Annotated in this window: 52 protein-coding genes (1 of these 52 only partly in view); 7 read left to right on the top strand and 45 right to left on the bottom strand. The window is 59.7% G+C overall.

Going from position 1 to position 57,266, the window contains the following annotated elements; all coding sequences use genetic code 11:
* From HEP89_RS25960 to HEP89_RS25970, 3 genes are all read right to left on the bottom strand, one after another.
* A protein-coding gene (locus tag HEP89_RS25960; RefSeq protein WP_023000238.1) for a sugar ABC transporter permease crosses the window boundary here: on the bottom strand, positions 1–760 show its 5' portion. The gene continues 155 nt to the left of window position 1, outside the view; 760 of the gene's 915 nt are visible here — the first part of the coding sequence; it begins with the start codon at positions 758–760; its stop codon lies off the left edge, out of view.
* Between the two features lie 217 nt (positions 761–977).
* Positions 978–2,231 (bottom strand): ABC transporter substrate-binding protein, encoded by a 1,254-nt coding sequence (locus HEP89_RS25965; RefSeq protein WP_022997635.1) that lies wholly within the window; start codon positions 2,229–2,231, stop codon positions 978–980.
* A gap of 797 nt (positions 2,232–3,028) precedes the next feature.
* Positions 3,029–3,799, bottom strand: coding sequence for a GntR family transcriptional regulator (locus tag HEP89_RS25970; RefSeq protein WP_022997637.1), 771 nt, complete (start codon positions 3,797–3,799; stop codon positions 3,029–3,031).
* A 236-nt stretch (positions 3,800–4,035) separates the two neighbouring features.
* Here HEP89_RS25970 and HEP89_RS25975 point away from each other — a divergent pair, with 236 nt between their 5' ends.
* The 4 genes from HEP89_RS25975 (at position 4,036) to HEP89_RS25990 (ending at position 8,431) form a co-directional block, all read left to right on the top strand.
* On the top strand, positions 4,036–5,013 hold the full coding sequence (locus tag HEP89_RS25975; RefSeq protein ID WP_031268038.1) for a sialic acid TRAP transporter substrate-binding protein SiaP: 978 nt from the start codon (positions 4,036–4,038) through the stop codon (positions 5,011–5,013).
* Between the two features lie 17 nt (positions 5,014–5,030).
* Positions 5,031–5,618, top strand: coding sequence for a TRAP transporter small permease (locus HEP89_RS25980; protein WP_168693363.1), 588 nt, complete (start codon positions 5,031–5,033; stop codon positions 5,616–5,618).
* A gap of 13 nt (positions 5,619–5,631) precedes the next feature.
* Positions 5,632–6,909: a TRAP transporter large permease gene (locus tag HEP89_RS25985; protein WP_022997640.1), complete on the top strand. Its 1,278-nt coding sequence runs from the start codon at positions 5,632–5,634 to the stop codon at positions 6,907–6,909.
* 109 nt (positions 6,910–7,018) lie between these two features.
* Positions 7,019–8,431, top strand: coding sequence for a metallophosphoesterase (locus HEP89_RS25990; RefSeq protein WP_168693364.1), 1,413 nt, complete (start codon positions 7,019–7,021; stop codon positions 8,429–8,431).
* A 57-nt stretch (positions 8,432–8,488) separates the two neighbouring features.
* On the opposite strand, the gene ugpC is transcribed toward HEP89_RS25990, so the two are convergent.
* From ugpC to HEP89_RS26155, 33 genes are all read right to left on the bottom strand, one after another.
* Positions 8,489–9,550, bottom strand: coding sequence for a sn-glycerol-3-phosphate ABC transporter ATP-binding protein UgpC (ugpC, locus tag HEP89_RS25995; protein WP_168693366.1), 1,062 nt, complete (start codon positions 9,548–9,550; stop codon positions 8,489–8,491).
* A 12-nt stretch (positions 9,551–9,562) separates the two neighbouring features.
* A complete protein-coding gene (locus HEP89_RS26000) occupies positions 9,563–10,405 on the bottom strand; it encodes a carbohydrate ABC transporter permease (RefSeq protein WP_022997643.1) in 843 nt (280 codons plus the stop codon).
* Between the two features lie 9 nt (positions 10,406–10,414).
* Positions 10,415–11,278: a sugar ABC transporter permease gene (locus HEP89_RS26005; RefSeq protein WP_228148102.1), complete on the bottom strand. Its 864-nt coding sequence runs from the start codon at positions 11,276–11,278 to the stop codon at positions 10,415–10,417.
* Between the two features lie 65 nt (positions 11,279–11,343).
* A complete protein-coding gene (locus tag HEP89_RS26010; protein WP_168693368.1) occupies positions 11,344–12,600 on the bottom strand; it encodes a sugar ABC transporter substrate-binding protein in 1,257 nt (418 codons plus the stop codon).
* 44 nt (positions 12,601–12,644) lie between these two features.
* Positions 12,645–13,808: an aminotransferase class I/II-fold pyridoxal phosphate-dependent enzyme gene (locus tag HEP89_RS26015; RefSeq protein WP_022997646.1), complete on the bottom strand. Its 1,164-nt coding sequence runs from the start codon at positions 13,806–13,808 to the stop codon at positions 12,645–12,647.
* Positions 13,801–14,559, bottom strand: coding sequence for an FCD domain-containing protein (locus HEP89_RS26020; RefSeq protein WP_022997647.1), 759 nt, complete (start codon positions 14,557–14,559; stop codon positions 13,801–13,803). The genes HEP89_RS26015 and HEP89_RS26020 overlap by 8 nt, the downstream gene beginning before the upstream one ends.
* A gap of 611 nt (positions 14,560–15,170) precedes the next feature.
* Entirely contained in the window at positions 15,171–15,566 is a 396-nt protein-coding gene (locus HEP89_RS26025) for a RidA family protein (protein ID WP_168693369.1), read from the bottom strand.
* A gap of 100 nt (positions 15,567–15,666) precedes the next feature.
* Positions 15,667–16,068 carry a thioesterase family protein gene (locus HEP89_RS26030; protein ID WP_077290313.1) on the bottom strand — a complete coding sequence of 134 codons (402 nt, stop codon included), beginning with the start codon at positions 16,066–16,068 and terminating at the stop codon, positions 15,667–15,669.
* A gap of 3 nt (positions 16,069–16,071) precedes the next feature.
* On the bottom strand, positions 16,072–16,761 hold the full coding sequence (locus tag HEP89_RS26035; RefSeq protein WP_168693371.1) for an ABC transporter ATP-binding protein: 690 nt from the start codon (positions 16,759–16,761) through the stop codon (positions 16,072–16,074).
* On the bottom strand, positions 16,758–17,507 hold the full coding sequence (locus tag HEP89_RS26040; RefSeq protein ID WP_168693373.1) for an ABC transporter ATP-binding protein: 750 nt from the start codon (positions 17,505–17,507) through the stop codon (positions 16,758–16,760). The genes HEP89_RS26035 and HEP89_RS26040 overlap by 4 nt, the downstream gene beginning before the upstream one ends.
* Positions 17,500–18,483, bottom strand: a complete 984-nt coding sequence (locus HEP89_RS26045) for a branched-chain amino acid ABC transporter permease (protein ID WP_168693374.1) — start codon at positions 18,481–18,483, stop codon at positions 17,500–17,502. Before HEP89_RS26045 ends, HEP89_RS26040 begins: the two co-directional genes overlap by 8 nt.
* Positions 18,480–19,400: a branched-chain amino acid ABC transporter permease gene (locus tag HEP89_RS26050; protein WP_022997654.1), complete on the bottom strand. Its 921-nt coding sequence runs from the start codon at positions 19,398–19,400 to the stop codon at positions 18,480–18,482. Before HEP89_RS26050 ends, HEP89_RS26045 begins: the two co-directional genes overlap by 4 nt.
* A 57-nt stretch (positions 19,401–19,457) precedes the next feature.
* Positions 19,458–20,594 carry an ABC transporter substrate-binding protein gene (locus HEP89_RS26055; RefSeq protein ID WP_055659142.1) on the bottom strand — a complete coding sequence of 379 codons (1,137 nt, stop codon included), beginning with the start codon at positions 20,592–20,594 and terminating at the stop codon, positions 19,458–19,460.
* A 136-nt stretch (positions 20,595–20,730) separates the two neighbouring features.
* Positions 20,731–22,350, bottom strand: coding sequence for an AMP-binding protein (locus HEP89_RS26060; protein WP_022997656.1), 1,620 nt, complete (start codon positions 22,348–22,350; stop codon positions 20,731–20,733).
* 3 nt (positions 22,351–22,353) lie between these two features.
* Entirely contained in the window at positions 22,354–23,508 is a 1,155-nt protein-coding gene (locus HEP89_RS26065; RefSeq protein WP_168693375.1) for an acyl-CoA dehydrogenase family protein, read from the bottom strand.
* Positions 23,508–24,308, bottom strand: coding sequence for an enoyl-CoA hydratase family protein (locus tag HEP89_RS26070; protein ID WP_168693377.1), 801 nt, complete (start codon positions 24,306–24,308; stop codon positions 23,508–23,510). The genes HEP89_RS26065 and HEP89_RS26070 overlap by 1 nt, the downstream gene beginning before the upstream one ends.
* Entirely contained in the window at positions 24,298–24,780 is a 483-nt protein-coding gene (locus HEP89_RS26075) for a MarR family transcriptional regulator (RefSeq protein ID WP_168693378.1), read from the bottom strand. The genes HEP89_RS26070 and HEP89_RS26075 overlap by 11 nt, the downstream gene beginning before the upstream one ends.
* A complete protein-coding gene (locus tag HEP89_RS26080; protein ID WP_168693380.1) occupies positions 24,780–25,523 on the bottom strand; it encodes an SDR family oxidoreductase in 744 nt (247 codons plus the stop codon). Before HEP89_RS26080 ends, HEP89_RS26075 begins: the two co-directional genes overlap by 1 nt.
* The gene (locus tag HEP89_RS26085) at positions 25,520–27,814 is read right to left on the bottom strand and encodes a bifunctional salicylyl-CoA 5-hydroxylase/oxidoreductase (RefSeq protein ID WP_168693381.1); all 2,295 of its coding nucleotides are present in this window, start codon (positions 27,812–27,814) and stop codon (positions 25,520–25,522) included. The genes HEP89_RS26080 and HEP89_RS26085 overlap by 4 nt, the downstream gene beginning before the upstream one ends.
* Before the next feature lie 151 nt (positions 27,815–27,965).
* A complete protein-coding gene (locus tag HEP89_RS26090) occupies positions 27,966–28,955 on the bottom strand; it encodes a LacI family DNA-binding transcriptional regulator (RefSeq protein WP_168693383.1) in 990 nt (329 codons plus the stop codon).
* A gap of 79 nt (positions 28,956–29,034) precedes the next feature.
* Positions 29,035–29,961, bottom strand: a complete 927-nt coding sequence (gene rbsK, locus HEP89_RS26095; RefSeq protein ID WP_168693385.1) for a ribokinase — start codon at positions 29,959–29,961, stop codon at positions 29,035–29,037.
* Complete coding sequence (rbsD, locus tag HEP89_RS26100; protein ID WP_168693390.1) at positions 29,958–30,368, bottom strand: D-ribose pyranase; 411 nt, start codon at positions 30,366–30,368, stop codon at positions 29,958–29,960. The genes rbsK and rbsD overlap by 4 nt, the downstream gene beginning before the upstream one ends.
* Positions 30,365–31,363: an ABC transporter permease gene (locus tag HEP89_RS26105; protein ID WP_062489262.1), complete on the bottom strand. Its 999-nt coding sequence runs from the start codon at positions 31,361–31,363 to the stop codon at positions 30,365–30,367. The genes rbsD and HEP89_RS26105 overlap by 4 nt, the downstream gene beginning before the upstream one ends.
* Positions 31,360–32,928 (bottom strand): sugar ABC transporter ATP-binding protein, encoded by a 1,569-nt coding sequence (locus tag HEP89_RS26110; RefSeq protein ID WP_168693391.1) that lies wholly within the window; start codon positions 32,926–32,928, stop codon positions 31,360–31,362. The genes HEP89_RS26105 and HEP89_RS26110 overlap by 4 nt, the downstream gene beginning before the upstream one ends.
* A 77-nt stretch (positions 32,929–33,005) precedes the next feature.
* Complete coding sequence (locus HEP89_RS26115) at positions 33,006–33,926, bottom strand: sugar ABC transporter substrate-binding protein (protein WP_022997667.1); 921 nt, start codon at positions 33,924–33,926, stop codon at positions 33,006–33,008.
* A 407-nt stretch (positions 33,927–34,333) separates the two neighbouring features.
* Positions 34,334–34,723 (bottom strand): GFA family protein, encoded by a 390-nt coding sequence (locus HEP89_RS26120; protein ID WP_168693392.1) that lies wholly within the window; start codon positions 34,721–34,723, stop codon positions 34,334–34,336.
* Between the two features lie 85 nt (positions 34,724–34,808).
* Positions 34,809–35,549 carry an SDR family oxidoreductase gene (locus HEP89_RS26125; RefSeq protein WP_022997670.1) on the bottom strand — a complete coding sequence of 247 codons (741 nt, stop codon included), beginning with the start codon at positions 35,547–35,549 and terminating at the stop codon, positions 34,809–34,811.
* Between the two features lie 124 nt (positions 35,550–35,673).
* Positions 35,674–37,128, bottom strand: coding sequence for an aldehyde dehydrogenase family protein (locus HEP89_RS26130; protein WP_168693393.1), 1,455 nt, complete (start codon positions 37,126–37,128; stop codon positions 35,674–35,676).
* An 11-nt stretch (positions 37,129–37,139) separates the two neighbouring features.
* Entirely contained in the window at positions 37,140–38,729 is a 1,590-nt protein-coding gene (locus tag HEP89_RS26135) for a dipeptide ABC transporter ATP-binding protein (protein ID WP_168693394.1), read from the bottom strand.
* Positions 38,726–39,556 (bottom strand): ABC transporter permease, encoded by an 831-nt coding sequence (locus tag HEP89_RS26140; protein WP_168693395.1) that lies wholly within the window; start codon positions 39,554–39,556, stop codon positions 38,726–38,728. Before HEP89_RS26140 ends, HEP89_RS26135 begins: the two co-directional genes overlap by 4 nt.
* Positions 39,556–40,503, bottom strand: coding sequence for an ABC transporter permease (locus HEP89_RS26145; protein ID WP_168693396.1), 948 nt, complete (start codon positions 40,501–40,503; stop codon positions 39,556–39,558). Before HEP89_RS26145 ends, HEP89_RS26140 begins: the two co-directional genes overlap by 1 nt.
* A gap of 101 nt (positions 40,504–40,604) precedes the next feature.
* A complete protein-coding gene (locus HEP89_RS26150; RefSeq protein WP_077290326.1) occupies positions 40,605–42,089 on the bottom strand; it encodes an ABC transporter substrate-binding protein in 1,485 nt (494 codons plus the stop codon).
* Positions 42,076–43,401 (bottom strand): acetylornithine deacetylase/succinyl-diaminopimelate desuccinylase family protein, encoded by a 1,326-nt coding sequence (locus tag HEP89_RS26155; protein ID WP_168693397.1) that lies wholly within the window; start codon positions 43,399–43,401, stop codon positions 42,076–42,078. Before HEP89_RS26155 ends, HEP89_RS26150 begins: the two co-directional genes overlap by 14 nt.
* Before the next feature lie 86 nt (positions 43,402–43,487).
* On the opposite strand from HEP89_RS26155, the gene HEP89_RS29940 reads away from it, so the two are divergent.
* Positions 43,488–44,027, top strand: coding sequence for a PAS and helix-turn-helix domain-containing protein (locus tag HEP89_RS29940; protein ID WP_062489274.1), 540 nt, complete (start codon positions 43,488–43,490; stop codon positions 44,025–44,027).
* A gap of 22 nt (positions 44,028–44,049) precedes the next feature.
* Here HEP89_RS29940 and HEP89_RS26165 read toward each other — a convergent pair whose 3' ends face one another.
* From HEP89_RS26165 to HEP89_RS26180, 4 genes are all read right to left on the bottom strand, one after another.
* Entirely contained in the window at positions 44,050–45,201 is a 1,152-nt protein-coding gene (locus tag HEP89_RS26165; protein WP_168693398.1) for an ABC transporter permease, read from the bottom strand.
* Complete coding sequence (locus HEP89_RS26170) at positions 45,198–46,121, bottom strand: ABC transporter permease (protein ID WP_077290328.1); 924 nt, start codon at positions 46,119–46,121, stop codon at positions 45,198–45,200. The genes HEP89_RS26165 and HEP89_RS26170 overlap by 4 nt, the downstream gene beginning before the upstream one ends.
* A gap of 2 nt (positions 46,122–46,123) precedes the next feature.
* Positions 46,124–47,212 (bottom strand): ABC transporter ATP-binding protein, encoded by a 1,089-nt coding sequence (locus tag HEP89_RS26175; protein WP_168687867.1) that lies wholly within the window; start codon positions 47,210–47,212, stop codon positions 46,124–46,126.
* A 101-nt stretch (positions 47,213–47,313) separates the two neighbouring features.
* Positions 47,314–48,453 (bottom strand): substrate-binding domain-containing protein, encoded by a 1,140-nt coding sequence (locus tag HEP89_RS26180; RefSeq protein WP_075282063.1) that lies wholly within the window; start codon positions 48,451–48,453, stop codon positions 47,314–47,316.
* 261 nt (positions 48,454–48,714) lie between these two features.
* Here HEP89_RS26180 and HEP89_RS26185 point away from each other — a divergent pair, with 261 nt between their 5' ends.
* The gene (locus tag HEP89_RS26185; protein WP_168693399.1) at positions 48,715–50,196 is read left to right on the top strand and encodes a PLP-dependent aminotransferase family protein; all 1,482 of its coding nucleotides are present in this window, start codon (positions 48,715–48,717) and stop codon (positions 50,194–50,196) included.
* A 40-nt stretch (positions 50,197–50,236) separates the two neighbouring features.
* Here HEP89_RS26185 and HEP89_RS26190 read toward each other — a convergent pair whose 3' ends face one another.
* Positions 50,237–51,580: an aminotransferase class III-fold pyridoxal phosphate-dependent enzyme gene (locus HEP89_RS26190; protein WP_197923292.1), complete on the bottom strand. Its 1,344-nt coding sequence runs from the start codon at positions 51,578–51,580 to the stop codon at positions 50,237–50,239.
* Between the two features lie 159 nt (positions 51,581–51,739).
* Here HEP89_RS26190 and HEP89_RS26195 point away from each other — a divergent pair, with 159 nt between their 5' ends.
* Positions 51,740–52,489 (top strand): SDR family NAD(P)-dependent oxidoreductase, encoded by a 750-nt coding sequence (locus HEP89_RS26195; protein ID WP_168693400.1) that lies wholly within the window; start codon positions 51,740–51,742, stop codon positions 52,487–52,489.
* A 279-nt stretch (positions 52,490–52,768) separates the two neighbouring features.
* Here the strand turns inward: HEP89_RS26195 and HEP89_RS26200 are convergent, their stop codons facing one another.
* The 4 genes from HEP89_RS26200 to HEP89_RS26215 all read right to left on the bottom strand — a co-directional run bounded on the left by HEP89_RS26200 (position 52,769) and on the right by HEP89_RS26215 (position 57,248).
* The gene (locus tag HEP89_RS26200; RefSeq protein ID WP_168693401.1) at positions 52,769–53,623 is read right to left on the bottom strand and encodes a fumarylacetoacetate hydrolase family protein; all 855 of its coding nucleotides are present in this window, start codon (positions 53,621–53,623) and stop codon (positions 52,769–52,771) included.
* A 77-nt stretch (positions 53,624–53,700) separates the two neighbouring features.
* Entirely contained in the window at positions 53,701–54,645 is a 945-nt protein-coding gene (locus tag HEP89_RS26205; RefSeq protein ID WP_022997686.1) for an ABC transporter substrate-binding protein, read from the bottom strand.
* Positions 54,646–54,720: 75 nt separating this feature from the next.
* Positions 54,721–55,725, bottom strand: coding sequence for an ABC transporter permease (locus HEP89_RS26210; RefSeq protein ID WP_006931376.1), 1,005 nt, complete (start codon positions 55,723–55,725; stop codon positions 54,721–54,723).
* Positions 55,722–57,248: a sugar ABC transporter ATP-binding protein gene (locus tag HEP89_RS26215; protein WP_168693402.1), complete on the bottom strand. Its 1,527-nt coding sequence runs from the start codon at positions 57,246–57,248 to the stop codon at positions 55,722–55,724. The genes HEP89_RS26210 and HEP89_RS26215 overlap by 4 nt, the downstream gene beginning before the upstream one ends.
* Between the last annotated feature and the right edge of the window lie 18 nt (positions 57,249–57,266).

Below are 57,266 nucleotides of genomic sequence, written 5' to 3' on the forward strand. Positions count from 1 at the left end.
TGCCGAGAATATCGGTCGAGAAGTCCGGCCCGGCCAGCGCCCCCTGTGCCGTGTAGATCAGGTCGAAGGCGTTGAAATTGCCGACGAAGGTCAGGATCGAGATGATGCCGATGGACGGCAGGATCAGCGGCAGCTTGATCTTCCAGAAGGCCGACATGCCGGTGATGCCGTCAATTTCGCCAGCTTCCAGTATCTCTTCGGGAATGGACAGCAGCGCGGCATAGATGAGCATCATCGGGATGCCCACGAACTGCCAGACCGAAATGAGCGACAACGTGGTCAGTGCGTACTCTTCCTTGCCGAGCCAGGGCGCGAACAGGAACTTCAGACCGACGGCATCCAGCATGGACGGAGCGATGCCCCAGATCGGCGACAGGATCAGCTTCCAGGCGAAACCGACAATCACGAAGGACAGAATTGTGGGAATGAAGATCGCCGAGCGGTAGAAGGCCGCAAACCGTAGTCGCGGATGGCTGAGGATGGCCGCCAGGGCGATGCCGATCGGGTTCTGAACCAGCATATGAATGATGAAGAACCAGAAATTGTTCCCCAACGCGTTCCAGAACTGATCCGACCAGAGTGGATCGCCAAGAAGCGTGGTGAAATTCTGCAGCCCCACGAAGACGCGCTCCTGGTCAATCTTGCTGTAGAGGGCAAGACGAAGCGTGTTGAAGAGGGGAAAGATCATCACGGCCGTGTAAACAAGGACCGCTGGGGCCAGGAACACGACGATATGCCAGCGGAAGCGAGGCCTGCTCATAAAAAGCTCCGGTCAAATGCCCCGGGCAGGCAGTAGCCTGCCCGGGATATAGACGTCCCTGGGGCAGGCAGTAGCCTGCCCGGGATATAGACTTTCCTTGGGCAGGCAGAGGCTTGCCCGGGACACAAACTTCCCTTGGGCAGACAGAGGCCTGTCCAGGTCTAGAGTTCCCGGACGATGCGAACACCGCCAGGGAACCGTTTGTCATTCGTGCAGATTACTTCTGCGGCTCGTACCAGCTCGCCAGACCGTCTTGCAGCTTCTTGCCGAGTGCTTCAGGCGTTTCCGTACCCTTGATAGCGGCAGCAGATGCGCCCCAGGTTTCGTTTTCCAGGTTCGGCGTGCCACGGGAAAGGATCTGGTAGGTGGACCTGATGGTGCTTTCGCACTCGCCGCGCCAGCTGGCGAATTCCTTCGCAAGCGGATCTTCCAGTTCAACCGGCGTCTTGGACAGCGGGAAGAAGCCCGGCAGAGCGTTGCCGAAGATGGTAGCGAATTCAGGAGACGCCACCCAAGCCAGGAATTCCTTGGCCTGTTCGGGATGCTCGGTCTTGGCGTTCATGCCGATGCCAATGTCGGTATGATCGGAGATGTAGCACTTGTCGCCAGCGTTGCGGAGCGGCGGCTTGAAAGCGCCCATTTCAAAATCGGCCTGTGTGTTGAAGCCCGAAATTTCCCAGCTGCCGGCCGGATAGACCGCTGCACGGCCAAGCGTGAAAATGTTCTGGCTGTCCGGATAGGTCTGGGCCTCATAGCCATCGCCCAGGTAAGGTGCCCACTTTGCCAGCGTGGCGTAAGGGGCAACCCACTGCTCGTCGGTGAGCTTCTGCTCGCCGGCGATCAGAGCCTTGCGGCCTTCCTCACCCTTCCAGTAGTTCGGACCGATGTTGTTGTAGCCCATGGTGGCCGCTTCCCACTGGTCATTGGTGCCCATGGCCATCGGGATATAGGTGCCGTCTTCCTTGATCTTGTCGAGAGCGGCGAAGAACTCTTCCTCGGTCGTCGGGACTTCGATGCCCAGTTCGTTGAAAGCATCCTTGTTGTAGATGAAGCCGTGGATCACGGCAGCCATCGGCACACAGAAACTTGCCGAACCGTCGTCCGTCTGCCAGGCGGCCTTGGCAACGTCTGAGAAGTTGTTCATGGCGTCCATGTCGGACAAGTCCGCCAGGTGTCCGGCATCATAAAGCGCCAGCGAGGCGTCGAACGGACGGCAGGTGATCAGGTCACCCGCGGAACCGGCATCAAGCTTGGAGTTCAGTACGGCATTGTATTCTGTCGGTGCGGACGGGGTGAATTTCACCTTGATGCCCGGATGCGAGGCTTCAAAAGCCGGAATGATCTTTTCCTGCCACAGCGCCAGATCGTCGTTGCGCCAGCTTTCGATCGTCAGCGTGACATCTTCAGCAAAAGCCGTCGACGTAAAGAGCGCAGTGCTGGCCATCGCCAGAGCTAGAATATTGCGTTTCATAAGACACCTCCGAAAAGTTCCATCCATTGCTGGACGTTCAAAATTGTCCGCTCACGGCGTTGGAGCCCGTCCCGCTTCCCGGCGCGGCCGGCCCTAATGGGACCTTCCGTTGCCATTCGCGTTTTTGTTTTACCGCCAGATACAGAACAATATGCGCCGGAGAGCATCAGCCCTCCTGCTCATTTCATATAATACCTATTTGATACCACTTGTCGACCTATTAGTTTGAAATCGTGAAAATCATTTTTCACCGGCCGAATCGCCCATTCACGCAGCTTATTGGTATTATATTGGATTTGCTTTTTCAGCCTTTCAGGCTCAGAGGTATTGTTTCGCCACGTTCAGCAAATGCCGAAATCCGGCGGATTTCCGCCTGTCCGGTGTTGTCTTGTAAAGAACTGGCATTACTCCAGCCGGAACAAATGCTTTGGCCCTCTTGCGAGCTGGTTTCTGCACAGTCCTGTCCTGCACGGTCGCGGGAGCTGTTCAGTCGAGGTCCCGCTTCAGAGATCAGGCATAACAATCTGTTTTCTAAAAGAAATCAGAACCAGCCGCTTGAAACAGGCCTCCACACCCAGACCCGTTTTCCGAAACCGACCCGGGCAACAGCGCACTTGAATGGTTGCGATTGAAAAAGAAATGGCGGATGCCGCCTGTGCCGCTGCGTCTTCCACAGTGCAGCCCCAAAAACTCGCTCTTCCTGAAGCGCAACAGTCGCGCCGGCTCACGCCACCTCGTTACCACCTGCCCCAACTGCCCGCCTTTTCCGATCAGGGCAGAGCCACAAACGGTCAGGCCTAATCCTTGTCGAACAGGAAATAGTCGGGCCACAGATCCTGAAAGGTGCCGATATCGATCTGAAGCTTGTTGAGGTGGTTGTTCATATTGGCAACCGCAGCATCTGCATCGCCCTTTTCGATCGCTTCCAGAACAGCGGCATGTTCGCCGACGATCAGTTGCATCCGGCCTTCCTGCGGCAGCGTCAGCCTGCGGTAGCGCTCCACCTGCAGCCTGATCTTCTCGATCATGTTCCAGATGCCCGGGTAACCGCTGGCTGCGGCGATACCGGAATGAAAGGCATTGTCCGCCTCGTGGAAGGCCTGTTCGTCGCCTTTGTCGGCCAGCTCCTGCTCGCGCTGGACTATCGCCCGCAGCCCCATCAACTGGCTCTTGCTCGCCTTCATCGTGGCTTCGCGAACGCAGACTTCCTCCAACGCTTTCCTCGCGACGATGGCCTCGCGCAATTCGGAAACGGGAATCCTGGCAACGAAGGTGCCGGACTTCGGGAAAACGTCGACAAGGTTCTCTTCCGCCAGCCGCAAGATCGCCTCGCGAACCGGCGTTCGGCTGATGCCGTATTTTTCGGTCAGGTCTTTTTCCGCCAGCGGCGAACCGGGTGGCAGCGTGACATTTATGATCGCGTTGCGCAGGTCCTGGTAGACGATTTCCGAATTGCGGGCCGCCCGTCTGGCGGTCCCGGAAGCTGCACCGCGTGGGGGTGCATTTTTCGCTCTCGGCTTGCGCGTCTTGCCTCCGGCAGAAGGCGTTTCATCCAGTGATACGGCCATCGTCTTTCCTGAAACCAAGAGGTTCGAAGATGCAGCTGATCTGAGCCTATCTGCTTCGAATCCCTACAGTTTCTCCCCCTCTTTTCCGGTTTACTAGCAATCCAGCAAAGGGATGACCAGCCGAATTCGTTTGCATTCTTACAATATGTCATATACGTAAAATAACTTGTATACCAGTTATACAAGATAGGCCGATTGAGTGGAGGAGCTCGACCCCGGCCGACGGGAGGACAGACATGATTGGAAGAACAATGAAGCGCGGCCTTCTGGCCGCCGCGATGACACTTGCCCTGGCTGGGCAGTCCTGGGCCGCGGACCTGAAATGGGCGCATGTCTATGAGGAAGGATCCAGCTACCACAAATGGGCGCTGTGGGCCGCAGACCAGATCAAGGAAAAAACGGATGGCCGCGTGACCATCTCGGTCTACCCGGCCTCGTCACTTGGCAAGGAAGCAGAGATCAACGAAGGCCTGACCATCGGGTCCGTCGACATGATCTATACCGGACCCAACTTCGCCGAACGCGATTACGGTCCGATCGCCATTTCCGACTATCCCTTCATGCTGAAGAACTATGATCACTGGAAGGCCTACCGGGACAGTGACCTCTTCAGCGACCTTTCCAATGGCTACAAGGAAGCGACCGGTCACACGGTGATGGCCATCACCTGGTACGGCTACCGCCATGTGACATCCAAGTTCCCGATCACCAAACCGGACGACATGAAGGGTCTGAAGATCCGTGTGCCGGATTCGCCGCTGATGGTGCTGTTCCCGAATGCGGTTGGCGCCAACCCGACACCAATCGCCTTTTCCGAAGTGTATCTGGCGTTGCAGCAGGGCGTTGTCGACGCCCAGGAAAACCCTCTGCCGACGATCAAGTTCAAGAAGTTCTACGAGGTCCAGTCCAACATCAATCTGACCGGCCATATCGGCAATTCGCTGATCATCGTCGTTTCCGAAAACGCGATGGGGCAGCTGGGGGACGATGCGGCCACCGTGGACGCAGTTCTGAAGGAAGCCGCCGCGCAGAATGCGGACGAGATCTATCAGTCGGAACAGGACCTTGTGCAGTGGTTCGTTGATCAGGGCATCCAGATAAACGAAGTCGACAAGGCTGCTTTCCAGGCTGCTGTCGAGCCGATCCTGACCGATGAATCCAAGGTTCCCTATACCCAGGAACACTACGAGCGGATGCAGGCTCTCGCTCAATGACGCAAAGCAACGATGCCGTGGCTGACCAAACGAAACAAGCCACCGCACAAACGGAGCAAGGGCGCGCGGATGGCGCGCCCGAACTGCTTCACTTTGACGAGACCGAAACCGACCTCAGCGCACTGAAATGGATCGATGCCCCCGGCATTCTGGTCTTCTGGGTCCTTGCCGTGGTCGTTTTCCTCCAGTTTTTCACTCGCTATGTGCTGAACGATTCCCTCGCGTGGACCGAGGAAGTGGCCCGTTATCTGCTGATCCTGGTCTGCTTTCTTGGCGCAATCACCGCGACGCGGCGTGGTGCGCATATCACGCTCGAGTTTCTGATGCGCATGGTGCCACCGCGTCTTGCGAAAAGTCTGACCGTTCTGTCGCAGACGATCACGCTCGGTTTTTTCGCCTCCATGACCTGGATCGGTATCGAACTGACCCAGAAAACCCGGCAGAAGATGATTTCCCTGCCGATTCCGAAGGCATGGATCTACACGATCTGCGTCGTCGCTCTCGGACTGATGGCGTTCTACTCGGCCATCTGGCTGTGGCGCCGCCTTCGCCAAAGCCCCGAAGACCTCGTCCGCTCGCTGGACGACCACCTGCCAACCGATTGAAGAGTTTTCGCCGATGGCCGTCCTGTTCATGATGATGCTGCTGTTCGCCCTGATGATCATCGGGGTGCCGGTCGCAGCCGCCCTCGCCCTCGCCTCGCTCGCCTTCGTGCTGATGGAAGGCCTGCCGCCGATGATCGTGCTGGCAAACATGGTCAACGGCATTAATTCGTTTCCGCTGATCGCGGTTCCCTTCTTCATCCTTGCCGGCAACCTGATGAACTCCGCAGGCATCACGACCCGCATCTTCGCCTTCGCCCGCGCGGCAGTCGGCTGGATGCATGGCGGACTGGGTCACGTGAATGTCGGCGCGAGTGTCATCTTTGCCGGCATGTCAGGGGCCGCCGTAGCGGATGCGGGAGGGCTCGGCAACATCGAGATCAAGGCCATGCGGGACAGTGGCTACGATACGGATTTCGCGGTCGGCATCACAGCTGCCTCTTCCACTATCGGGCCGATCATACCTCCGTCTTTGCCCCTGGTTATCTACGGCGTCATCGCGGACGCTTCCATCGGCCAGCTTTTCATGGCCGGCATCGTTCCCGGGCTCATGATGGCACTGGCCCTGATGGTGATGGTTGCCTGGTACTCCCGGCAGAGGAATTATCCGCGTGATCTCAATTTCCGCTTTTCGCGGCTTGGTCAGACCTTTCTCGACGCCCTGCTTCCCCTCATGACACCGACGATCATCATCGGCGGCATCATGTTCGGTATTTTCACTCCGACGGAAGCGGCGATCGCTGCCGTCGCCTGGTGCATTTTTCTGGGTGTCGGCGTCTATCGGACGCTGAATTTCAGAAAGATCCTCAAGGTATCCTTCGAGACGGTGGAGACGACCGCAGCCATCATGCTGATCGTGGCCGCTTCCACGATTTTCGCCTGGATCCTGACGGCCAACCAGACCGCACGCCACTTTTCCGAGCTGATGGTGGCATTGACGGACAACAAGGTCGTTCTGCTACTGATCATCACGCTGATCGTGCTGGTGATCGGCCTGTTCATGGAAACAATTGCCGCCATCACCATTCTGACGCCGGTGCTGCTTCCGGTGGCCGTCGGCCTGGGTATCGATCCGGTCCATTTCGGGATCATCATGATCCTGAACCTGATGATCGGCCTTCTGACGCCCCCGGTCGGCATGGTGCTTTACGTGCTTTCAAAAGTGGCGCAAGTGCCTTTCGAGCGATGCGTGACGGCAACGGCTCCCTTCCTCGTCCCGCTGATCACGGTGCTGCTGCTGCTGACCTTCGTTCCGGCCTTTTCGATGTGGCTGCCGACACTGGTCTATCGGTAGGCGCAAATCGGCTCAATTTTCGGAAGTGCGGTTCACATCCATTTACCGGTGCCGTGTTTGACTGTGCCAATATTCCGCAGGGAATTTTTGGCACAGCTAGGGGGCCGGAATGTTCGACAGGTTAGCCATTGCTTTTGCGACGCTTGCAGCTGCGTCCTTGCCGCTCACAGGCGCCCAGGCACAGTCCACGGAACCGGTGTTTTACCCGGGTACGAACGAGGGTCTGTTTCTGATCGTCACCGACATCCACTTCGACCCGTTCAGTGATCCGACCCTCGTGCCAGAACTGGACAAGAGCCCGGTCTCCGGGTGGACAGAAATATTCAAGGGGGCCGCCGAAAACATCAAGAGTTACGGCAATGATGCCACCTACTCGCTGATGGTCTCCGCCCTGGATGCGGCGGCAGCCCAAGGCATGACCTACGACTACGTGCTCTATACCGGCGACTACCTGAGCCACCACTTCAATGACACCTACCAGAAGACAGCGGGCGACAATCCGCAAGGCGTGACCTCGTTTGCCATCAAGACCACGCAATATGTTTCCCAGCTTCTGGGCGATACCTTCGGCGACATCCCGGTCTACGGCGTTCTGGGCAACGAAGATTCAGCCTGCGGTGACTATCAGCTCGCTCCCGACAGTGCATTTCTTGCAGGTGTCGGCGAGCAGTGGGCGAAGCTGAGCCGTCAACCGGGCGGGTTCCAGGCGTTCAAGCACGACGGTTTCTACAAGGTTACGCATCCAACGGTGCCGGATCAGGACATCATCGCCCTCAGCAACGTCTACTGGGCAAAACACTATTCGGATGCCTGCAATACCAATGGCGGCGATCCCGGAAAGGACGTCATGACCTGGCTGGATGAGCAGCTTGCCGAAACGCAGCAGGCCGGCCGCAAGGCGCAGCTACTGATGCATGTTCCACCAGGCGCCGATGCTCGCGATACGGCGCGCCATGCAGACAAGGAGACGTGTGAGGCCAGTATCCACCTCTTCTGGCAGGAGCATTACCTCACGGACTTTCTGGAGCTGATGTACAAATATGCCGGCACCGTCGACTACACGTTTTCCGGCCACACGCATATGGACGGCTTCACTGTCATCAATGATGCTTCGGGTGAACCGCTGATTGCGAACCAGATAACGGCATCGGTCAGCCCTGTCTTCGGTAACAACCCGGCCTTTGCGGTCTTTCTGTACGACAAGACCAGCGGCACGGTGAAGGACTCGGCGACCTTCTATCTGACGAACCTCGAAGCTGCCGCCGCCGGTGCAAAACCGGACTGGCAGCTCGAATATGACTATCGCTCCACCTATGCGGTTCCGGATCTTTCCGCCGCCAGCCGGGCTTCACTCGCCAAGACGCTTCAGAACGACGAGCCATTGCGCCAGCGGTTCAGCGATCTCTATGCCGTCCAATCAGCGACCCCGGAAATCGATCCTGTCAATTGGCAGGCATATGGCTGCGCGCTCGATGCCACCAGCCCGGAAGCCTACAAAGCCTGCCTCTGCAGCAGCAACTGACCGTGGACGCACTATTTAATCAGCCTGTGCAAGCGTGGGGTTGAGTTCCCCACGCACTCAGGCTGCCAGGCGTCGGCCTTCAGCATCGAACAGATGTGTCTTGTCCAGATCCAGCGCGATGCCGACCGGATCACCGGATTTCAGCGCGAAATGCCCGTGCTCGCGCACCAGGACCTGACCGATGCCCGGCACACTTGCGTGAATGTTGGTGTCCGAGCCCAGGTGCTCGACCAGTTCGGCCGTTCCGGAAATATGAGCGACGTCTTGGGCGACGATGTTGAGATGTTCCGGCCGGACCCCCAACTCCCTTGCAGCTGCTTGCCCGTTGCTCAACCCAAGGCCTAGGCTGGCGCCGTTCTTCAGTGAAACGCCACCTTCCTTCGGTTCGATATCGAGGATGTTCATGGTCGGAGACCCGATGAACTGGGCAACGAACTTGTTGGCAGGGGTGTCGTAGAGCTCCAGAGGCGTGCCCACCTGCTGGATGTCGCCCGCATTCAGGACCACGATCCTGTCGGCCAGCGTCAGGGCTTCCACCTGGTCGTGGGTCACATAAATCATCGTCGACTTCAGACGCTGGTGCAGCCGAGCGATTTCCAATCGCATTTCGACACGCAGTGCCGCATCGAGATTGGATAGCGGCTCATCGAACAGGAAGGCGCTTGGATCACGGACGATTGCTCGGCCCATGGCGACACGCTGGCGCTGCCCGCCTGAAAGCTGCTTGGGCAGGCGTGCTGTCAGATTGCTCAGGCCAAGTGTCCTGGCAGCTTCCTGCACCTTGCTTACACGCTCCTCGTTGGCCGCTTTGCGGATTTCCAGCGAGAAGCCCATGTTCCGCGCCACATCCATATGCGGATAAAGCGCATAGGACTGGAAAACCATGGCCATGTCACGATCACGGGGCGGCACTTCGTTCATGCGTTTGCCGTCTACCGTGAAGTCGCCTCCGGAAATCGGTTCCAGGCCGGCGATCATGCGCAGCAGCGTAGACTTGCCGCAGCCGGACGGGCCGACCAGTACGATGAATTCGCCATCATCGATGGCGAGGTTGATATCGCGCATCACCTCGACGGAGCCATAGGCCTTGGCGATGTTCTTGAGTTCGATACGAGCCATGGTCTGGGTCTCCTACCCCTTGACGGCGCCAGAGGTAAGCCCCTGGACCAGATAGCGCTGGATGAAGATGAAGAACAGACAGGACGGCACCAGTGCGAGCACGCCGGCGGCCATCATCTGCCCCCAGTCGACAGAGAACTTCGAAACGAAAGTCAGAAGCCCGACGGGGAAGGTCATTGTGTCGTTGGAGTTGATCAGCATGAGTGCGAAGAGCAGCTCGCTCCAGGCGGCGGTAAAGACGAAGCCTAGTGTCGCCCCAAGCCCCGGAAGCGTCAGCGGCAGAATGATTTTCCTGAGCGCTTCGAAGCGGCTGCAACCGTCAATCATGCCGGCCTCCTCCAGATCCTTCGGAATGCCGTCAAAGAAGGACTGCATCAGGAAGGTGGCGAAGGGAATGTTGAAGGCCGTGTAGACGATGATCAGGCTGGTAAGCGAGTTCAGCAGGCCGATCGCTGCAACGATCTTGTAGATCGGGGCAATGATCATCAGAAGCGGAAACATCTGGGTGATCAGCATCAGGGCGATGATCAGCCGTTTGCCGCGAAAATCGAACCGCGAGAAAGCATATCCGGCAGCCGCCGCAATCGCCGTGGTGATGGCCGCGGTGCCAATGGACACGATCACACTGTTCTTGAAATAGGACAGGAAATCCGTTGCGATCAGGACAGTCTGGAAATTCTCGAAGGTAAACTCGCTCGGAAAGAGCGCCGTCCCTTCCGTGAAGATCAGCTTGTCCGGCGTGATCGCGATCTTGACGAGCCAGTAGAGCGGGAAAAGCGCAAAGGCGACGTAAAACGCCAGAGCCAGATATTTTCCCGTGACCGCCAGAGGCGAGCTATTACGAAGCGCACTCATCGAAGCACCTCAGATCTTGACCAGTTTCCGGCGCAGCACCAGCAGGATTGCCGCATAGATCAGCAGCAGACCCAGGAGCGCGACCGCGATTGCGGAGGCATAGCCGAAATCGAGTTTCCGGAAGGCTGTTGTGAAAATGTAGGTCGACAGGATCTGCGTCGAGTTTGCAGGTCCGCCGCCGGTCATGACGAAGATGAGATCGGCGAAATTCGCGATCCAGATCGTCCTCAGCATGACGGTGATCGCGATCATCGGTGCCAGGAACGGCAGCGTGATCTTGGTGAAGGTCTGCCAGGCGGTCGCGCCATCAATTTCCGCAGCCTCGTAAAGTTCGCCCGGGATGGACTGCAGCGCAGCCAGCAGCGTGATGGCGAAGAAGGGAATGCCAAACCAGACGTTTGCGGTCACAGGTCCCCACATAGCCAGGTCCTTGTCACCCAGGATGTTGAACGGCTCCGAAAGGATCCCGAGAGCGGCCAGCCAGTGCGGCAGTGGTCCGATGGTCGGGTTGAAGAGCCAGGCCCAGGTGAGAGCCGACAGGAACGTCGGTACGGCCCAGGGCAGAAAGACCAGTGCCTGAACAATGCGCTTGCCGTGGAACTGTGTGTTCAGCAGCATCGCGAGGCCAAGTCCCAGGAAGAACTGGAAGAAAATCGACCCGAGCGTCCACCAGAACGTGTTGGTGAGCGCCAGCCAGAACTTCCGGTCAGACCACAGGGCCTCGAAGTTGGCGAAGCCAACCCAGCCCGACTGGAACGGGCGCAGCAGGTTGACGGCCTGGAAGGCATAGGAAACGCCGATCACCAGCGGCACCAGCATCACCAGGGCAATCAGCACGATTGCCGGGGTCAGGTAGAGATAAGGCTCCACCATGTAACGGAAGTAGAAGGTGGGCCGAGCCCGGGATTTTTTCCCGGGCACGGCAGTGTCGATCGTGGTCATTGCGCGGCTTTCCAGCGGCCATATTCTTCCGTCAGGAACTCGGCCCATTTGTCGGCCACTTCCTGAGCAGAGATTTCACCCAGAAGGGCTTCCTGGCTGGATTCCAGGGCGATGGAGTCCGCGAAGTACCCGAACTGCTCCAGATAGGTCGGCATGACCGTCGGGATGTACTGGTCGCCGTTCAGGGTGTCGAACCAGCCCTTGAACTGCTCGGTCTTGAAGTACGGATCCTGCTCTGCACCTTCATGGATCGGAATGACGCCAACGCGCTTTGCCCATTCCTTGTTGGTTTCCGGGCTGGACAGATGCGCAATCAGCTTCCAGGAAAGGTCTTCGTTGCTGGTCGTCTCGAACATCGCCCAACCGGCGAACCCGATGGTCGGGAAGGCCTTGCCGGCCGGACCGACAGGCATCGGAACCACAGCGAAGTCTTCCGGCGCCATACGCTCGGCAACCGCGATCAGCGCATCCGGGTCCTGATCGAGGAACGCACAGGTTCCCGAATAGAAGCCGGCCACGATCTCGTTGAAGCCCCAGCTGACGGAATCCTTCGGGGCATAGCCGTTCTGGTACATGTCGATCAGGAACTGGATGCCTTCGACGGAACCCGGCTGGTTGAGCGTGCTCTTGCCATCCGCGTCAAAGAAGGTGTTGTCCCCGTTCATGGTGGCGGCCATCATGATCCAGCCGTTGAGCCCTCCAGGTCCGCCCCGGAGACAATATCCGTATTTTCCGTCCAGTTCGGAAACGGCCTTGGCCGCATCCATGAATTCCGCCATCGTGCTCGGCGGATTTTCAACACCGGCTTCCGCCAGCAGCTTCTTGTTGTAGAACATGGCGCGCAGATAGAAGCCGTAGGGGATCATCCGTGCCGTCTTGCCGTCGGTCTGGCGGCCCATGTCCAGGGTTTTCTGGGTCAGCGTGCCACCATATTCCCAACCGGCGATCTTGTCGTTCAGATCGACCAGCCTGTCCTTGTAGATGCCCGCCCAACGGTCCGGCATTTCAACGACATCTGGAATGTCGCCACCGGCCACCATGGTTGCCAGCTTTTCAAAGGCCTGGCCCCAGGGCAGCGAGACGATTTCAACTTCCGTGCCCGGGTTGGCAGCCTCGAAGGCGTCCACTTGCTTCTGCAGTACTTCCGTGCGCTCCGGGCTGGTGATCACTTCCACCAGCTTCAGGGTTTCCGCGCTCGCTGCCGAGCCTGCCAGAAACGCCAATGCGCTAATTGCTCCTATCAGTCCCCTCATGGTTCAACTCCGCTTCTTTCAGGTTTGGTTTGAATTGCGCCGTCTTATGTCCGGGCGCTTTTGCTCAGGGCCGCCTCGAAGTCGGCCCAAAGATCGTTGGGGTCTTCCAACCCCAGGCTGAGGCGTACGATCCGGTCGGACACGCCAAAGCGTTGCATTGAATTCTGCTCGCCCGCCTGGTTGAGGCCGATGCGTGTCGGCAGGATCAGGCTTTCGAAACCACCCCAGCTGACACCAAGGCGGAACAGCTTCAGACTGTCGGCAAGGTTCGGGATGTCGACGTTGTCGTTCAGCGCGACGGACAACAGGCCCGAGCGGCCGGTCAGACCGGGCACGATGTTCGGACCGGGCGAATGCACAGCGCTGACATGCGGGTGGCTCGCCAGCCGGTCAACAAACAGGTTCGCGGTCGCCTGATGCTGGCGCATGCGCGGGCCGAGGGTGCGCAGTCCCCGGGTCAGCAGAAAAGCCTCGAATGGCGCAAGCTTGCCGCCGAGCAGCGGCAGGGTCAGGTCCCGGATCCGGTCGATCAGGTCCTGGCGAGCCACCACCACGCCGGCAACCGTATCGGAATGGCCGGACAGGTACTTGGAGGCAGAATGCAGAACGATGTCGATGCCGAGGGTCAGTGGACGCTGGAAAAGCGGTGTTGCCCAGGAGTTGTCGATTACGGTGATCGTGCCGTGCTTTTTCGCATGTGAGGCGACAAGTCCGAGATCCAGCGTCTTGAAGACGACTGAGGTCGGGCTTTCCAGATAGGCGAGCTTCACGCCCTTGAGCAGATCCGGATCCGACTGGAACTCCTCAATTGAATGATAGGTAACCCCGACGCCAAACGGGCGCAGCATACGCTCGAACAGGCGATAGGCATCCGGATAGACATGTTCGATGCAGGCAATGCGGTCACCCGGCTTGACGAAGGCAAGAACGGTGGAGGAGACCGCTGCCATGCCGGACGCAAAACCGACAGCAGCTTCGCCCTCTTCCGCCTGGGCCATCAGCTTTTCAAAGGCAGCCACAGTGGGGTTCTGAACCCGTGTATAGAGCGGCTCGTTGGAGCGGCCCGCCATCCGGTCTTCGAAGGCCTTGTAGTTGTCGAAGGTGAAGAGAGACGTCTGCACGATCGGCGGCGCCACAGCGCCTCCTGTCTCGGCAGCAGCCGCCAGCAGCGTCTCGATCGAATATCCACCCGGCACAGCGTCAGCCATCGTGTTCCTCTGAAATTTTCTGGGTTTCGGCACAGACCATATCGATGATCATCTCGGTCAGTTCCGCTGCCTTGTCCTCGTCACCGGCGATGATCGCGTCGGCAAGCGGGCGGTGCAGCGGGATGGTGTCCTGGCCGAGATGCGGCTTGCCGAACGGTGTTTCGTAAATGTCGTGAAAGGCTTTCTGGATCTGTTCGATGAACTGCCTGAACAGGGGATTGCCGGTCGCATCGTGAACGGCGTTGTGAAACCGATGGTCGGCCGGGCGCCAGTCTTCACCGGCTTCGAACACAGCCATCAGTTCCGCCGCCCGGGCATTGATGATGCGGCGCTGTTCCGGCGTTGCGGATCTCGTTGCGATGCGCACCGACTCGATTTCCAGAGGCCGTCGAACCTGCTGCATTCGCAACAGGCTCTCGGCTTCATGTTTGATGGTGAGGGCCACGCGCAGTGTATTGGTTGATATTTCCGCGATGAGCCTTGTGCCGGCTCCTTTGTTGCGGCTGACGACGCCCATGCTTTCCCAGGTCTTGAGCGTCTCGCGAATGGTCGACCTGCCAAAGCCGAGACGGCGCACAAGCTCCAGTTCCGGCGGCAGACGATCCCCGATCTTGAGGCCTTCCTGCTCGATGAGGCTGATCAGGGCTCGCGGCACATCCCGCGGCTCACTCGCTGCTGCAGACCCCGTTTCCGGTTTCGGCTGTTGTGCATTTTCCGGCATGGACAGATGTCGACCTTCTTTGTTTGCCATCTCACGTTACCACTTTGTCTGACATTGTAAACACTTTGTCTGACATAATTTTCAGGCAAAGCGCTATCCCGTTTAAACAATTGTTTTATTGAGTGAATTTCACACTCTCGCGAAGAACACCAGCCACCGCAGCTCCACGCCTCTCACCACAATCACCCTCACCATCGTCATCCCGGCCAAGCAACGCGCGAGCCGGGATCGGAGAGCCGCTGGCAGCGGCGGCAAGTCCTCCTGCCCTATCGACTGGCCCCGGTTCCCCGGTCCCGGATCTGCGCTGCGCTCCGTCCGGGAAGACGAAATCTAGGTGGGAGATTATCCAAAGGGCAGCCAGCTGAGCTGCCCCACCGCTTCTCACAACTATCAAACTCACCGCCGTCATCCCGGCCAAGCAACGCGCGAGCCGGGATCGGGGAGCCGCTGGCGACGGCGGTGGCCCGCCTCCTATCGACAGGCCTCAGCTTCCCCGTTCCAGGATCTGCGCTGCGCTCCGTCCGGGAGGACGAAATCGAGGTGGGAGATTGTCCCGAAGACGGCCTGTCGCGGAGGCTGTAAACAAAAGCCCGGCACGAGGTGCCGGGCTGCTGATGGTTCCAACAGGACTGTTTTGAGGGTCAGCCGACCTGGGCGGTTGCCTCGATTTCGATCAATGCATCGTCCTCGATGAGGCCAGCCACCACGACGACCGACATGGCCGGGAAATGCCGCCCCATCACCCGGCGGTAGGCTTCACCGACTTCTCTCTGCCGGGCAAGATATTCGCGTTTGTCCGTAATGAACCATGTCAGGCGGGCGATATCGGTCATGGCTCCACCGGCGGCCTCGACGATAGCCACAATGTTGGCGAGCGTCTGTTCCATCTGGCCGACGAAGTCACTGGTTTCAAAGACCTGGTCCTTGTTCCAGCCGATCTGGCCGCCGATATGGAGCGTCTTGCCCTCCGTCAACATGCCGTTTGCATAGCCTTTTGCCGGGGCCCAGCCGTCGGGTTGAATGCTTTTGACCGTCATTGATCCTGACTTTCCTTGTCTTCCGGATCAGCTGAAAATCAATCCGACTGGATTGAACTCTCAAGGCTGATCGCTCCCTACCTGTTGAACCGGTCGGCGCTCAAGCGAGTGCCAACTGGTCCAGAAATCGTTGTTTTACCTGTTCCGGCCATGGCTCCGGTTTGCCGCTGCTGTCCACGTTGACGATGGTCAGCTCGGTCTGGAAACGCGCCTCGCCTTCGCATTGCGCGCTGATTGCGATGCCACAACTGGTCCGGCCAACCTTGGTCACGTTCAAGCCGAGCACCAGAAGATCGCCCAGTTTGCTCGGAGCCATGAAACGCGTACGGATTTCCGCAGTCGGTACGGCTCCCACCTTGTGAATGTCCTTGAACGGCCATTCGACGACCTTGTCGAAAAAGGCTTCGACACAATCGTTCATCATCTCGAAATAGCGGGGATAGAAGACAATCCCCGCCGGATCGCAATGCTTGAACAAGATGGGTTGCTCGAACCGGAACATCACTCAAACTCCGATATACTTGGCAGTGACGTCGTCGGTCAGAGCATCAATACCGCCAGTCCAGACGGATGTGCCGCGCTCCAGGATAGTCGCCCGGTCGCAAACCTGGCGCAGTTCCTTGATCGACTTGTCGATGACGAGGATCGAGAGCCCCGATTCCGCCTTCAACTGACGGATCACGGCCCAGATTTCCTGGCGGATGACAGGGGCCAGACCTTCGGTCGCTTCGTCCAGGATCAGCAGCTTCGGGTTGGTCATCAGGGCTCGGCCAATGGCGAGCATCTGCTGTTCGCCACCCGACAGCGAGCCCGCCCGCTGGCCGCGCCGTTCACCAAGCCGCGGAAACATGCCGATGACGCGTTCGAAGGTCCAGTCGCCGCGCCGAGCCGCCGCGATCAGGTTTTCCTGAACGCTCAAGGTGCTGAAACAGCGACGCCCTTCCGGAACAAGGCCCAGTCCCAACCGGGCAGCCTTGTGGCTCGGCAGGCGGGCAAGGTCATGACCGGCAAATGTCAGCGAGCCTTGCGCGGAGAGCATCCGGCAAATGCATTTGACTGTGGTCGACTTGCCCATGCCGTTGCGGCCGAGCAGTGCCAGCACTTCGCCCTCGCCGATTTCCAGATCCACGCCGAAAAGTGCCTGGCTGGCGCCATAGGAGGCCGTCACGTTGGACAGTGTCAGAAGACTGCTCATGCTTCGTCTCCCAGGTAAGCTTCCTTGACGGCGGCGTTGGACCGAATTTCATCGACCGTGCCGGTGGCAATCACCTCGCCGTACACCAGCACACTGATACGGTCTGCCAACGAGAAGACCGCGTCCATGTCGTGTTCGACGAGAAGGATCGGCGCTTCGTGCCGGAGCTGATCGAGAAAACCGGTAAGCAGCTTCGAGCCTTCAGAGCCCATGCCTGCCATGGGTTCATCCATGACAAGCGCCTTTGGTTTCTGCGTCAGAGCAACGGCCACTTCCAGCTGACGGCGCTGACCGTGACTGAGCTCCGCCGTGCGCATGCGAGCCTGGTCCAACAGGCCGACACGGGCGAGCGCTTCTTCGGCGGTTTCACGCAAGGAGGTTTCCCTGGTCACGTCGGAGAAGAACCTCCAGGGCCGACCGCTGGCGCCCAGTGCCCCGAGCAGAACGTTCTGGAGAACCGTATCTTCCATGGCCAGCGAGGAGATCTGGAAGGTACGCCCGAGGCCGGCACGCGCGCGGGCGCGTGTCGGCTGATGCGTCACGTCCTTGCCCAGCAGGCGAACCGACCCGGCATCAGGCCGCAGTGTTCCGCAAATCTGCCCGATCAGGGTGGACTTGCCGGCACCATTGGGACCGATGATCGCGTGGATCTCGCCAGGCTTCAGGTCGATGGAGATGTCACGGCTGGCTCGCAAGGCACCAAAGCTCTTGGAAATGCCGTTTGTTTGCAGGACAGCATCAGTCATGAACAGCCTCCCGTCCGCAAATCATGCCGATCACACCGCCCTTGCCGAAGAGCACGATGACCAGAAGCAACAGCCCCAGGTAGATGTGCCAGAAGTCGCTCAAGGCTCCGAGCCAGTGCTCCAGCGCAACAAAGACCAGCGCGCCGACCACAGGCCCGAAAAGCCGTCCGACCCCACCGATTATGATGAAGATCATGATCTCGCCACTGGTCTGCCAGCTGAACATCGTCGGACTGACGAAACGGTTGAGGTCCGCAAACAGCGCCCCCGCAAGACCCGTGATGGCGCCGGACACAACGAAGGCAACGAGCTTCAGTCGCACAGGGTCCAGTCCCGCGGTCTCCACACGAACGGGAACCTGCCGGGCAGCATTGAGAGCAAGGCCAAAGGGAGACCCCGACAGCCGCCATGCAAACAGCAGCACAAGGCACAAAAGCCCCAGGCAAAGCCCGTAGAACTGGATTGGGTCCAGCGTATTGAGCCCCGGAAACCCGTTGCGGACATAGATCGACAGTCCGTCCTCTCCGCCATATTCCGCCCAGGAAATGGCAAAGAAGAAGAACATCTGGCCAAAGGCCAGCGTGATCATGATGAAGTAGACCCCTGCCGTTCTCAAGGACAGGATCCCGATCACCAGCGCAGCCAGGGAAGACACCACGACGGCCACAAGCCAGATCACCGGCATGGACTTCGTGCCTTCGATCAGGAATGGCCACTCGGTGAGCGCGGTATAGTTCTGGGCATGGTAGGCGAGGATACCCATGGCATAACCGCCGAGGCCGAAGAAGACCGCGTGACCGAGACTGACCAGCCCGCCAAGGCCGAGCGCAATGTTGAGGCCAACGGCGGCGATGGCAAAGACGACAGCACGCGTCATCAGGGTGATGGTGAAGGGTTCATCCGCCGAGATCGCCCAAAAAGGGATCGCGACGAAGAGCGCCAGCGTCAGCGCATTGAGATAGCGTTCCCGGATCATGCGCGCGCTCCGAACAGACCGGCAGGACGCAGGATCAGCACCGCAGCCATGAGGATATAGATCGCCATGGAGGCGAGCGAGGATCCGACGGACGTGGCTGTCGACGGATCGAGGAACAGTTTCAGGATCTCCGGCAGGAAGATGCCGCCGAGCGTATCGGTCAATCCGACCAGGATAGCGCCCACAAGCGCCCCCTTGATGGAGCCGATGCCGCCGATGACGATGACGACGAAAGCCAGGATCAACACCGGTTCCCCCATGCCGACCTGCACCGACTGGATGGCACCGACCAGGGCGCCCGCAAGTCCTGCCAGAGCAGCGCCAAGCGCGAACACGATGGTGTAGAGCCGTGCAATGTCGATGCCGAGGGCCGCGATCATCTCGCGGTCATTTTCCCCTGCCCTGATCTGCACACCGAGACGCGTTCTGGAAATCAGCATCCAGAGACCGAGCGCAACGGCAAGGCCGACGGCTATCAGCGTCAGCCGGTAGAGAGGATATTCGATACCGCCCGGCAACGTGACCGGGCCGGACAGGAATTCCGGCACGTCGAGAAACAGCGGAAAGGAACCGAAGATCCAGCGCGTTCCTTCGGAGAAGATCAGGATTAGCGCAAATGTCGCCAGCACCTGATCCAGATGATCCTTGGCGTAAAGCCGGCGGATGACCACCAACTCGACCAAGGCGCCCGCGATGGCAGCACCGGCAAGTGCCGCCACGAGGCCCAGCAGAAACGATCCGGTTGCAGCCGCAACAGCCGCCGCGCAGAACGCCCCGATCATGTAAAGCGAACCATGGGCAAGGTTGATCAAACCCATGACGCCGAAGATCAAGGTCAGCCCGGCGGCCATCAGAAACAGCATGATGCCGAATTGCAGGCCGTTCAGAACCTGCTCTATGAGCAATATCAGTGACATGAGTACCCCGCCCCTTTGGCCGGCGCGGTTTCCCGCACCGGCTTTTGGGTCAATACCTTACATGTTGCACTCGGACCAGTAGGCATCCGCATGGCTGGTCAAGGCCTTGCCGATGATCTTGTTGGTGTAGACGTCACCTTCCTTGATGACTTCGCGGACGTAGATGTCCTGGATCGGGTGATGGTTCGGACCGAACTTGAAGCCACCACGAGTGGAAGCGAAATCAGCTTCTTCTAGCGCCGCGCGGAACGCATCAGCATCCTTCACGTCCGCCTTGGCCATGGCCGACAGCAGCAGATTGGCGGTATCGAAGCCCTGCGAAGCGTAAAGCGACGGCAGGCGGCCGTACTCGGCCTGGAAGCTCTCAACAAAGGCCTTGTTGGCCGGGGAGTCGATGTCCTTGCTCCACTGGCTGGTGTTCTTGACACCGAGCGCCGCATCGCCAACGGCCTGCAGAATGCCCTGATCGAAGGAGAAAGCAGGTCCGATGACCGGCAGGTCGACACCGGAGTCCTTGTACTGCTTCAGGAAGGAGATCCCCATGCCGCCCGGCAGGAAGAAATAGACACTGTCTGCACCGGAAGCACGGATCTGCGCGATTTCAGCCGCGTAGTCGGTCTGACCCAGCTTGGTGTAGATTTCGCCCGCGAACTCGCCCTTGTACATGCGCTTGTAGCCGGTCAGCGCGTCCTTGCCAGCCGGGTAGTTCGGCGCAAGCAGGAAGCTGTTCTTCAAGCCTTCGAAATTGGCATAGGCGCCGGCAGCTTCATGCAGGTTGTCGTTCTGCCAGGCGACGTTGAAATAGTTCGGGTGGCAGCCCTTGCCGGCCAGTGCGGACGGGCCTGCGTTCGGCGACAGGTAGAACTTGCCCTGCGCGGTTGCTGACGGCACCACGGCCATGGCGAGGTTCGACCAGATGATACCGGTCAGGACGTCCACCTTTTCCGACTGGATCATCTTGTCGGCCAGCTGCACGGCGATGTCCGGCTTCTGCTGATCGTCCTCGATCACCACTTCCAGATCCGTGTTGCCGGCCTGTTTAACAGCCAGCATGAAGCCATCGCGCACATCGATGCCAAGGCCTGCACCACCACCAGACAGAGTGGTAATCATGCCGACCTTCACCGGTTCCGCGTTGGCGCTGGAAAGGCCGAGTGCGAGAGCGGCTGCGGCCGCCATTGTTACAAATTTCATATGCTGCTCCTCTTGGTCTTGTGACCTGCTATTCCCATTCGGTTTTTTAGTTTGGACCGCCGTACTTCGTTATTGCGGCACGGTCAGCAAGGGGCTTGTCGTTTTAGTGTCCCGCGTGCCCCACGCGAGGGTCTGGTCAGGCGTCCGGACGCAGCCGGAAGCGCTGGATCTTGCCGGTTTCTGTTTTCGGCAAGGCGTCCGCAAAGATGATCGAGCGTGGATACTTGTAAGGCGCGATCGTCGCTTTAACGTGATCTTTCAATGCCTTGGAAAGGTCGTCTGAGGCTTCGTGCCCAGCAGCAAGAACCACATGGGCCTGCACGATGGAGCCGCGCTCCTCATCCGGCGCACCGATGACGGCACATTCCTGGACAGCAGGGTGCGCAAGCAGTGCCGCTTCCACTTCCGGGCCTGCAATGTTGTAGCCGGCGGAGATGATCATGTCGTCATTGCGGGCGGCAAAGTGCAGATGGCCGTCCTCGCTCATGGAAAAGCTGTCACCGGTGATGTTCCAGCCATCGATCACGTATTGCCCCTGGCGATCGTCCGCCAGATAGCGACATCCGGTGGGACCGCGCACTGCAAGACGCCCCACTTCACCTGGAGCGACGTCCTTGCCGTCCTGATCGAGGATCCTGACTTCGTATCCGGAAACGGGTTTTCCGGTGCAGGCAGGCTTGTGGTCGTCGAAGCGGTTCGAAATGAAGATATGCAACATCTCCGTAGCGCCGATCCCGTCCAGCATGGGCTTGCCGGTCTTGGCCATCCAGGCGTCATAAACGGGACCCGGTAGAGTTTCACCGGCGGAGACCGCGGCGCGCAGCGAGGAAAGGTCAGCCCCCTCCTCCATGGCCTGCAGCATCACGCGATAGGCGGTCGGTGCAGTGAAGCAGACGGTCGCCTTATATTTCTCGATGATCTCGATCATGTTCGGCGGCGTCGCGCTTTCCAGTAGCGTGGCTGCTGCGCCGAACCGCAGTGGGAAGATTGCAAGCCCCCCAAGACCGAAAGTGAAGGCCAAGGGTGGTGAGCCGACGAAGACATCGTCCGGTGTGACACCCAGAACTTCCTTGGCATAGCCGTCGGCAATGATCAGCAAATCCCGGTGGAAGTGCATCGTGGCCTTGGGCGTGCCAGTGGAGCCGGACGTGAAGCCCAGCAGGGCGACGTCATCGCGTCCGGTCGGGACAGCGTCATAGAGCACGGATTTTTCCAGCGCGAGCCGGTCCAGCTCCGCGTCATGGTTTGACGTGCCGTCGAAGCCAATCACCTTCTTCAGGAAGGATGATGTCTTGGCACAGGCGACCATCTCGTCCATGAGACGCGTGTCGCACAGTGCGAACTCGATTTCCGCCTTGTCGACGATCTTGGAAAGTTCGCCCGCGCGCAGCATGGGCATCGTGTTGACGACAACGGCACCGGCCTTGGTTGCGGCGAGCCAGCAGGCGACCATTGCCGGGTTGTTGGCGGAACGGATAAGCACCCGGTTACCCGGCTTCACACCAAGATCTTCGGTGAGTGCATGCGCCAGCCGGTTGGTCCAGTCCGCAAGTTCCTTGTAGGTTCGGCGGCGGCCATTCCCGATCAGGGCGGTGTGATCCCCCAGTCCCTGTTCCACCATCCTGTCGGTAAGCTCAACGCCTGCATTGAGACGTTCGGGATACTGAAACCCATCGAGCAGGAAATCGGGCCAGCTGTCTTCCGGCGGCAGGTTGTCCCGGGTAAAGGTATCGACGTGTGCGGAGGGACCAAGCATGGATCAGTCTCCCTGAAAGGCGCCAAGGGTCTGGCGCGCGATGATGATCTTCTGAACGTCCGACGCACCCTCGTAGATGCGCAAGGCACGGATTTCACGATAGAGCTTTTCGACCTGCATGCCCGAGCGAACACCATCGCCACCGTGAAGCTGCACGGCCTTGTCGATGACCTTCTGTGCGTGGTCGGTGGCAAAGAGTTTTGCCATGGCGGCTTCCCGCGTCACGCGGGGGGCGCCGCTGTCCTTGGTCCAGGCGGCACGGTAAATCAGCAGGGCTGCGGCATCGACATCCAGCGCCATGTCCGCGATATGCCCCTGCACCAGCTGCAGGTCGAACAGCGGCGAGCCCTGGATTTCGCGTGTCGTCACCCGTGAAAGCGCTTCATCCAGCGCCCGGCGGGCAAAGCCCAGGGCGGCGGCGGCGACGGTCGAGCGGAAAATGTCCAGGACAGACATCGCAATCCTGAACCCTCCGCCCGGCGTGCCGATCATGTTCTTTTTCGGAATGCGGCAGCCGGTGAAACGCAGTGTGGCAAGCGGATGGGGCGCAATTGTTTCCAGGCGTTCGACAACCTCGAAACCTTCAAGGTCAGGCGTCACGATGAAGGCCGACAAACCCTTTGCGCCGGGTGCTTCGCCGGTTCTTGCAAAAAGCGTGTAGACGTCGGCGATACCACCGTTGGAAATCCAGGTCTTTTCGCCGTCGAGCACATAGGCATCACCATCGTCGGTGGCGGTCATGGTCGAATTGGCAACGTCGGAACCGGACTGAGGTTCGGTCAACGCGAAGGCGGAGATCGCCTTGCCGGTGCGCGTCTGCGGAAGCCACTCGGCTTTCTGCTCGTCCGTTCCGAACAGGGAAATTGCACCGGTTCCGAGGCCTTGCATGGCAAAGGCAAAATCCGCCAGGCCGTCATGACGGGCCAGCGTTTCGCGAATGAGGCAGAGGCTGCGCACATCCAGCTTGCCGTCCGGGGCACCGCTGTGCTGCAGGAAGCCTGCATCGCCGAGCGCTGTCACCAGATGACGGCAGGCTGCGTCCGTGTCCGAATGGTCAACATTAGCCAGATGCGATCCTGCCCAGATCTCCAGTTCTTCAGCGATACGCCAGTGCTTTTCTTCGAAGAACGGCCAGTGGAGGAAAGATTTATCCGACATCAGTCGCCCTCGAACACCGGCTTTTCTTTTTTCACGAAGGCTTCGTAAGCCCGGCGGAAGTCGTTGCCCTGCATACAGATCGCCTGCGCCTGGGCTTCCGCCTCGATGGCCTGATCCAGGCCCATGGACCACTCCTGCGCCAGCATGGTCTTGGTCATGGAGTTGGAGAAGGTCGGTCCGGCAACAATACGGCCGGCCATGTTCATGGCTGCTTCCTCCAGTTCAGCAGCTGGAACCACCGCATTGAAGAACCCCCACGCATGACCTTCCTCGGCCTTCATCGAACGGCCGAGATAAAGCAGCTCCGCCGCACGGCCCTGACCGATGATACGAGGCAGGATCGCGCAAGCCCCCATGTCGCAGCCGGCAAGGCCGACCTTGTTGAACAGGAAGGCAACCTTGGCCTCCGGTGTCGCAACGCGCAGATCGGACGCCATGGCCATGATGGCACCAGCACCGGCGCAAATGCCGTCGACCGCGGATATGATCGGCTTGCCGCAGTTGAGCATGGCTTTCACCAGATCACCGGTCATGCGGGTGAAGGCCAGAAGCTCCTTCATGTTCATCTTCGTCAGCGGACCGATGATATCATGCACGTCGCCACCGGAGCTGAAGTTGCCGCCGTTCGGCAGGATCACCACTGCATGGACATCGTCCGAATAAACGAGATCCCTGAACCAGTCGCGCAGCTCGGCGTAGCTTTCGAACGTCAGCGGGTTCTTGCGTTCAGGGCGGTCGAGCGCGATCCGCGCAATGCCGTTCGCGATCTCACACTTGAAATGCGTCACGTCACTTCGCATTGCCGCTCTCCTCTTGGCTTTGACGTTTCAGGACCAGATCGAGGCGGCTCGAAAGCGCCGCGATATCTTCCGCCGACCAGCCGTCCAGCAGTTCGTCGATCCAGGTTTCGTGATGGGTTGCAAGTTCCTCGAAGGCGGCTTTGCCCTTCGGCGTCAACCGGGCCACCTGGGCTCGCCGGTCACCAGGAACGGCGACACGCAGGGCCAGACCTTCCTCGGTCAGCTTGTCGATAATGCCGGTGACATTGCCGTTCGACACCTTCAGGAACGTGGACAATTCCGACATTTTCAATCCGTCGGGAAATCGGGCGAGCGCCGACATGACGTCGAACCGCGGCAGGGTCGTGCCATGCTGGTCACGCAGGTTCCGGCGGATCTCGGCTTCGATGCCATTGACGGATTTCAACAGCTTCAGCCACAGGCGCAAACGCGTCTTGGACAGGGCTTCCTGTTTTGCTGCGGTTTCCGCCATCACAGCTCTCCTCCCGAAAGTGTCAGCGCGTGACCGTTGATGGACACCGCGCCATCAGAACACAAATAGAGCGCAGCTTCGGCCACTTCCGACACCTGGATGAAGCGTCCCTGTGGATTGTCCGCTTTCAGGCTGTCAGCCGCGGCTTCGCGGCTCATGCCGGTCTTTTCGACAATCGTGTCGATAGAGCGATGCAGCATCGGTGTCTCGATGAAGCCGGGGCAAATCGCATTGACGGTGATGCCGGTTCTGGCCAGTTCCCGCGCCAGCGAGCGCGTCAGCCCGACGACGGCATGTTTGGCGGCGCTATAAGCGCTTACATAGGGATAGCCACGCAGCCCGGCGGTGGAGGCTATCGCGATCATCCTGCCCCAGCCGCTCGCCTTCATGTCCGGCAGGACAGCCTGCCAGACATTCGACACGCCGAAGAGATTGACCGCCAGCATGGCCTGAAAGTCTTCCGCCGTGGTGCGGGTAAAGGGTTTGCTGCTGGCAGCCCCTGCGTTGGCGACCACGACATCAACCGGACCATTGACCGTCCGGGCGGCAGCAACGGCTGCCTGGACGGCCTGCGCATCGGTTACATCACATACCTGGTACGGCAGCTTCTGTTCGGCAAGGCTTGCTTCCGTCCTGCCGAGAATGGTGACCTTTGCGCCTTTTTCAGCGAAGAGGTGGGCACAGGCGGCACCGACGCCACTGCCGCCACCGGTAACAAGGATATGGCGGCAAGCGACACTCATACCTTCAACATCTCCGCTTCCCGATCGGCCAGACGCCACATCTGGTCGCGGCCCGCGAGATATGGCAACGGCCAGTCGGTGGCGTTCCGGTCACCGATCTTGGCAGCTTCATGCAGCGTCCAATACGGATCCGCCAGATGCGGACGGCCGACAGCAACAAGATCCGCCCGGCCTGCCATAAGGATCGAGTTGGCGTGGTCTGCCTCGTAGATGTTGCCGACAGCCATGGTCGGCAGCCCGCCCTCGTTGCGGATACGGTCTGAGAACGGCGTCTGGAACATGCGGCCATAGACCGGACGCGCCTTCGGGGTTGTCTGACCTGCGGAGACGTCGACCAGATCTACGCCGGCATCACGGAAGCGGCGAGCTATCTCGACCGCGTCGTTCGGCGTGATGCCTTCCTCGCCCACCCAGTCGCAGGCAGAAATTCGAACAGACATCGGCTTGTGATCAGGCCAGACAACGCGCATGGCGTTGAAGACCTCCAGCGGCCAGCGCATGCGGTTATCCAATGACCCGCCGTATTCGTCCGTCCGTGCGTTGGACACCGGCGAAATGAAAGACGACAGCAGGTAGCCGTGAGCCGCATGAAGCTCGATCATGTCGAAGCCGGCGCGCTCAGCCATTTCGGCTGCGGCAACGAACTCCGCCTTGATCGCGTCCATCTCGGCAAGTGTGATCTCGCGCGGCACGGCATTGCCGTCGGACCAGGGGATTGCGGACGCGGAAACAAGTTCCCAGTTGCCGTCGTGAAGCGGCTTGTCCATGCCTTCCCAGCCGATCCGCGTGGACCCCTTACGGCCGGAATGGCCGATCTGGCAGCAGATCTTGGCATCGGTTTCGGCATGCACGAAATCGGTCAACCGTTTCCAGGCCGCCTCGTGTTCAGGCGCATAGAGCCCCGGACAGCCTGGCGTGATCCGACCCTCGGCACTGACGCAAGTCATCTCGACAAAGACGAGACCTGCCCCGCCCTTGGCACGCTCGGCGTAATGGACCATGTGCCAGTCGGTCGGCGAACCATCAACGGCCTTGTACTGCGCCATCGGCGAGACAACGATGCGGTTCTTCAACTCCATCTCGCGCAGTTTGAACGGCGTGAACATGGGTGCGCGCACGGGAGAATTCGGGGAAACGCCGGCCTGGTTCATGAACCAGCGCTCGGCAGATTCCAGCCATTTCGGATCCCGCAGACGCAGGTTCTCGTGACTTATGCGCTGGGAACGGGTCAGCATGGAATAGTTGAACTGGACCGGATCGAGATGGAGATAACGCTCGACGTGTTCGAACCATTCCAGCGAGTTGCGTGCTGCCGACTGCAGACGCAGCACCTCCAGGCGCCGGTCTTCCTCGTAGCGCTTGAAAGCAGCGGCCATATCCGCTTCGGTGTGCAGGTATTCCGCGAGCGCAATTGCCGATTCAAAGGCAAGCTTGGTGCCGGAACCGATGGAAAAATGCGCCGTTGCGGCAGCATCGCCGAGCAGAACCACATTCTCGTGGCTCCACTTCTCGCACAAGACACGCGGGAAGCGGATCCAGGCAGAGCCCCGGATATGCTTGGCGTTGGTCATCAGCGGATAGCCGCCAAGGTGATCCTTGAAGATTTCCTCGCAGGTCCGGATGCTGTCTTCCTGGCTCATTTCGCCAAAGCCGAAAGCGTCAAAGGTTTCCTGCGTGCACTCCACGATGAAGGTCGCCGTTTCATCGTCGAACTGGTAGGCGTGCGCCCAGACCCAGCCGTGTTCGGTTTCCTCGAAGATGAAGGTGAAGGCATCGGCAAATTTCTGATGCGTGCCGAGCCAGACGAACTGGCACAGGCGCTGATCGATGTCGGGTTTGAACGTGTCCTGATAGAGCGTGCGGGTCTTGGAATTCAGACCGTCGCTGGCCACTACGAGATCGTAGTCCTTGCGATAATCCTCGGCGCTGTCGACTTCGGTTTCGAACTTCAGGTTGATGCCGAGTTCGCGGGCGCGCTCCTGAAGGAGCAGCAGCAATTTCATGCGACCGATGCCGCAGAAACCATGCCCGGTGGAGACGAGACGCTCTCCACGCATATGAAGGGCAATGTCGTCCCAATAAGCGAAATTCTCGCCGATGGCCTTGGCGCTGACGGCGTCGTTCACCGCAAGGTTCTGAAGGGTCTCATCGGAGAGCACCACGCCCCAGCCGAACGTATCGTCGGCGCGGTTGCGCTCGATCACGTCGATCTCGTGGGATGGGTCTCGCAGTTTCATCGAGATGGCGAAATAGAGACCGGCAGGTCCCCCGCCCAGACAAGCAATCCGCATACGAACCTCCCCTGCTGTGGTATGCTCAGCGAACCACAGGGAGATATTTATTTCAAGCCTAAAATTTCAAGCTTGAAATAAATGACGGTATCGATCTGCAAATCGTCTTTTATGTCAGGCTGGATACAGGTACGGAACCGTTCAATGCGTCTCAGGGATTCGGGATATTGCCAGTCGATTCCCGCACCACGATCTCCCCGGCAATCGCTTCGTCGGCCGCAGCCTCCCCGGCAAAGATCCTTTCAACCGCGGACCCGGCCAGCTGTTCAATGGGCTGACGCAAGGTGGTGAGACGCGGGACCACGAGAGCTGCCAGTGCAATATCATCGAAGCCGGTGACGGAAAGATCCGCCGGAATGGCGATCTTCAGATCGCGGGCGCAGCGCAGGACGCCGATGGCCTGCTGGTCACTTGCGGCGGCGATGGCTGTCGGGCGGGTCTCCTCGGAAGCGTCTTTCAGGATTGACCGGCCGATGTCTTCGCCGCTGTCGTAATCGAAATGACCTTCGTGGACAGTAAGCATGATCGGATCTTCCGGCGTTGACAGGGCCTTGATCCGGGCAACAAAGCCCTCCCGCCGCTGGCGGGCCACTTCCATGGATTGCGGGCCGGCGATATAGGCGATGCGGCGATGGCCGAGGCCGACGAGGTGATCGGCGATTTTCGCCGAGCCGTCGAAATGGTCAGTGGCGACCAGCGGATAGGGACCGAAACGGCGGTCGAGCGAAACGATCGGCACGTCGGCCTTGTGTGTCTGGCCACCGTCGGAGGTTGCCACCACGATGACCCCGCACACGGCCCTGTCCAGCAATGCCGCGATCTGGGTCTGTTCGGCTTCCGCGTCGTCATGGGAATTTGCGAGCATCACGGAGTGACCCCGCTTGGCGGCTTCCATTTCGATATTCTTGGCGAGCTGGGAAAAGAAAGGGTTGGTGATATCCGGCACCACGAGGCCGATCACGTCGATGCTGTTGGTACGCAAAGCCCTGGCAGCCAGGTTGGGCTTGTAGTCCAGCTCCTTCATAGCCGCGAGCACACGCTCCTTCAGGGGCTGCTTGACCGACTCGTTTTTGGACAGAACGCGGGAGACAGTACCAACGGACACACCGGCTTTGCGTGCGACGTCTTTGATTGTTGGCATGTTTTGCGTTTCTCCCCGCGCCCCAGGCGATGCCCCCTTGAACCATTCCTCGGTGATCTGATCAAGCAAATGAATGCATTCAGGCAATGCGTTGGGCGGGGAAAGCCTCCATCTCGTCCAGACGTGGCAACGATGTTGCCGCTCCCTTACGGGTTGTTGCCAGGGCCGCCGCCTGCATGGCGAACGAAATTGCATCCTCAATCGAATTGCCCGAGGCAATTCTTGCTGCAAAAGCACCGTTGAAACAGTCACCGGCGGCAACCGTGTCGATGCTGCGAACCCTTGGCGCCGACAAGGCGCCGGTGCTGCCGTCGATTGACCAGGCAACTCCGTCTGCCCCCATGGTGACGACGGCCCCACGCAAGCCCATGCTGCGCAACGCACCAGCCGCCTCGCGTGCATCGGCCAATGTTTGCGGTTCTGTTCCCAACAGGCCTCCTGTCTCACCCGCATTTGGTGTCAGTATGTCGAAGCTGGACAGAACTTCAGCGGGCCAGGCAGGGTTCGGCGCGGGTGCCGGATCCATGATGACCAGCGCACCCGCCTCACGGGCAATCCGCGCAGCGGCCAGCGATGTTTCCAGACTAATCTCGTTCTGCAAAAGCAGCACGCGGCTCTTGCGGAGGATATCTGCATATTTCGAGACATTTTCCGGTGACAGCCTGCCATTTGCACCGGCGGAGAGGCGGATAATGTTCTGCCCGTCAGGGCCGACATCTATGAAGGCAAGACCGGTTGCGGTGTTGGTCATTTCCTCCAGAAGAATCGCAACCCCTTCTGGCCTGAGGGCTGCGGCGGCTTCCGCGCCAAAGCCATCTCTGCCGACGGCACCGATGAAGTTGACACTGGCGCCCATACGGGCGGCAGCGACAGCCTGGTTGGCCCCCTTGCCGCCCAGCGAGGTGACGGTTTCGCGAACGGAAATCGTCTCGCCAATTTTCGGCCAGCGGTCGAGATAGCTGGTGAGGTCGATATTGATGCTGCCGACAACGGTAACGGACGTCAAAACGCAACTCCGCTGATGAGGATGATGTTGGCGTAGGGGGTCACCTCGCCGGTGCGGATCACGGCCCTGGCCGTTTGCGTCCGGTGCTTGAAAGCCTCGTGCGAAAGCCTTGAAACGGTAATCGCCTTACCTGTCTCCTCCGCCCAGGAAGCCACTTCATGCTGCATCAGCGAGGTCAGCTCCGCAGATGCCTCCTCCGCCCAGACCGCACCTTCAATGACAAGTTCGGACTTCAGTGCGGTCAGCAGTTCGCGAAAGCTCGGCACCCCTGCAGTGACGGCAAGGTCGATCACCTTCACGCCTGCCGGGACAGGTAGACCGGCATCGGCAACAACGATTTCGTCCAGGTGCCCGAGAGAAGCAACAAGCGAACTCAGGTGGCGGTTCAAAAGGGCTGTGCGTTTCATTTGGATGCGTACTTTGCACGGTAGTAGTCGAGGATGACGGCAACGATGATGACGACACCGGTGATCATCTGACGCATGAAATCGCTGAGGCCGATCAGGATGAGCCCGTTGGCGAGGACACCAATGATGAAGGCACCCAGCAGCGTCCCGATGACCGATCCACGCCCACCGCTGAGACTGGTGCCGCCGATGATGACGGCAGCAATGGCGTTGAGTTCAAAGCCGATGCCGGCAATCGGGCTGGAGATGTTGAGGCGTGCCATATAGACGACCGCGGCAATCCCAGCGGTCAGACCGCAGATGGTGAAGGCGGCGATCTTGTAGCGAGCCACCGAATGACCGGCCAGCCGGACAGCTTCCTCGTTGTTGCCGATACCGTAGATCAGACGGCCGAAGACCGTGAAGTTCAGCACGAACCAGGCAATGAACACCAGCACAAGCGCCACCAGGAACACGACCGGCACACCGTAGACCATGGCGGACCCGAATTCCTCGAACGCGAAAGGGAAGGAATAGATGGTCTGTGCCTCGGAAACCTGCAGCGCCGCACCGCGGGCAATGTTCAGCATGCCGAGCGTGATGATGAAGGACGGCAGCGACCAGTAGGCACTGATGGCACCGTTGAGAAAGCCGCAGAAGACACCGGTCAAGGTGGCTGCGACCACGGCTAGCGCAATCGCCTCAGCCGGGCCAAAGCCGGGCAAGGTAATCGCCTTGCCGGCAACAACGGCTGCAAAGGCCATCACCGAGCCGACAGACAGATCGATGCCGCCGATCAGGATCACGAAAGTCATGCCGACGGCCAGCACAAGGTTGATGGTGATCTGGGTCAGGATGTTGGTGATGTTGTTGGGTGTCAGAAAGTGCTCGGTGAAGAGCGAGAAAAAGACGATCAGCGCCAGCAGGGCCAGGCCGATGCCTGCGTTGTGCAACACCGTCCGGATGGAGAACTTCGGTGCGGCGGCGGCCGTTTCACTCAAGGTTTCGGTTGTCATTTGTCGTTTTCCCCGGCGCTCGGCGATTGCCCGTAGGCCAGTTTCAGAATGTTTTCTTCAGAGAAATCCGGGCGTTTCACTTCGCCCTGGATCTCATGTTCGGCAAGCACCAGAATGCGATCGGCCAGTGTCATCAGCTCCGGCATTTCCGAAGAGACGACAAGCAAGGCAACCCCTTCTCGGGCCAGGTCTTTCAGAATGGCGTAGATTTCCGCCTTGGCGCCGACGTCCACACCGCGTGTCGGCTCGTCGAGCAGCAACACCTTCGGATTGCGCGCCAGCCATTTGGCCAGAACAACCTTCTGCTGGTTGCCGCCGGAAAGGCTCGAGGCAGGATCCGAGGCCCGTCCGTATTTGAGGGTCAGCCGAGCCGCGCTTGCGATGGCCTGGCGCGTTTCCTCGGCCAGCTTCAAAAGCCCCTTGCGCGAGACCGAGCCCATGTTGGCCAGCGATATGTTGGCAGCAATGGGCATGTCCAGAATGAGGCCTTCGTCCTTGCGATCTTCGGTGACGAAACCGATGCCCGCAGCAATGGCGTCACGCGGCCCCTTGAAGCGCACTTCCACACCATCACGGTAGATCTTGCCGGACTTGAGCGGATCGATCCCGAAGATGCCGCGCAGGATTTCGGTACGCCCTGCCCCGACAAGTCCGGATATCCCGACAATCTCGCCGTAACGCAAATCAAGCGAAACCCCGTTTGTCCCGGGATTTGCAACGGTCAGAAGGTCTTCCAGCCTCAATGCGCTTGCGCCAAGCGCATGGCCATCGGGCTGTTCGTCCTGTTCGGCGGCAAGCTTGCGCCCCACCATCCGCTGCACAACACCTTCCGGAGTGGTCTCGCTGATCAGATCGGTCGCAATGGTCTTGCCGTTTCGAAACACGGTGACACGGTCACAGATGGCAAACACCTCATCGAGGTGGTGCGAGACGAATACCACGGTGACCCCGTCCGCCTTGATACCGGCAACGATGTCAAACAGGCGTCTGGTCTCGCGTTCCGTCAGGGTTGCGGTCGGTTCGTCCAGGATCAGGATCCGGCTTTTCGACTGCAGCGCCCGGGCAATTTCGACCAGCTGGCGATGGGCAATCCCGAGAGAGCGGACTGGAGCGGTGACGTCCACATCCGTCAGTCCGATTGCATCCAGCGCCTTGCGCGCGCGCCGGTTCATTTCCTTGCGGTCCAACAGACCGAGGCTGTTCTTCGGCAGATGTTCTATGGAGATATTTTCGGCGATGGTGAGGTGTTCAAGCAGGTTGAATTCCTGATGAACCACCTGAACGCCATGATCCTTGGCGTCATGCGGGCTCATGGGGCGGTAAGGTTCGCCAGCCAGGGCGATCTGTCCCTCGTCGTAGGGAAACACGCCTGAAAGGATCTTGATGAGGGTGGATTTGCCGGCGCCGTTTTCTCCGACGAGCGCATGAACCTCGCCTTCATCCAGGGAGAAACTGACCCCGTCCAGTGCCTTGACGCCACCGAAATGCTTTTTCAGACCCTCGACCGTCAGGAAAGCACGGTCCGGTGCAGCGGCGGGCGCTGCGGCAAGCGATGCTGCTGCCATGGTGCGTCCAGTCGTTTTTTGATGGATAAACAGCTCCCGCCCTGAAGCTGACCGGGCGGGAGCGTTCTTGAGACTGCTTACTTCGCAGTCACCAATTCGATCGGCGTCTTGACCCAGCCCTGAAGCTGCTCACCGGTCGAAACGACGTCGAGCGCCATGTCGATGGCATTGGCCGCCATGTCGGTGCCGAACTGGTCGACGGTAGCCAGCATCCGACCGTCTTCGATCATCGGGCCGACTGCAGGAATGTTGTCAAAACCGATGACTTCAATGTCGGTGCGGCCGGCGCTTTCCAGTGCCTTTACAACGCCAATCGCCATGGAGTCGTTGGCCGCCATCACGCCCTGAACGTCGGGATGCGCTGTCAGCATTGTGGCGAAGACCTGGTTGGCTTCTTCGGTTTCCCAATGCGCTGTCCGGCTGTCCAGCAGGTCCAGCTTGTACTCGGCAACAGAGTCTTCAAAGCCCAGGCGGCGCTGCGTGGCATTGTCTGCACCCGGGTTGCCCTCGATGATGACAACCTTTGCGCCCTCACCCAGCTTCTTGCCCAGTGCATCACCGGCAAGCTTGGCACCGCCCCGGTTGTCCGGGCCGACGAACGCGAGTTCTACGCCCTGTTGCTTCTTGGCTTCCTCGTCAAGCGCCACATCGAAGTTGACCACGACGATACCGGCTTCCATCGCCTTTTTCAGCGGACGGACCATGGCGCGGCTGTCGGCCGGAGCGACAACGATGGCGTCAACGCCCTGCGTGATGAAGTTTTCGACCGCATTGATCTGGGATTCAAAGTCGGTCTCGTTCTGCATGCCGACGGCCTTGAGCTCATAGTCGCCACGGCGCTTCTGGTGCTCCTCGGCACCAACCATCATGTTCTGAAAGAACTCGTTGGCCAGTGATTTCATGATCAGGCCCACCACCGGCTTGTCGTCGGCAAGAGCGGTTCCACCAAGCAAAGCGAGGCCGGTCGCTGCCGCGGCAGCGATTTTCAATAACTTCATGATTTTCCTCCCAAAAAGGCTGCACCTCTCACGCCATTCCAAGGGCGCTATCAGGCTGCACAATTGAAAGCACGGCCGAATTACAACGTCAATATGAAACGTTTCATTTTTTTGAATGCATTCATTTCATGCGTAGAAATAGCGAGTGATTTCAGGATCTTTCACCTGAATTTAAACGTGAAAAAATTTGCTCGGGAACGTTATGGCGCAGCAAAAAGGGGCCGAATCCAGCCCCCTGACTTCCTGCCTGACTGCATGGGCACAACCGGTTGCAGATGCACAAACCGGATAACAGAGCGCGCAGTCTTACAGGTTTCGAAGCTTCAGCGACCGGAACGCGATGGCGTGATACGCAATGCAGGGCCTACTCGCCATCCACTTGGCACCCGGCCCTGGTTTGAAAGCCTCTACTCCTCGCGGCCCTCGTTTTCCCGATCGCGCTCGTAGTGTCTGGAAATCGGAAATTCCGGCAGCCAGGCTTCGCGGCGGATGGTCCAGAGTTCGTAGGTCGGGGTCATTTGGTCGGGTGCGTCCAGTGCTCCCAGATGCACCTCGGTTTCATCACCCGTTTGCGAAAAAACGGACGACCCGCACCGAGGACAGAAAAACCGCCCCCGATACGCGACCGTTTCTCCTTCGTGGCTTACGGCATCCTGCGGAAAGACAGCAGAGGCGTGGAACAGCGCCCCGTGATGCTTGCGGCAGTCAAGACAATGGCAAAGGCCGACCCGATACGGTTCGCCTTCTGCCACGAACCGGACATTCCCGCACAGGCAGCCACCGGTGTATCGCTTCATGATCTCGTCTTCCTTCGGCCGTCTGGATGTCGCGCAAATCTGTTCGGACCTGTCGATACATGATCCGGCCGAGGCTGATCAATCCTCAGATACAGCGTCCGCCGTCAACTTCCATCGCAACTCCGGTAATCATGCCCGCCTCATCCGAGCATAGGAAACAGGCTGCATTGCCCATGTCTTCCGGTGTCGAAAAACGGCCAATGGGAATGGTGGAGAGGAACTTGGCACGCATTTCCGGCGTGTCTTCACCCATGAAGCTTTTCAAAAGCGGCGTTTCGCCGGCCACCGGGCAAATTGCATTGACCCGCACGCCCGACGGGGCGAGTTCGACCGCCATCGTCTTTGTCGCGGTGATCATCCACCCCTTGGAGGCGTTGTACCAGTTGAGCCTGGGACGCGGGCTGAGGCCTGCTGTGGAAGCAACATTCAGGATCGCCCCCTTGCCGGCTTCCGTCATGGCCGGGACGAAGTGCTTCGCGGTCAGATAGACCGACTTGCAATTGACCGCGAGGACCCGGTCGAACTCTTCTTCCGTGACGTCCTGCATCAGTTTGGGCAGATGCGTGATACCGGCATTGTTGACCAGGATATCGACCCCGCCGAGCAGCGAGGAGGCAACATCGGCCAAGTGGCTGACGCTGTCATTGCTGGAGACATCCGTCTTGATGGCCAGTCCGCCAACTTCCGCGGCAATTTCCTCTGCAAGGTCCAGGTTCAGGTCGGCGACCATGACCTTCGCGCCTTCTGCTGCGAACTTGCGCACGATGCCGGCTCCAAAGCCCGAGGCCCCACCCGTGACAATCGCCTTCTTTCCTTCAAGTCTCATGCAAACCTCCCGATCTTGGTTCCTTGCTCTCCAGCGTCATCCCGGCCGAGCGAAGCGCAAGCCGGGATCGGGGAGCTACATTCAATTGTTCTTTGTACGCGCATCGAATTGAGCGACCGGGCGTTCACCCGTGAAACGCCGCAACGGTCTTCAGCGTGGTGAAGCCGTAAAGCGCCTCGAACCCCTTTTCCCGGCCGTGACCGGACTTGCCCATGCCGCCGAACGGCAGCTCGACACCGCCACCGGCACCGTAGTTGTTGATGAAAACCTGGCCGGTCCGGATCTTTTTGGCGAGCCGCATCTGGCGGGCACCGTCGCGGGTCCATAGGCTCGCGACAAGGCCGTAGTCTGTGCCATTGGCAATCGAGATTGCTTCTTCCTCGTCGTCAAAGGGAATGATCACCTGCACCGGGCCGAAAATCTCGTCCCGTGCCAACACGTGGCCGGGTGAAACGCCGGCAAAAAGGGTCGGGCAGACGTAGTTCCCGCCTTCCGGTGCGTCCTGCAACACACCTTCCGCCACCTTTTGCAGGTCCGCCCCCCGATCCAGAAAACCGGAGACGATGTCTTTCTGCTTGGCCGAGATCAGCGGTCCGACGTCGAGATCGTTCAGTGCAGGCCCGACCGTCAGCGACCCATAGCGAGCCGCCATGCGCTCGGTCACCTGATCGAGAACGGACCTGTGCACCAGAATGCGTGAGGAAGCCGAGCAGGTCTGCCCGGCGTTCTGGATGCCTGCGTTCACCAGGAATGGCAGGGCAGCATCCAGATCGGCATCCTCGAACACAAGCTGAGGCGACTTGCCGCCGAGCTCCAGCGTTACCGGCACGACATTCCGGGCTGCCGCCGTCTGCACCTGAACACCGGTTGCAACCGAACCGGTGAAAGAGATGTGGTGGACACGCGGATGTGCGGTCAAGGCCGCGCCGGCTTCCGACCCGAGACCCGGAACCACGTTCAGCGCACCGTCAGGCAATCCGGCCTGACGGGCGAGATCGGCAAAGGCGAGCGCCGTCAGGCAGGCGTCTTCCGCCGGTTTCAGCACACAGGCATTGCCTGTTGCCAGCGCCGCGCCAACTGAGCGGCCGATGATCTGCATCGGGTAGTTCCAGGGCACGATATGCCCGGTAACGCCATGCGGTTCGCGCAAGGTGTAGACCGTGTACCCATCGAGATAGGGAATTGTCTCGCCATGGAGCTTGTCTGCGGCCCCACCATAAAATTCCAGATATCGGGCAAGAGCGACAGCGTCTGCGCGTGCCTGTTTCAACGGCTTGCCGACATCGATGGATTCGATCCGCGCCAGATGGTCCACCTTTTCCAGCACCAGCTCGCGCAGGCGAAACAGGAACCGGCCGCGCTCGGCGGCGTTGGTCCGCCCCCATTCGCCTGCCATGGCGGCTTCGGCCGCATCGACCGCTGCATCGATATCGGCCGCTCCACCGCGGGCAATCGCACCGATGCGTGCCCCGGTCGAGGGATCGTTGAGCGGCAGTTCTCCGCCTCCTGCCGGATCCACCCATTTTCCGCCGATCAGGCATTTGGCCGGATCGAACCAAAGGTCCAGTTCCTGGGTCATGGGTTCCTCCCCTAAAGGATGCCGGCCGGAAGGACCGGTGCGGCAGCAACAAGTTGTTGTGTATATGGATGGTTCGGCTGGTCGAAGACCGTGTCCGTCGGACCTTGCTCGACGATCTTGCCGGATTTCATCACCAGCACCCGATCCGTTATCGAACGGACCACGCTGAGATCGTGGCTGATGAAGAGGTAGGTCAGGCCAAACCTGTCGGCCAGATCCGCCAGTAGGTCGAGCACCTGGGCGCGAACGGATACATCGAGCGCTGAAACTGCTTCGTCGAGAATGATCAGGTCCGGCTTGATGATGAGCGCACGTGCGATTGCGATGCGCTGACGCTGCCCACCGGAAAACTCGTGAATGTATTTGTGGGCATCCGACGCGCTCAGACCGACGCTTTCAAGAGCTTCGGCAATTGCCGCGTCTCGCTCGGCCCCTTTGGGCGGGTCAGAAAGCAGATGGAAAGGCTCCGTGATCAGCCTGTCCACCCGCCAGCGCGGATTAAAGCTTCCATAGGGGTCCTGAAAGACCACCTGCATGCGCCGGCGCACGATCTGGTTGGCGTGGTGATGGGTGAAGACAGGCAGACCGTCGAACAGAATTTCGCCGCCCTGCACTTCTTCCAGACCCAGGATAGCCCGCGTCAGTGTGGACTTGCCGCAACCCGATTCACCGACAAGACCGAGGCTCTCGCCCTTGCGGATCTCGAAGCTGACACCATCAACAGCACGAAACTGCGTGGTCTTGCCCCACCATCCGTGTGTATGTCCGGTATAATCGCGCACGACATCACGCACCTGCAGCAGGGGCTGCTCCAGCGTTTCGTTGCCGCGTTCGGGCACATGGGCGGAGGCTTCCAGCAGCGCACGCGAATAGGGATGCTGCAGATTGCCGAAGAGCGTCTTGGCCGGACCGCTTTCGACCACCTCGCCCTGCCGCATGATCACCAGATCGTCGGCAAGGTCGGCCACGACCGCGAGGTCGTGGCTGATCAGCATCAGACCCATGCTGTCCTCGGCGACGAGACGCTTCAGAAGTTCCAGGATCTGTGCCTGGGTCGTGACATCCAGTGCAGTGGTCGGTTCGTCGGCAATCAGAAGCTTGGGCTTGAGAGCAATGGCCATGGCGATGACCACTCTCTGGCGCTGACCGCCGGAGAGTTCGTGCGGATACCGGCTTAACGGAAACCGTTCCTGCGGTAGTTCCGCGCGTTGCAGGGCATCCGCTGCGCGGACCATTGCTTCGGCTTTCGAAACGCGCTCGTGGATCAGGATTGTCTCGGCAACCTGGTCGCCGATGGTCTTCAGCGGATTGAGCGCGGTCATCGGCTCCTGGAAGACCATGCCGACGTCCCGCCCGCGCAGGCCACACATTTCGGCTTCGCCAAGCGACAGGATATCCTTGCCCGACAGATTGATCGAACCGGCGCAGGAAGCGCCGCCCGGCAACAGCTGCAGCACGGAAAAGGCCGTGATCGACTTGCCTGATCCACTCTCGCCGATCACCCCGAGAATACGGCCCGGCGCCACTTCCATTGAGACATTCCGGAGGATCTGAAGACCGTGAATGGAAAGCGACAGGTTCCTTATGGTCAGAAGGCTCATGTCCGGGCCCTCCTGAGTTTCGGATCGAGACTGTCCCGCAGGCCATCGCCAAGCAGGTTCAGTCCAAGCACCGTCAGAAGGATGGCAAGGCCCGGAAACAACGCCAGATGAGGCGCGAGCGATATCATCGTCTGGCTGTCTGCCAGCATCCGCCCCCAACTGGCAGTCGGCGGCTGTGCTCCGAGGCCGACATAGCTGAGCCCCGCTTCGGCGAGAATGCCCAGAGAGAACTGAATCGTGCCCTGAACGATCAGGAGATTGGCGACGTTGGGCAGGATGTGTTCCAGCGAAATACGCGCCGAGCCTTTGCCCGCGACCCGCGCCGCCAGAATGTATTCCCGGTTCCAGAGCGACAGCGCGGCGCCGCGCGTCAGGCGGGCGAAGACCGGGATATTGAAGATGCCGATGGCGATGATGGCGTTGAGCGCCGACGCTCCGAAGACGGCAGTGATCATGACCGCGATCAGAAGGCTTGGAAAAGCAAACACAAGGTCATTGGCGCGCATGATGATCTCGTCCATCAGGCCGCCTTTCCTGGCAGCAGCAGCAAGACCGAGCGGCACACCAACAGCCATGCCAATGCCGACGGCCACCAGCGCAACGGCGATGGAGGTGCGCGCGCCGACCATGATCATGCTGAGAATATCCCGCCCGAACTGATCGGTGCCGAAGGGATGCAGCCAGCTTGGCGGCTTCATCCGGTTGGCGATATCCACCACTGTCGTGTCATACGGCACCCAGACGAGGCTGATCAGCGCGGCGGCCGTGAACAGAAGCGTCAGAATGGCGCCCGGAAGCAGGGTGCGGCTGTGGAACAGGAGGCTCATCAACGGCGCCTCCGCAGTCTCGGATCGACCCAGGCGTAGGCCATGTCGACAGTGAAGTTGACGACGATGACCGCAAAGACCAGCAGCATCACGACGCTTTCGACCACGATCAGGTCGCGCGCGCTGATAGACTGAAAGACCAGCCTGCCGAGGCCCGGCAGGAAGAAGACGTTTTCAATGATGATTGCGCCCGCCAGCAGGAAGGAGAATTGCAGCCCGAGGATCGTCAGCACCGGAATAAGGGCGTTGCGCACCGCATGACGCCAGAGTGCCTGTCCCTTGCTGAGACCCTTGGCACGGGCAGTGCGGATGAAGTCCTCTCCCAGCGTGTCCAGCAGGCTGGAGCGCATCACCCGTGTCAGGATGCTCGCCTGCGGCAGGGCCAGGGCGATGGCCGGCAGTGTCAGCGCTTTCATGGCAGCGAAGAATCCCGCGTCCCACCCGGGAAATCCGCCGGCAGAAAACCAGCGCAGATTGATGGCAAAAACCAGCACCATCAGCATCGCGAACCAGAAGTTGGGGATGGCGATGCCGAGCTGTGTCACGCCCATGACAGCGCCATCGGCGTGGGAGCCCCGGCGCGAGGCAGCCCAGATACCGGCCGGAAAGGCGATCAAGGTGCTCAGCACCAGCGCATAGACCGCCAGCGGCAGAGACACCCAAAGCCTGTCGGCGATCATGCCTGCAACGGGCGTGCGATATGTGTAGGACGTGCCGAAATCGCCAACCAGAAGCCCCCCGGCCCAGGTTGCGTAGCGCTCAAAGATACTGCCGCCGAGGCCCAGCTCCTGTCGCAGCGCAGCCAGCGTGTCTTCTTGCGCGTTGAGGCCAAGCATGTAGGACGCCGGATCACCCGGCACCACTTCCAGCGCCAGGAAGATTATCACCGACGCGGCCACGAGGCTGAGCCCCAGGGACAGAAGGCGTTTCAGGAAATATTGCAGCATGAACGCGTCGCGTGCCTATCGGCAGTCAGATACCGGCAAAAGGAAAGGAGTGAAGGTGGATGCCCGCACACCGGGCGCGAGCATCCGCTTTGCGGTATGGGTCAGTCTTCCCAGTAGACCGCCGTCAGATCCGTTGCCTGGGTCGGTTGGTTTTCCCAGAGCCCCTTGATCTTGGCGTCGGCGATGGTCGGGAAAGCGAGCTGGAACAGGTAGGTGTTGACGTAGTCCCTGGAGATCGTCTCCTGAGCCTGTTTCAGAAGGTCGGAGCGTTTTGCCGGATCGTTCTCCGCAGTCAGATCGGCAATGAGCTTCTGGAAGTCCGCATTGTCATACTGGAAATAGTAATCCGGCCGGGCATAGATGCCGATATCCATCGGCTCGGTATGGCTGACGATTGTCAGGCCGAAATCCTTGCCCTTGAAGACCTGCTCAAGCCACTGCGCCCATTCCAGGTTGGTGATTTCCGTTTCGATACCGACGGCGCGTAGTTGTGCGGCGATGATCTCCCCGCCCCGGCGAGCATAGGATGGCGGCGGCAGCTTGAGTGTGGTGGTGAAACCATCCGCATAGCCGGCTTCGGCCAGCAGCTTCTTGGCGAGGTCCGGATCGTACTGGCTGCTCCCCGTCAGATCCACGTAATCAGGGTTATGCGGCGCAAAATGCGTGCCGATCGGCGTGCCGTAACCGAACATCGCGCCATCGATGATCGCCTGCCGGTCAACCGCGTGGGCAATCGCTTCGCGCACCTTGATGTTGTCCAGCGGCGGCAGCTTGTTGTTGGCTGCAAGAATGGTCTCGCCTTCGGTAGAGCCGACCAGCACCTGGAAGCGGGCGTCGGCCTCGAACTGCGGCAGGTTTTCCGGCGCCGGAAAACCGACGAAGGCGTTGACGTCTTCCGCCATCACGGCCGCGAAGGCAGCCGTCGGATCGGAAATGAACTTGAAGGTGACCTTGTCGAGCTTGGCCGGTTCACCCCAGTAGTCGGCGTTCTTTTCCAGATCGATCCGGTCGCCCTGTACCCAGTCGGTGAACTTGAACGCGCCCGTTCCAACCGGCTTGCTCTTGATATCGCCAATGGATTCCGGAGCGACAATAACCGCATCGCCCCAGGCCATGTTGAACAGGAAACTGCCGTTCGGCTCCTTGAGCGTTACCTTCACGGTCAGCGGATCAACCACTTCCACGCTCTCGATACCGGCAAACAGCGCTTTCTGGGCGTTCTGACTGTCGTCTGCGCGGGCACGATCGAGACTGAACTTGACGTCGTCCGCCGTCAGATCGGATCCATCGTGAAATTTCACGCCGTCGTGCAACTTGAAGGTATAGGTCTTGCCGTCCTCGGAAATCTCCCAGCTTTCGGCCAGCCCGGGATTGACCGAACCATCCGGACCGAAGCGGGTCAGGCCTTCGAAGACGTTGGAGTAAAGGACAGAATCAATCGCGCCTGCAGCGGCACCAGTCGGGTCCAGATGTGGCGGTTCCAGTTGCATGGCAACCACGATATCGCTCTTTGCATGGGCCATTCCCATGCTCGCTGCCAGTGCCAAAGCACTGACCAGACCCAATCCAAACTTACGCAAACGCATGACTTCCCCCTTTATTGAGGCTGCTTTCGCAAGGCCTTGCCAACAGCTCGATCAGCGAACGGCCCATGACCTTCGCAGAATCGAGCATGTCATCCACTCCCACATATTCGTCCGGTTTATGTGCCAGATCCAGAATGCCCGGGCCATAGGCGATACAATTTTTCAGTTTGCCGATACGATCGATATGCTTCTGGTCGTAGGTACCCGGGCTGACGACATATTCAGCTTCACGGCCCATGGTTTCGGCAATGGCCTTGGCGACGGTCCGCACGACGGGTGCATCCTTTTCCGTCATGGTGGGCAGCACCCTGTGCAGTTCCCGCAAGTCGTAGCGGAACTTGTCGCGCCGTCCTTCAACCGTCTTCAGAACTTCCAGGACTTCCGCCTGCACGTCGTCGATATTTTCTTCCAGCAGGAACCGGCGGTCGATCACCATCCGGCAACTGTCCGGCACGCAGGGGCTCGGAAGACCGGTAAAGTCCGCATCGCCTTCCGATTGACCACCGTGGATGGAATTGATGTTGAGTGTCGACTGTTTCGCGCCTTCCGGCACCACCGGCATTTCGGTGCGCTTTTGCGCGAGCGCCGGAAACAGGCTCTGCTCCATCTCGTCGATCACCGCTCCCATGTGCCGGACAGCACAATCTCCGAGGAACGGCATCGAGCCATGAGCGATCTCTCCGAATGTCTCCAGCTCGGCCCACCACACTCCTCGGTGTCCGAGGCAGATCCGGTCCTTGTTCAGCGGCTCGGGAATGATGACATGCTGAACCCGGTCCGGACTGAAATAGCCCTTGCCTGCAAGATAGGCGACGCCGCCGTAGCCACCCGATTCCTCGTCGGCCGTTCCGCTGATCTCGATAGCTCCGGCAAAGTCCGGACAGACTGCAAGGAAAGCCTCGGCCGCAACGATGCTGGCGGCAAGGCCGCCCTTCATGTCGCAGGCGCCTCGGCCGTAAATCTTGCCGTCGACCAGTTCCCCGCCGAACGGATCCTTTGTCCAGCCGTGGCCGACGTCGACAACGTCGATATGACTGTTGAAATGCACGCATTCGCCTGGCCGGTCGCCATCCCGGCGCGCGACGATGTTCCAGCGCGGATACTTGTCGCTGTCGCCGGGCGTTCCATGCGCCCGGATCAGTTCGATGTCGAAGCCGGACCTGGACAGACGCTTCTGCAGATAATCGCAGATATCGCCGTAGTTCTCACCGGGCGGGTTGAGCGTGGGAATGCGCAGAAGGTCCTGGGTCAACGCGATCAGATCCTCGCGCCTTCCGTCGATCTCCCGGATCAGGTCGTCTGCTAGCGCCATCCCGTCTCAGCCTCCCCTTGGTAAAAGCAACGAGAACTATGCTACCGTCAAACTACGGTGCCAATACCGTAGGAACACGGTGGAACATGACAGACCTCGACCAACTGGCCTTCGAAAACGCGCCCATGGGTTTGGCGCTGACCGAAAACCGGATCATTCGTGCCTGCAATCAGACATTCGTTGAGATGTTCGGGTTCAAGAAGTCTCAGCTGATCGGGCAGAGTTTCCGGTTGCTCTACGGCACGGATCAGGAATTTCACCAGATCCGCGACATTGGCCTGGAGCCCTTGCGCCGGTCCCTGCCCTACACGGACGAGCGGTTGATGCGCCGGTCCGATGGAACGCCAATCTGGTGCCGGTTTCGGGCGCGAACGCTGACGCCGGAAACACCGCTGGCACGGATCGTCCTGAGTTTCGCCCTGATCGACAATGCTGCTGCCGGGCCGAAGCTGACACCGCGCGAACGAGACGTCCTGCTACTTCTTTCCCAGGGACAGACCAGCAAGGAAATGGGCCGTGTCCTGAGCCTGTCTCCAAGAACCGTTGAGGATGTGCGCGCGCGGCTGTTGAAGAAGTTTCAGGTCAAAAGCGTTGCCGTGCTGCTGTCCCGGCTTTCCGGACAGTAGACGGCACGCTTCTGTTCGCTTGTTACTCGCCTGGTTTCAAACCATTGGACTTGAAGGCCCCGCCGAAGGGCGACGGATTGGCTTTCACCGGCGCTTCAACCGGCGCCGTTGACACAGGTGCCTGGTTCTGCTGTTGCGCTTCCATTTTCCGGCGCTGCTCCTCCAGAAGTTCTTGCTGACGCGCGCGCTTTTCATCGAGGATCTGCTGTTTGCATACGCCAGCATCGTGCTGCGAACCTTGATAGGTGGCAAAGCCTGCAACACCCAGTAGGATCACGAAGATCGTCAGCGGATGGACGAGCGTCCGCAGAACCGGATTGCCGTAAATGCGGGAACGCGCAGCAGTGCCGGTCCGCATCACTTCCTTCCGCCGCATGTGTGCTTCGTGGACCACTGCCCCGATCAGCGTAATACCGATGATGATGACCGCCAGCGCCGACAAGGAAGGGTCTGTCCCATGACGGACCTTGGAAGCCAGTGCCGTGGTGAACGTATTGCCGGAGAGGATCGTGAAGACGGTGGTGTTGTAGTTCTCGAAGGATGCCAGGAAGGTAAGAAACGCGGCAGAGCCGATGGCCGGCCACAGGAACGGCAACAGGATCTTGCGGAAGGCCTGTCCCGGCGTCGCGCCGAGATCGAGCGCGGCTTCCGTAAGGATCGGATCGAAGCGTTGCAGTCTTGCGAGAAACACCAGCATCGCATAGGCGGAAATGAAGGTGACCTGACCGGCAAGCGTCAGGAACATGCCGTTGTAGAAGATCGAACCGTAGTCCGCCCCGACAGACCTGCCGAAAGCGCCCCAGAAGACAATGGTCGAGATGCCGAGAACGACGCCCGGAATGAGGATAGGCGTGATCAGCACCGTGTAGAGCGCCGCACGCAGGCGCGGTCCGAGCTCCGAGAGCGCAAGCGCTCCCGCCAGCCCGATCGGCACGGCAATGACCACCACACTGATGGCGATCACCAAGCTGTTGGCCAGCCCGCTCATAAGACGGTCATTGGCGAAGAGGACACCAAACCAATCCGTCGTGAAGCATTCCCATGGCGTGATCCGCGGGAAAGAGGACGAATTGAACGCCGTGATCACCATGATGATCAACGGCCCGAACAGGAAGGTGAAGAAAAGCAGGGAGAAGCCTGCCGCGACCACGCCGCCGCCTGTGCCCCGGTTCATCGGCCGATCTCCCCGATGGAGACCTTGAAGATCCGCATCAGCATCATGACGAAGGAAATGCAGACAATCAGCAGGATCACCGCATAGGCCGAACCGCGTTGCCAGTTGGCGCTCTCGTTGAACCACTGGTAGATGAGCTGGGTGAACCAGAGATTGGAAGGACCGCCGAGAATCTGGGGTGCTGCAAGCGCACCTGCCGTCAGCATGAACACCATGGTTGCCCCGGAGGCGATGCCCGGCTTGGCAACCGGCAGCACCACCCGCCAATGCACCCGCCACCAGCTTGCGCCCATGTCCCGTGCCGCTTCGATCTGGTTGCGGTCGAGCGCCTCGACGGCATTGAAGATTGGGAACACCATCAGAAGGATGTAGGCGTAGGTCAGCCCGGAATAGAGCGCCACGTCAGCCCGGATGAAATCGACGGGCTGATCCCACAGCCCCACCGACATGCCGATGCCGTTGATGAGGCCCGTTGAGCCGAACAGGACACGGAAGGCGAAGGCACGCAGGATCTCGTTGACCCAGAAAGGCACGATCAGACCGATGACCATCATCCGCGCCGCGACGCCAGTGGCCGAATGAGCGAGAATGAAGGCGATCGGGTAGCAAAGCAGAATGTCGATACAGGTGACGAACACCGCCGCGATCAGGGTCTTGAACAGGATACCGATATCGAGCGTGTTGACCGTGCCGTCGTTGCCTTGGAAAAAATATGAATAGTTTTCAAGAGTATAGACATCTTGCGGTCCACCGACATCAGCTGCCGGCAGGTTGAACCGGAAGGAATAGTCAAGCATTGCCACCTGCGGCAGCGTGATCAGGCAGATGACCCAGAACAGGACCGCCACGGCGACGAACGATGCAGCGCCAAGACCATGCTTGCCGGAAATTTCCCTGAATACATTTTGAAGCGCTTTCATCCTCACGCTCCCGCAAGTGCGCCATGCGGCAGGACGATTGCCTGCTCAGGCGTGAAGCCGAGCGATACAGCACCACCGGAGAGATTGTCCGGCGCTCCGCCAAGGTTGACCCGGGTGAGCCGAAGCTGGACACCGTTCGCTTCCAGGAACATCTGCCGCGAATTGCCTTCGAACTCTTCTTTCACCCAATTTGCTGTCAGGCTGTTGGGGGCACCATCGCCAAGGCTCAGTTGCTCAGGCCGAATGAACAGGATGCAGTCTTCGCCCGCCTTGTATTGGCGCCCACCTGCTGCCCTTCCCTGCAGGCGGCCGAGTGGCGTTTCAACTGAAACCAGCGCTTCCGACTGCTGGGCAACCTTGCCTTCGATGGCATTGGTCTCGCCCACGAATGAGGCGACAAACGAAGTCTTCGGCCGATTGTAGATGGTTTCAGGCGGGTCGACCTGCTCGATAACGCCAGAGTTCATGACCGCGACACGGTCTGACATCGTCAGGGCCTCACCCTGATCGTGGGTGATATAGATGAAGGTCAGCCCGACGCGCTGCTGGATAGCACGCAATTCGGTGCGCATGTGGTGGCGCAGTTTCAGATCGAGCGCGGACAGCGGCTCATCAAGAAGCAGAATATCCGGCTCGACCGCCAGCGCACGGGCAATCGCCACGCGTTGTCTCTGACCGCCGGAAAGTTCGTGCACCTTTTTGTCGCCGACACCGGGAAGCGCGATCATGTCCAGAAGTTCGTCTGCCCGCTTGCGCCGGTCCTTGCGGCCGATGCCCCGGACCTCCAGCGGAAAAGCGATGTTGTCGGCGACGCTCATCAGTGGAAAGAGAGCAAGGTTCTGGAAGATCAGCGCCGTCGGGCGCTTGTTCGGGCCGATGCCCTTCATGTCCTGCCCGCCGATCAGCACCCGACCTTCGGACGGATCGGAGAAGCCGGAAATACACCGCAGCAAGGTGGTCTTGCCACAGCCGGACGGCCCCAGGAAGGAGAAGAACTCGCCGCCCTTGATGACGAGATGTGCATTGTCGACCGCGGTATAGGCCCCAAAACGAATGGAAACGTGATCCAGAACAATATCTTTTGTGGCCATGGCGCTCTCAGAAGGACGGCGGGAAAGGGAGACGGAAAAAGGGCGGCCTGGCGCCGGACGCATTGCGCCCGGCACCCGCCATAGAGAAAGCCGGAGAGGCCTTAAGCGGACAGGAACTTGTTGGTGTATTCGGTCCGCTTTTCCGAGTACCAGGGGGCTTCCGCCGGCCAGGCGTTCAGGTTGTCCAGCGCTTCACCCGGATAAGCATCGGCAAAGTTCTTGGCATAGATTTCGCCACCAAATTCGGCCGCGCCGATTACCGGTGAATTGTAGCCGTGGGTCTTGATGGCTTCGCCGGCGAGCTTGGCGTCATAAGCCGTCTCGATGAAGGCGTAGATCTGGTCGATGTTCTTCGCCCCCGTCGGCATGGCAAGCCCATCGACCCAGGCCATCGCACCTTCCTTCGGCGCCCGGTACATGACCGGCTCACCAGCCGTTTTCAGGGCAAGCGGAGGTCCATCCCAGGTCTGACCGACGATCACGCCTTCGTTCAGGAGACCGTTCTTCTGGGTATCCGCATCGTTCCAGATCAGCTTGATGTTCGGCTTCTTGGCGATGGCGGCCTCAACGACCTTGGTCCAGACCTCGTCCATCTTTTCCGGGCTCTCGTAAGCAGCCCACATGGAACCCGGCTCCAGTTCGCCGCGACCTTCAAGGCCGAGACCGAGGCCAAGCAGCATGGAATGTCCACGGCCCATTGTCTTGCCGGCATTGGCTTCATCCCAGACATCGTAATAGCTCGGGAATTCGCCGCCCGGAACGAAGGCGTCCGTCCGCCAGGCAATGCCTTCCGTGCCCCAGATATGCGGTAGCCAGAAGACGCCTTTGCCGTCGAAGTTCCAGTGGGTTTCGCCAAGCGCCATTGAGGGGTTGACCTTGTCGAGCGCGACCTTCGACATGTCGAACGGCTGCAACAGGCCAAGTTCTGCCCACAGCAGGTTGCGGTTCACGGTCGGTGAAACGATGTCGAAGCCTTCGCCGTTGGTGGCCTTCAACTTGTTGATGATCTCTTCATTGGAGCCGATGCCGGTGAAGTTGATCTTGATGCCGGTCTTGTCCGTGAAGCCGTTGACGAAGCTTTCCGGCAGATAGTCCGACCACATCATGATGTTGATTTCACCGGACGAGGCCAGCACGCTGGAGCTGACGATTGCCGGCATGGACAGCCCTGCGCCTGCCGCGGCTGCGGTTTTCAGGAAATCGCGCCGCGTTGCGGATGCTCCCTTTTTAAAACTGATCATGACTTCCCCTTCACTGTTGGTCTCACCAAACTGTTCCTCGTTCTGGCGCGTTACAGGCCGCATTTTTTTGGAAAGGGTCGCATTGCCCGGACGATCCTGCGCCGCGTTGCAAGAAAGGATATTGCGGTGCAATATTCACCCTTAGAGCCAGAGAGTGAAAACTATGGAGCCAGAGGAATTGCCGGGCTTTGCAGGTTCGGGAAACAGCTTCAAACTGCCGCCTTCGGGCCAACCGAATTCAGGGACGACCAAAAAGTTCAAATGCTTGCGACCTATTTCGACACGCCCTTCGATCCGGGCAGACGATTGCAGCACCAGATTCAGGAACGGCTGATCGAGGCCATTCTGGACGGCGTATGGCCCCTGCACGAACCGCTGCCGGCAACCCGTGTCTTTTCCAGCGAGATAAAGGTTTCCAGAAACACGGTCGCCATCGTCTATGAGAGACTGGTTGAGGACGGTTATCTGAAGTCGGTCAGCCGGCGCGGGTATTTCATCAACGAACGGCACATCCGCGAGCAGCTCAACATCCGGGTGGATGATCACGCCAAGGACATCCTGCCCACTGCGGAGCACCCCTTCAATCCGCAAGCCTTTCTGACCTACAGCTACGCGGCCCAGGAAAACATTTCAAAACCAGCCGACTGGCAGTCCTATCCCTACCCTTTCATCTATGGCCAGCTTGCTCCGGACAAGACATCCGTCGCGCGCTGGCGTGATTGTGTCCGGTTGGCAGGCACTGCCCAGCACGCCCCGACCTGGATCGGCGATCTGGTCGATCAGGACGACCCGATGCTGGTCAACCAGATCATCCGCCGGATGCTGCCGCAACGGGGCTTCCGGGCAGAGCCGGACGAGATTCTGGTAACCGTCGGCGCCCAGAATGCCCTCTTCCTGGTGGCACAGCTCTTTTGCCGGCCCGGGGTCAGGACGGACATGGAAGAGCCCGGCTATGTGGACACCCGCAACATCTTCCAATCCTTTGGGGCAGAGCTGAAGTATCACCCGGTCGATTCAAACGGCATGCGGGTTGGAGACGAGCTGAAGGGGGCACGACTTGTTTACGTGACACCTGGCCATCAGTCCCCAACCAATGTCACCATGTCGATGGAGCGGCGTCTGCGGTTGCTGGCCCATGCTGAAACACATGATTTCGTCGTCCTGGAAGACGATTATGAGCATGAGCTGAATTTCATCGGCGCACAGAAACCGTCCTTGCGCAGTTTCGACCGTACCGGACGTGTCATCCACGTTGCCAGTCTTTCCAAGGCCCTGTTTCCGGGATTGCGGCTCGGTTTCATCGCGGCAGACAGGCGCATTATCAGAGAGCTTCGGGCACTCAGACGCTTGATGTATCGGCACCCCTCAGCACTCGACCAGCGGGCGATGGCAATCTTTCTGTCCGAGGGCCATTATGATTCCCATATCCGACGTCAGCGAAAGGTGCTGTCGCAGAAATGGAAGAAGATCTTCAGGCTCATCGAAACGCATCTGCCGACCTGTCAGGCAACGGTCACGACGGGTGGGTCAGGCGTGTGGATCAGGCTACCGGAGAGTATCCGCGCTGCGGAACTGCAATCGAGAGCCGCGCGGCAAGGTCTGCTGATAGAGGCAGGAGACGACCGGTATTTCTCCCCGAATAGTCCTCGAAACCGGATCCGCCTGGGCTTCGGTGCAATTGCTGAAGAAAAGATGGAGCCGGGCATCAAGCTGCTCGGACAACTTCTGGCGGACAGCAGGTAGCGATCCCGGCTCATAGCCGGGATACCCCGTGACTGGCAGCTTACAGCTCTGCCTTGCCCAAGACCTTCTGGAGGACATCGATCATCATCGAGAGATCTTCTTCCGATGTAGTGAGTGCCGGGGCGAAGATCAGCGCATCGCCGGTTGCTTTCACATGCAGGCCTTCGTCGAACAGCTTCCGCTGCACCAGAGATCCCTTTGCTCCCGGCGTTTCGCCCGGTGTCAGCTGAATACCGGACATCATGCCATGACCACGCAAATCGTGGACATGAGGCAGATTGCGAAGGCTGAAAACGCCATCGAGGAATGTTGACGAGAGGCTTGCCGCCCGCTCGAAAAGACCTTCGGTCCTGTAGATGCCAAGTGTTGCCAAAGCTGCGGCGCAGGCAACCGGATGGGCGGAGTAGGTATAACCGTGCATCAGTTCCGGCCGATCTGCGGTGATGGAATCAATGACGGCCTTCTGGATTTCTGTCTTCACCGCGACAGCGCTCATGGGGATCGCGCCGTTGGTAATCGCCTTCGCCATCGTCATGACATCCGGTGTGACACCGAATTCCTGGGCCGCGAAGGCTGAACCCGTCCGGCCAAAACCGGTGATGACTTCGTCAAACACGAGCAGAATGCCGTATTTATCGGCGATCTCGCGCAGCTTCTGCAAATACCCGACGGGAGGCACGATAGTGCCGATAGAACCGGCAATCGGCTCGACAAAGACCGCGGCAATGGTCTCGCCGCCATAGGTCTTGCAGATCTCTTCCAGATCTTCGGCAATCCACGCTCCGTCTTGCGGTTGCCCCCTCGTGAAGCGTTGATCCTCGTTCCAGGTGTGGCGCATGTGAACGACGTCGCAGGTAACGCCGGAAAAGTCTCGCCGGTTGTTGACCATGCCCGCCAGCGATGTGCCGCCAAGGTTGACCCCGTGATAGGCCCAGGCGCGCGAAACAAAACGGGTGCGCTGAGGCTCGCCTTTGGCCTTGTGATAGGCAAGGCAGATCTTGATGGCGGAATCGACGGCTTCAGACCCGGAAGACCCGAAAAAGATGCGGTCGAGACCTTCCGGCAGAATTCCGCTGAGCTCCTCGGCAAGTTCGAAGGAAATCGGCGCCGCGCGCTGGAAGTGCGGGGAATAATCCAGAACCTGAAGCTGCTTGTAGACGGCTTCGGCAATTTCCTTGCGGCCATGCCCCGCTGCACAGGTGAACAGGCCTGAAGATCCGTCCAGGATTTCCCGCCCCTCAGGCGTCCAATACCGCACGCCCTCTGCCCGCGCGAACATCTGCGGTTCCTTGTGGAAGAGACGGTTGTTGGTGAACGGAAGCCAGTGGTGATCCATGTTGATCGGCATCTGGGTCATGGCGCAGGGTCCTTCAGATCGGAGCATTCCCATCACTCCTAGGACCAGTCGCAAACCCGCCGTAGAGCCAGCGCTTGAATTCATAGGAGCCAGAGGTCCAAAGCCCGCTTTTGGCGTTGTGCTGGCGAGGCAGCTGCCTATGGTCCGGTCAAGCGACTGTTTCAGATACTTCGGAAAGGCAGGCTCATGAGCGGTACAATCCTCATTACCGGAACGACCTCCGGCTTCGGTCAGGCGATGGCCCGGCTGTTCGTGCAAAACGGATGGAAGGTTATCGGCACCGGCCGGCGCGCGGATCGGCTGGAAAAGCTGAAGACGGATCTCGGCGAGGCATTTCACGCGCTTGTCTTCAATATCATGGACGAAGCTGCAACAACTGCGGCCCTCGCCGGCCTGCCGGAGGACTTTCAGGAGATCGACATCCTCGTCAACAATGCCGGCCTTGCCCTCGGCACGGCTTCGGCACCGGCGACGAAACTCTCCGACTGGAAGACCATGATCGATACCAACATCACCGGTCTCGTCACCATCACCGACCAGCTTCTGCCGAAACTGATCGAGCGTAAGGGCATGGTCGTGAACATCTCCTCCATTGCTGCCAACTGGCCCTATCCGGGCGGAAACGTCTATGCGGGAACCAAGGCGTTCCTGCGCCAGTTCTCGCTTGGCCTGCGGTCGGATCTTCACGGCAAGGGAGTTCGGGTTACCTCCATCGAACCGGGCCTATGCGAAAGCGAATTCACGCTGGTGCGTACCGGTGGCAACCAGGAAAGCTACGATGCTCTATATGGCGGCGCCAACGCGATCCAGCCGGAAGATATCGCCAGCACTGTCTATTGGGTCGCGACACAGCCTCCGCATCTCAATATCAACTCACTGGAACTGATGCCCGTCAGCCAGTCCTGGGCCGGCTGGCAGATCGCCAGAGAGGGCTAAGGTGAACCTGTGGCGGCGCTGTTCGTCCACGGACAAAGCGAATTTCTATCAATCTATCCACACGCGCCTTGTCATCCCTGCGAAGGCAGGGATCTAGTAATCGCTTGAAGTCGCCTCTGCCCCTCGCCAGCTACATAGGATACTGGATCCCGCTCTTGACGCTGACGCGACAAACCGGGACGACACGCAGGAGATGCCGCGCGTCCCTTCCTCAAAAACGTCAACGGCCGAACGCGTCTCCGCGTCCGGCCGTGACTGTTCATACAAGATCCCGAACGATCAGGCCTTGGTCACCTTCTGGGTCTGGCTGCCCAGCTTGTCGATGCCAAGCGTCATGACCTCGCCGCCCTTCAGGTAGACCGGCGGCTTCTGCCCCATGCCAACACCCGGGGGCGTGCCGGTGGAGATGACGTCGCCAGGCTGCAGGCTCATGAAGCGGCTGAGATAGGAGATCAGGAACGGTACCCGGTAGACCATCGTCTTGGTGGAGCCGTTCTGGTAGCGCTTGCCGTCCACTTCCAGCCACATGCCGAGATCGTCGAAGTCGCCGACTTCATCCGGCGTTACCAGCCAGGGGCCGATCGGGCCGAAGGTATCGCAACCCTTGCCCTTGTCCCAGGTGCCGGACCGTTCGATCTGGAATTCGCGTTCGGAGACATCGTTGATCACGCAGAAACCGGCGACATGGCTCATCGCATCGGGTTCCTCGATATAGGCACCGCCCTTGCCGATCACGACGCCGAGTTCGACTTCCCAGTCGGTTTTCTGCGAGCCGCGCGGGATCTTGACGTCGTCGTCCGGACCGACAATGGCCGAGGTCCACTTGTTGAAGACCACCGGTTCCGGCGGCACATCCATGCCGGATTCGGCAGCGTGGTCGGCATAGTTGAGGCCGATACAGATGAACTTGCCGATATTGCCGACGCAAGGCCCGACGCGCAGATCCTGCTGCGGAGCGCCCTCCACCAGTGGCAGCGAAGCGAAGTCGAGCCCCTGCAGGCGTTGAATGCTGTCAGGCAGGAGAGCATCGCCGGCGATATCCGCGACAACGGAAGAAAGATCACGAACGCGGTTGTCGGCATCGAGAACACCGGGTTTTTCCTGTCCCGGAGCGCCAAATCTCAGCAATTTCATAAAGGATCGTCCTTGAGTGGTTGGAGCCCGGCTGCGCGTGCAACCGGGCTCGATGGGGTTGGTTACGACAAAATCGATCAGTCGTACAAGACAGCAGCGATCTTCGGATCGTCAATGTTGGATTTGTCGTAGTAGTAGAAGCCGGTGTCGATATGTGCCGGAACTTCCTTGCCCTGCGATGCTTCGAGGGCTGCTTTCACGGTCTCGTAGCCGATGCCGACCGGGTTCTGGGTGATCGCACCGGCCATGACGCCGTTGCGGATCGCATCCTTCTGGGCCTTGCCACTGTCGTAGCCGATGATGACCACGTCGGACTTGCCCATTTCAGAGACTCCGTTGACCACACCAAGGGCAGACCCTTCGTTGGCACCGAAGATGCCTTTCAGATCCGGATTGGCTGTCAGGATGGCCTTGGTGAGTTCTGTCGACTTCAGATGGTCACCGCCGCCATATTGAACGGTGACGACCTCGATATCCGGATGATTTGCCTTCATCTGGTTGACGAAACCGTCGACACGGTCGATGCCGGTCCGGCTGGTCTGGTCATGTGCCACCACGGCAACCTGGCCAGCTCCGCCGATCAGCTCTGCCATCTTGTCGGCAGCCAGTGCTGCAGCAGCAATGTTGTCGGTCGACGCTGTCGACACCGGAATATCGCTGTCGACACCACTGTCGAACGCGATGACCGGGATTCCCTTTTCCTGAGCCTGCTTCAGAAGCGGAATGGCAGCCTGACTGTCGAGAGCGGCAAAGCCGATTGCCGTCGGGTTCTTGGCAAGGGCAGCGGCCAGCATGTCGATCTGGCGGTCGACCATGGTCTCGTTGTCCGGGCCTTCAAAGGTGATGGTGACACCCAGCTCCGAGGCGGCCTGATCGGCTCCAGCCTTCACGGCCTGCCAGAACTGGTGCTGGAAACCCTTGGAGATGAGCGGAATGTAGGTTTCCTGGGCGAAGGCAAAGTTCCCGGAAAGCATCAGGGCAGCGGCACTTGCAGCTCCGATAAGAGTACGTCTGTTCAGCATATTCCTCTCCTGTGGTTGGGTTGGACGGAAGGTCCGGTACCGGGGTGTGACCACCCTCTTGTGTGTTGATGAAACTCAGGCTTTGCGCCTGCGCACCATGTCCGCGTAAACGGCCAGGATGATAATTGCGCCGGTCACCACCGTCTGCCACTCCTGGGCGACGGACAGGACCCGCAAACCGTTGGTCAGGACGGCCATGATCAGGGCGCCGATCAGGGTCCCGAGAACCGTTCCGCGCCCACCGGAAAGCGACGTGCCACCAATGACGACGGCCGCGATGGCTTCCAGCTCGTAGCCGAGCCCCAGCGCCGGCTGGGCGGAGTTCAGGCGCGAGGCGATCAGGATGCCGGCGATGCCGCAGATGGAGCCAGCCAGGGCGTAGACCGACATCTTCCAGAAATCGGTGTTGACGCCGGACAGGCGGACCGCTTCTTCGTTGGAGCCCAGCGCGAACGTGTAGCGGCCAAGCACCGTGCGTCCGAGAATGTAGGACGCTGCCCCGGCCACCAGGAACAGGATCAGAACCCCGTTCGGGATCGGCAGTGCCGGGAAAATGTCGCCTATCAGCGAGCCACGGGAAATCAGGTCGAAGCCGGGCGTGTCGTTGAAATAGATCGGCCGGGTTCCGGAAATCACCAGCGACAGGCCTTTCAGGATCAGCATCATGCCGAGGGTCGCAATGAACGGCGGGATTTTCATCTTGGCGATGAAGGTGCCCGAACACAGGCCGCAGAGCGCACCGGTCGCGATGGCGGCAATCACACCGAGCGGCAACGGCATGCCGAGATTGGTCAGAACGACGCCTGCGATGACCGCGCAGAACGTCATCAAGGTTCCGACGGAAAGATCGATCCCGCCGGTGATGATCACCAGGGTTGCGGCAACAGCCAAGACGCCATTGACCGAGGTCGCCTGCAGGATCGCGATCATGTTGGAGGTTTGCATGAAGTTGGGTGAAGCGATCGAGAAACCGATCAGCAATAGAACCAGGCTGGCGAAGGCCAGCAGCTTCTGGTGCGCCCCTGTCTCGATCAGACGTGCAACGAGCGACGGCGAGGAGGACGGGTTGACGGCGGTCATTGCTGGTATCCTTCTGGCTGCATGGATGGCGCCCGAAGCGTCGCCAGATGCATGATGTCTTCCTGCGTGGTGGCTTCACCGCCCGGCAGGATGCCGGTGAGGCGACCTTCACACATGACGGCAATGCGATGGCTGAGACGCATGATCTCCGGCAATTCCGAGGAGATGACGATGATCGCCCTGCCCTCGTTGGCCAGTGCCTTCAGCAGTTTGTAGATTTCCGACTTGGCACCGACATCGATGCCGCGGGTCGGCTCGTCGAAGATCAGAATGTCGCAATCCCGGTACAGCCACTTGGCGATGACGACCTTCTGCTGGTTGCCACCGGAAAGCAGGCGGACTTCCTGCCGGTCGGACGGCGTGCGGATTTCCAGTTTGGCGATATAGTCCTGCGCCGTCTTGCGCATGGCATCGTCATTCAGGACGCCAAACCGGCTGGAAAAGCGATCGAGGCTGGCCAGCGCCACGTTGGTCCGAACATCCATGCCGGTGGCCAGACCGAAATGCTTGCGATCTTCCGAAAGGTAACCGATCCCCGCCTTCACGGCGTCGGAAGGTTTCGATATCGAACAGGGCTTGCCATGAACCCGGATCTCGCCGCTGTCGCGCGGATCAGCTCCAAAAATCGCCCGTGCCACTTCCGTTCGCCCGGCCCCCATCAAGCCGGCAAAGCCAAGGATCTCGCCTTTCTTGACGGAAAAGCTGACGTCGCGGATCTCCCGCCCTCTGTTCAATCCGCGTATGTCCAGCACCGTCTCGGCGTCGGACAGATCGGGGATCACGATGGCCTCGCTGGTCAGCTCCCGGCCCACCATCATGGAGATAATCTTGGAAACAGGCGTCTGCGCTGCATCAACGGTGCCGACATAGGAGCCGTCACGCATGACCGTCACCCGGTCGGCGATCTGTTTCAGCTCGTCCATCTTGTGGCTGATGTAGATGATGCCCACGCCATCGGCCTTCAGCCGGCGGATGATGGTGAAGAGTTCGGCGATTTCCGCATCATTCAGGGCGGCCGTCGGCTCGTCCATGATGAGGACGCGCGAACGGTAGGACAACGCCTTGGCGATCTCGACCATCTGCTGACGGGCGATGGTGAGTTCACCAACGATCGTCTTCGGGTTCATCTTCAGGTTCATCGACTTGAAGATCTCGAGCGCCCGGGCGTTGAGCGCCGCCTCGTCCAGACGGCCGAAACGCTTGCGCGGTTCCCGGCCGATAAAGATGTTCTGCGCGACCGTCAGATCATTCATCAGGCTGAGTTCCTGATGAATGATACCGATGCCCAGCGCCTGGGCGGCCCGTGGACCATCGATCTCCACGGCCTGACCGTTGACCAGCAGCTCGCCGCCGTCCCTGGGGTAAATTCCGGACAGGATCTTCATCAGCGTCGACTTGCCGGCGCCGTTTTCGCCCATCAGGGCATGCACTTCGCCGCTGTTCAGGTCGAAGCTGACATTCTTGAGGGCGTGCACGCCGGGGAAGCGTTTTTCGATCCCCGTCATCCTCACCAGATTTGTCATGCGCGATCCTCCCAAACC

The organism is Labrenzia sp. 5N (assembly GCF_012395805.1).
GTDB classification, from domain to species: Bacteria; Pseudomonadota; Alphaproteobacteria; order Rhizobiales; family Stappiaceae; genus Roseibium; species Roseibium algicola.

Bases quoted from the DNA above. Each gene is read 5' to 3' on its own strand.
- HEP89_RS26180 (WP_075282063.1), bottom strand. From the start codon at position 48,453: ATGATCAGTTTTAAAAAGGGAGCATCCGCAACGCGGCGCGATTTCCTG.
- HEP89_RS26175 (WP_168687867.1), bottom strand. From the start codon at position 47,212: ATGGCCACAAAAGATATTGTTCTGGATCACGTTTCCATTCGTTTTGGG.
- HEP89_RS26125 (WP_022997670.1), bottom strand. From the start codon at position 35,549: ATGAGACTTGAAGGAAAGAAGGCGATTGTCACGGGTGGGGCCTCGGGC.
- HEP89_RS26090 (WP_168693383.1), bottom strand. From the start codon at position 28,955: ATGCCAACAATCAAAGACGTCGCACGCAAAGCCGGTGTGTCCGTTGGT.
- HEP89_RS26060 (WP_022997656.1), bottom strand. From the start codon at position 22,350: ATGCTTGGTCCCTCCGCACACGTCGATACCTTTACCCGGGACAACCTG.
- HEP89_RS25990 (WP_168693364.1), top strand. From the start codon at position 7,019: ATGTTCGACAGGTTAGCCATTGCTTTTGCGACGCTTGCAGCTGCGTCC.
- HEP89_RS26130 (WP_168693393.1), bottom strand. From the start codon at position 37,128: ATGACCCAGGAACTGGACCTTTGGTTCGATCCGGCCAAATGCCTGATC.
- HEP89_RS26110 (WP_168693391.1), bottom strand. From the start codon at position 32,928: ATGGCAGCAGCATCGCTTGCCGCAGCGCCCGCCGCTGCACCGGACCGT.
- HEP89_RS26165 (WP_168693398.1), bottom strand. From the start codon at position 45,201: ATGAACCGGGGCACAGGCGGCGGCGTGGTCGCGGCAGGCTTCTCCCTG.
- HEP89_RS26115 (WP_022997667.1), bottom strand. From the start codon at position 33,926: ATGAAGTTATTGAAAATCGCTGCCGCGGCAGCGACCGGCCTCGCTTTG.
- HEP89_RS25985 (WP_022997640.1), top strand. From the start codon at position 5,632: ATGGCCGTCCTGTTCATGATGATGCTGCTGTTCGCCCTGATGATCATC.
- HEP89_RS26000 (WP_022997643.1), bottom strand. From the start codon at position 10,405: ATGAGTGCGCTTCGTAATAGCTCGCCTCTGGCGGTCACGGGAAAATAT.
- HEP89_RS29940 (WP_062489274.1), top strand. From the start codon at position 43,488: ATGACAGACCTCGACCAACTGGCCTTCGAAAACGCGCCCATGGGTTTG.
- HEP89_RS26190 (WP_197923292.1), bottom strand. From the start codon at position 51,580: ATGCTCCGATCTGAAGGACCCTGCGCCATGACCCAGATGCCGATCAAC.
- HEP89_RS26015 (WP_022997646.1), bottom strand. From the start codon at position 13,808: ATGGCTGACGCTGTGCCGGGTGGATATTCGATCGAGACGCTGCTGGCG.
- HEP89_RS26170 (WP_077290328.1), bottom strand. From the start codon at position 46,121: ATGAAAGCGCTTCAAAATGTATTCAGGGAAATTTCCGGCAAGCATGGT.
- HEP89_RS26035 (WP_168693371.1), bottom strand. From the start codon at position 16,761: ATGAGCAGTCTTCTGACACTGTCCAACGTGACGGCCTCCTATGGCGCC.
- HEP89_RS26215 (WP_168693402.1), bottom strand. From the start codon at position 57,248: ATGACAAATCTGGTGAGGATGACGGGGATCGAAAAACGCTTCCCCGGC.
- HEP89_RS26185 (WP_168693399.1), top strand. From the start codon at position 48,715: ATGCTTGCGACCTATTTCGACACGCCCTTCGATCCGGGCAGACGATTG.
- HEP89_RS26030 (WP_077290313.1), bottom strand. From the start codon at position 16,068: ATGTTCCGGTTCGAGCAACCCATCTTGTTCAAGCATTGCGATCCGGCG.
- HEP89_RS26135 (WP_168693394.1), bottom strand. From the start codon at position 38,729: ATGAGCCTTCTGACCATAAGGAACCTGTCGCTTTCCATTCACGGTCTT.
- HEP89_RS26065 (WP_168693375.1), bottom strand. From the start codon at position 23,508: ATGTCGGATAAATCTTTCCTCCACTGGCCGTTCTTCGAAGAAAAGCAC.
- HEP89_RS26200 (WP_168693401.1), bottom strand. From the start codon at position 53,623: ATGAAATTGCTGAGATTTGGCGCTCCGGGACAGGAAAAACCCGGTGTT.
- HEP89_RS26075 (WP_168693378.1), bottom strand. From the start codon at position 24,780: ATGGCGGAAACCGCAGCAAAACAGGAAGCCCTGTCCAAGACGCGTTTG.
- HEP89_RS26205 (WP_022997686.1), bottom strand. From the start codon at position 54,645: ATGCTGAACAGACGTACTCTTATCGGAGCTGCAAGTGCCGCTGCCCTG.
- HEP89_RS26140 (WP_168693395.1), bottom strand. From the start codon at position 39,556: ATGAGCCTCCTGTTCCACAGCCGCACCCTGCTTCCGGGCGCCATTCTG.
- HEP89_RS26045 (WP_168693374.1), bottom strand. From the start codon at position 18,483: ATGATCCGGGAACGCTATCTCAATGCGCTGACGCTGGCGCTCTTCGTC.
- HEP89_RS25970 (WP_022997637.1), bottom strand. From the start codon at position 3,799: ATGGCCGTATCACTGGATGAAACGCCTTCTGCCGGAGGCAAGACGCGC.
- HEP89_RS26210 (WP_006931376.1), bottom strand. From the start codon at position 55,725: ATGACCGCCGTCAACCCGTCCTCCTCGCCGTCGCTCGTTGCACGTCTG.
- HEP89_RS26080 (WP_168693380.1), bottom strand. From the start codon at position 25,523: ATGAGTGTCGCTTGCCGCCATATCCTTGTTACCGGTGGCGGCAGTGGC.
- HEP89_RS26085 (WP_168693381.1), bottom strand. From the start codon at position 27,814: ATGCGGATTGCTTGTCTGGGCGGGGGACCTGCCGGTCTCTATTTCGCC.
- HEP89_RS26025 (WP_168693369.1), bottom strand. From the start codon at position 15,566: ATGACGGTCAAAAGCATTCAACCCGACGGCTGGGCCCCGGCAAAAGGC.
- HEP89_RS26145 (WP_168693396.1), bottom strand. From the start codon at position 40,503: ATGCTGCAATATTTCCTGAAACGCCTTCTGTCCCTGGGGCTCAGCCTC.
- HEP89_RS26105 (WP_062489262.1), bottom strand. From the start codon at position 31,363: ATGACAACCGAAACCTTGAGTGAAACGGCCGCCGCCGCACCGAAGTTC.
- HEP89_RS26120 (WP_168693392.1), bottom strand. From the start codon at position 34,723: ATGAAGCGATACACCGGTGGCTGCCTGTGCGGGAATGTCCGGTTCGTG.
- HEP89_RS25965 (WP_022997635.1), bottom strand. From the start codon at position 2,231: ATGAAACGCAATATTCTAGCTCTGGCGATGGCCAGCACTGCGCTCTTT.
- HEP89_RS26195 (WP_168693400.1), top strand. From the start codon at position 51,740: ATGAGCGGTACAATCCTCATTACCGGAACGACCTCCGGCTTCGGTCAG.
- HEP89_RS26150 (WP_077290326.1), bottom strand. From the start codon at position 42,089: ATGCGTTTGCGTAAGTTTGGATTGGGTCTGGTCAGTGCTTTGGCACTG.
- HEP89_RS26020 (WP_022997647.1), bottom strand. From the start codon at position 14,559: ATGGCAAACAAAGAAGGTCGACATCTGTCCATGCCGGAAAATGCACAA.
- HEP89_RS26050 (WP_022997654.1), bottom strand. From the start codon at position 19,400: ATGTCACTGATATTGCTCATAGAGCAGGTTCTGAACGGCCTGCAATTC.
- rbsD (WP_168693390.1), bottom strand. From the start codon at position 30,368: ATGAAACGCACAGCCCTTTTGAACCGCCACCTGAGTTCGCTTGTTGCT.
- HEP89_RS26010 (WP_168693368.1), bottom strand. From the start codon at position 12,600: ATGAGGGGACTGATAGGAGCAATTAGCGCATTGGCGTTTCTGGCAGGC.
- HEP89_RS26155 (WP_168693397.1), bottom strand. From the start codon at position 43,401: ATGGCGCTAGCAGACGACCTGATCCGGGAGATCGACGGAAGGCGCGAG.
- HEP89_RS26040 (WP_168693373.1), bottom strand. From the start codon at position 17,507: ATGACTGATGCTGTCCTGCAAACAAACGGCATTTCCAAGAGCTTTGGT.
- ugpC (WP_168693366.1), bottom strand. From the start codon at position 9,550: ATGGCTCGTATCGAACTCAAGAACATCGCCAAGGCCTATGGCTCCGTC.
- HEP89_RS26055 (WP_055659142.1), bottom strand. From the start codon at position 20,594: ATGAAATTTGTAACAATGGCGGCCGCAGCCGCTCTCGCACTCGGCCTT.
- HEP89_RS26005 (WP_228148102.1), bottom strand. From the start codon at position 11,278: ATGGTGGAGCCTTATCTCTACCTGACCCCGGCAATCGTGCTGATTGCC.
- HEP89_RS26070 (WP_168693377.1), bottom strand. From the start codon at position 24,308: ATGCGAAGTGACGTGACGCATTTCAAGTGTGAGATCGCGAACGGCATT.
- HEP89_RS25975 (WP_031268038.1), top strand. From the start codon at position 4,036: ATGATTGGAAGAACAATGAAGCGCGGCCTTCTGGCCGCCGCGATGACA.